This window comes from Pseudoduganella sp. jia 9 (genome assembly GCF_055502615.1).
Genome location: NZ_JBUPWE010000016.1, coordinates 173,015 through 217,117, shown reverse-complemented (window position 1 = coordinate 217,117; position 44,103 = coordinate 173,015). Strand labels below are relative to the sequence as shown.

Here is a 44,103-nt window from a genome sequence, read left to right as displayed (position 1 = left end):
CGCGACCGCAACCGGCAAACCTGTGATTTCGTGACCGGCCGCGGCCCGGTCAGCGCAAGCCAGCTGGCGCGGCACCTGCAACCGGTGCTGCTACCGGACGTACTCCTAATCAGCGATGCCGCCATGGCTTACCACGCGTTCGCACGGCAGGCCGGCATTACGCACGAAAGCGTGAACGTCAAGGCCGGCATCCGCGCGCGCGGCGCAATTCATATCCAGAATGTGAACGGATGGCATAGCCGCTTCAAGACATGGCTGCGGCGATTCAACGGCGTCGCCAGCCGCTACCTGGCCAACTACACGGGTTGGCGACGGGTACTCGATGCCGCCGTGCTGACAATGCCCAGGGATTGGCTACGCGTTGCCGTGGCGAAAAATTAGGGGTAGGGCCCGACGCCCCGACAACAGCATATGGGAAAAGTTCCACAACGCTATGCAATGTCGAGCTAACGCGAACAGCGCCACTGAACTGAACCCAAAAAAATGGGCGTTGCGGGTATAACCCGGCAACGCCCATTTTCGCTGGCGGAGTCTTCTTGTTCGCCGGGGCTTACATCTTCCAGCGCAAACCGAACGAGACCGAACGTCCGATCTGGAGGGTACCGAAATTGCTGACCTGCGCGTTACCCGCATTGCCGAAGTGGTAGTACTGCTGCTGCATTTCGTTGGTCAGGTTGACCCCGCTGATATCGACCGACATGTTGTCGTTGATTTTGTAGGAGATCTGCATGTCCAGGCTCTTTTCCGGATGACGCCAGATACCGATCGGATTGGCAAACAGGGCCGCTTCGTTACTGGACAGGAAGCCGGAGCGCCAGACATGGGACAAGCGCGCGCTGACCGGGCCCTTTTCGTAAGCCAGGGTGGCGTTATAGGACTTGTCGGACACGCCGAAGAACGGTGTCTCGAGCTGGGAGACGATGTCGCCGGCTTCATTTGCGGTCGGCACATTCTGCGACGAGCTGAGTCGTGTATAGCTGGCCTGGATGCCCAGACCGTCCAGCAGGCTCGGCAGCCCTTTCGGGAAATAGATCAAGCCCAGTTCGGCGCCCTTGATCGTGCCGTCAGAGGCGTTGACCGGCGAGTTGATGACGTAGTCGTAACCGTTCGTATGGTCGCCGCCCGAGGTCGAGTTGCGGAACGGGTCGTCCGCCGGATCGACGTGCACCTTGCGGCGCAAGTCCACCACCAGACCGTTGATCTTGCGCTTGAACAGCGTGCCGTAGAGCGCGCTGTCTTTCTGGAAATACCATTCGGCCGTCAGATCGAGGTTCTTGGAGCGCGTTGGTTCCAGGTCGGGATTGCCGCCGCTGCCTGAACCATAACCCACTTTCGACACGTCGTCGGCGAGTTGCAGGACAGGATTCAAGGCACCGAAGCCTGGGCGGCGCAGGGTTTCACCGTAGTTCATGCGCACCACCACGTCCTGGACCGGGTCATAGATCAGGGTCATGCTGGGCAGGAGCTTGCTGGCCGACTTGCTGGCACTGGTCGCCGTGACCGCCTTGGTGGTGGCGTCGACCTTGTAGAACGTCATGTCGGTATCGACCTTGACGTAACGCACGCCGAAGTTGCCGCGCAGGCGGCGGCCGAACAGGTCGTTCTGGGTGTTCGCCATCAGGAAGAGGTTGGCCGTCTTTTCATTGACCTTGAACGTCTTCTGCAGGCGCAGCAGGTCCGTCGTCTGGAAATTGCTGTCGGCCGCGTTATAGAGCTTGCGCCACTCGTCGATATTGTCCCGGATGTAATAGGCATTCGGCTCCAGCCACGTGCGCGGAACGTCCGAGATGTCCGTGCCGAAGTCCGAGTTGGTCGAGTAATACGCCGGATCCAGCGTGGCAAGGTTGCGGCCCAGGAAGGCCGATTGCGTCCGGTTGGCCTCCGATGCCTTGCGGTCGTCGAAGCGCAGGCCGAACTGGAGCGTCTGCAGCGCGCCCCAGTCGGCATCGTAGACGCCCGTCAGGTTGGCCGTTGCGGCACTGCCCTTGTTGCGGTTGGCGGTATCGTAGAACTGCGCGACATTCCACTTGGTCGGGTCGGTCAGGTCGGCATTGTTATTGAAACGGAACGCCGTATTGTCGCCGCCGTCATTGAAGTCGACGGTGATGGACGGTGCAGTGCGCTCGATCCGGGTGGCCGTGAATTCCGAGTGGAAGGTGCTGCTTTGGTACGACAGGTCGCCCTCCAGCTTCAGCCTGTCGCCAATGTCCCACTTGCCGTTCAGGGCATAGATGCGGGAATCGGTTGCCGACGTGGTGTAGTCGCCGCTGTTGAAGCCAAAAACGTTGCCGACGGTACGGCTCTTGATGATGTTCGTTCCCGGGAACGTCGTGATCGACCCGGCGGGGTTGCTGCCGAGATCCCCCCACCAGTCGACAAAGCTGAACAGCAACTGGTTGAAGGCCTTGTCACGATAACCGTTGTACATCGATTCGAAGGTATAGACCGAACTGCTGTTCGGTTTCCACTGCAAGGCGATATTGGCGGAAGGACGCTTGCGCTCTCCCTGCAGGTCGGACTGGAAAATGGCGTCGCGCGACAGGTAATATGGATGAGCCTTGCCGTTGAAATCGAGCGTCGAACCCGCTGCCGTTGGCAGGCCGGTGAGGGTACCAGGCGTCCAGATACTGGTGTCGGTAATGCGCTGCAAGGGCGTGTAACCCGCGGGCACTTCGGCGGCATTGGGGCTGGTGAACGGCACCATGGCACCCGGGGTCACGCTTTCGTTGCGGTATTTTGTCCTGGTTTGCGAAAAATTGACCAGGGCACCGACTTCGCCGAAGCCCGTTTGCCAGCGGTTGCTCAACATGGCGCTGAGCTGCGGGTTCGTCTCTTCCGCGGGGTCCAGATAGGTTGCACGCCCCGAAAGCGACACTTTCGGACCCTTGAAATCGAATGGCCGCAGCGACTTGACGTCGACCTGGCCTGCAATGCCGGTTTCCAGCTGGCTGGCGTCGCGCGTCTTGTAGACGTCGATCTGGCGAACCAGGGTCGAAGGAATGTCCTGCAGCGCGACCTGCGTGCCGGACGCGGTAAAGATACTGCGGCCGTTCCAGGTTGTCTGGACGTCGGGCAGGCCACGGATGGACAAGGTGCCGACTTCGCCGCCGGCGCGGTTGGTGACCTGGATCCCCGTCACGCGCTGCAGCGCTTCGACGACATTGTTGTCGGGCAGCTTGCCGATGTCTTCGGCAACGACCGATTCCACCACCTGGTCGCTGGTGCGCTTGATTGCCAGGCTCTTGATCAGCGATGCCTTGACGCCCGTGACGACCACGGTTGGCGTGTCAGCGGGTGCGGTGTTTTCGGCGGCCGCTTGCGCCCACACCGAAGCGCTGCTGACCAGGCCGGCGCCCATCAGCACGGCGACCGACATTTTCATTTTCAAGTTACGGGATGGGCGGACCGCGCCGGTTCCGGTGTGATTCATGCTGCGTCTCCTGTGTTTTACTTGTTATCTGCGCGTTGCTCGGGCAACGTTTTCATGGTGCTGCGAATCCATCTTAGTAAGATGGAAATTCACTATCCAATCAAATCTTTGCGGTTTTCGATACCGAAACGGGTATCAATCAACTGTTGCAGAGGAACCGCATGCCAGCGCCGCATGGGCGGGCTGAACCAGCCCCCCGATTGCCGTCTTTCCGCGTCCGCAAGAGTGAAAACCCCTGCCGTAACGGTGCCGTTCCGGCCACGGCCGGGCGCCCGGAAAGCGCCTGGAAAGACCCGGGCGAGCCCTGCCGGTTGCTGCTGGCCCGGGTAGAAAGAATCGTGCGGATGTGACGATTTCACAACAGGCGGCGGGGGCCATGCCGTACGGCCCGGCCGCGCCGGGCAATAAATTGCGTTGCATTGCCGGGCCAGGCGTTTTACTCTGCCAGGGTGCCTGGACGCGCATGCACACCAGGCGGGAGGCCAGCAAATGAGAGATTCACGCCAGGACACGGCAACGGCGCGCACCATCGATGTCGCGCTGGTCCTGCTGAAGCTGCGCGGTACCGAGGCGGCGATGGAGTTCCTGCGGTCGGCCCATGCCCCAGACGAGCTGATCGGGCGCGTGCTGTCGATGGGCGCCACGCGGGCGTCGATGACGGCGCGGCCGGCCGACCCGTCCCCGGAGGTTGGCCCTCTGCCCGAGGCGCCGAAAGGCCCCGGCTTCTACGATACCTCCGGCCGGCGGCACGACGTGGTGCGCGCGGCGGTGGTGCAGGCGGCCATCGCGCTGAACGGGCAACGCCTGGCCGACCGGGCCGAAAAGATGCTGCGCCGGGAGGCCCTGCCCGATGAGGTCATTGCCCGCGTGCTGGGCCAGGACGACAGCCGGCGCAGGATGCCGTCGGAGCGGCAATCCCATCAAAGCCCCAGCACCAGCACCAGCACCAGCACCAGCGCCAGTGGCGACGCCGGGCGCTCAGATTAACGATAATTAATGATTCGGCCATTCCGCCTTTAGCCGGCAAGCGGCATAGTGCGAGGTTCGAGGATTCCATCGTTAACCCTTGTCACCTGGATCATCCATGCTATTTCCTTTCCGCCCGCGCCGCGCGGGCCCGGCTGCCGCGCGCACCGCATGCACCGTGCTGGGGGCCGCGCTGGCCCTGGCCGGCTGCGGCGCCGACCAGGCACCGAAAGCCGAAGCCGCCGCCCCCGTCGTATCCGCCCTGACCGTCGAGCGAACCGCCGTGCCGCTCGCGCTCGAACTGCCCGGCCGTACGGCACCGTTCCTGCTGGCCGAAGTGCGCGCGCGCGTCGACGGCATCGTGCAGGACCGCCGCTTCGTCGAGGGGGCGGACGTGCGCAAGGGCGACCCGCTGTACCTGATCGATCCGGCCCCGTACCGCGCGGCGCTGGCCAGCGCCCAGGCCACGCTGCAGCGGGCGAAGGCGAACCTGGTCAGCAGCAGCTCGCAGCTGGAGCGTTACAAGGTCCTGATCGGCGGCAACGCCGTCAGCAAGCAGGCCTACGACAACGCCGAGGCGGCGCAATTGCAGGCCGCGGCCGACGTGGCCGCGGCGGAAGCGGCCGTGACCACGGCCCGCATCAACCTGGGCTATACCAGCGTCACTGCGCCGATCGGCGGGCGCAGCAGCGTATCGCAGGTGACGCAGGGCGCGTACGTGCAGGCCGGTTCGGCCACGCTGCTGACGACGATCCAGCAGCTCGACCCGATGTACGTCGACCTGCAGCAGTCGAGCGCGGAAAGCCTGGCGCTGCGGCGCGACATCGCCAGCGGCAGCCTGAAGCTGGAAGGCGCCGGCAAGGCCCGGGTGCGCCTGAAACTGGAGGACGGCAGCACCTACGCGCACGCCGGCACGCTCGAGATCAGCGGCGTGACCGTCGACCGGGATACCGGATCGGTCACGCTGCGCGCGCGCTTCCCGAACCCGGACAGGCTGCTGTTGCCCGGCATGTTCGTGCGCGCCAGCGTCGAACAGGGCGTGCGGCAAGGCGTGGTGCGCGTGCCGGCCACCGCCGTGACGCGCAATCCGCAGGGCGAGGCCACCGTGATGCTGGTCGGCGCCGGCAACAGGACCGAAGTGCGCACCGTGCAGGCCGGCGCGCTGGTCGACGGCCACTGGCTGGTCGAACATGGGCTGAAGGATGGCGAACGCCTGGTCGTCAGCGGTGTGCAGAAACTGCGGCCGGGCATCGTCGTCACGCCGCGTGCCGTGGCCCCGGCCAGGCTGGCCGCGGCGCCCGCCGCCACCGCGCCCGCCGCGGCCCGCTGAGGATGACCGCGCATGGCTAAATTCTTCATCCAGCGGCCCATCTTCGCGATCGTCATCTCGCTGCTGATCATGCTGGTCGGCGGCATCGCGCTGTTCAAGATGCCGGTCGAGCAGTATCCGCCCGTCTCGCCGCCGTCCGTGCAGATCCAGGCCACCTTCCCCGGCGCCTCGGCCGAGACCATGGCCAATACCGTGGTGCAGGTGATCGAGCAGCAGATGACGGCGATCGACAACCTGCTGTACATGACCTCGACCACCGACGATACCGGCCAGTCGACCACCACGCTGACCTTCGCGCCGGGTACCGATCCCGATATCGCCCAGGTGCAGGTGCAGAACAAGCTGCGCTCGGCCGAGCCGCGCCTGCCGACCGAAGTGCAGCAGTCGGGCCTGCGGGTGACGAAGTCGACCAGCGATTTCCTGATGGTGGCGGCCTTTGTTTCCGAAGACGACAGCATGACCAAGTTCGACATCGCCAACTACGTGGCGTCGAACATCCAGGACCCGCTGTCGCGCATTCCCGGCGTGGGCAGCCTGAACGTGTTCGGCACCCAGTACGCGATGCGCATCTGGCTCGACCCCGTCAAGCTGACGAGCTACGCCCTGACCCCGCTCGACGTCAACCGCGCGATCCAGGCCCAGAACGTGCAGATCTCCGGCGGCCAGCTGGGCGGTTCGCCGGCCGTGGCGGGGCAGACGCTGTCGGCGACGATCAACCAGGCCAGCCTGCTGCGCACGCCCGAGGAATTCCGCCGCATCCTGCTGAAGGTGCAGCCCGACGGTTCCAGCGTGCGCATCGGCGACGTGGCGCGCGTGGCCCTGGGCCCGGAAAACTACAATGTCGACGTGCGCTACAGCGGCAAGTCCGCCTCCGGCGTGGGTATCCAGCTGGCGCCCAATGCCAACGCGCTGACCACCGCCGACGCGGTGCGTGCCCGTCTCGACGAACTGAAGGCCTTCTTCCCGCCCGGCCTGGTGGTGGTCTACCCGAACGACGTGACGCCGTTCATCGAGGTGTCGATCCACGAAGTGGTGGTCACCCTGTTCGAGGGCATCGCACTGGTGTTCCTCGTCATGTACCTGTTCCTGCAGAACTTCCGCGCCACGCTGATCCCGTCGATCACCGTGCCGGTGGTGCTGCTCGGTACTTTCGGCATCATGTCGGCGCTGGGGTTTACCGTCAACACGCTGTCGATGTTCGGCCTGGTGCTGGCCATCGGCCTGCTGGTCGACGATGCCATCGTGGTGGTGGAAAACGTCGAGCGCGTGATGCACGAGGAAGGCCTGGAGCCGTATGAAGCCACGGAGAAGGCAATGAGCCAGATCACCAGCGCGCTGGTCGGCGTGGCCCTGGTGATCTCGGCCGTCTTCGTGCCGGTGGCATTCTCCAGTGGCACGGTGGGCGCGATCTACCGCGAGTTCTCGCTGACCGTGGTCGCATCGATGCTGCTGTCGGTCTTCATCGCCCTGACGCTGACGCCGGCGCTGTGCGCGACGATGCTGAAACGGCCGGACCCGGATCACTATGAAAAGCGCGGCTTCTTCGGCTGGTTCAACCGCAGCTTCGACGCCAGCCGCGACCGCTACCTGGGCGGCGTGGCCGCCATCGTGCGGCGGCGCGGCGTCTGGATGGCGCTGTACGTGGTGCTGATCGGCGTGGTCGCGCTGCTGTTCCTGCGCCTGCCCGGCGGCTTCCTGCCGCGCGAGGACCAGGGCTACATGTTCGTGCAGGTGCAGACACCGGCCGGCAGCACGCTGGAAAGCACGGGCAAGGTGCTGGAGGAAATCAACCAGTACCTGCTCAACGACGAGAAGGCGATGGTCGATTCCACCTTCATGACGAACGGCGCCAGCCAGCCGAACCGGGGCCAGAACCAGGGCCGCCTGTTCGTGCGCCTGAAGCCGTGGGACGAACGCACCAGCGACGAGCTCTCGGTGGGCGCGCTGAGCAGCCGCATCGCGGCCCGCTACGGCAGCTACCAGGGCGCCCAGGTGACGCCGGTGGAACCGCCGCCGATCCGCGGCCTGGGCTCGGCCACCGGCTTCTCGCTGCAGCTGCAGGACCGCGGCGGCGCCGGCCATGCGGCGCTGGCGCAGGCGCGCGACCAGTTGCTCGAACTGGCGAAGAACGAGCCGGCGCTGGCGCGGGTGCGCTTCACCGGCCAGGCCGACAACGCTACCTACAAGATCGACATCGACCGCGAAAAGGCGGCCGCGCTGGGCGTCAACCTCGCCGATGTGGACCAGACCTTCTCCACCGCCTGGGGCGCGCGCTACATCAACAACTTCTTCGATACCGACAACCGGATCAAGCGCGTGTATGTGCAGGCCGATGCCCAATTCCGCATGAACCCGGACGATATCCGCTACCTGCACGTGCGCAACGCGGCCGGCACCATGGTGCCCTTCTCCGCCTTCGCCAGCGCGCGCTGGGCATGGGGCGCGCCGGCCGTGCAGCGCTACAACGGCATCGCCTCGGCCGAGATCCTCGGCCAGCCGGCGCCGGGCCACAGTACCGGCGAAGCCATGAAGATTATGGACCGCCTGGTGAAGGAACTGCCGGACGGCATCGGCTACGAATGGAGCGGCATCTCGCTGCAGGAATCGCAGGCCGGCGCCCAGGCGCCGCTGCTGTACGCGCTGTCGATCCTGGTCGTGTTCCTGTGCCTGGCCGCGCTGTACGAAAGCTGGGCCATTCCGGTCTCCGTGATCATGGTGGTGCCGATCGGCGTGCTGGGCGCGCTGTCCGCGGCCACGCTGTTCGGCCTGGAAAACGACGTGTTCTTCCAGGTCGGCCTGCTGACGACGATCGGCCTGTCGGCCAAGAACGCGATCCTGATCGTGGAATTCGCCCGCGAGCTGCAGCTCGAAGGCAAGGGCGTGCTGGAAGCGGCGATGGAAGCGGCCAAGCTGCGCCTGCGCCCGATCCTAATGACGTCGATGGCGTTCGTGCTCGGCGTGCTGCCGCTGGCGCTTGCCAGCGGCGCCGGCGCCGCCAGCCAGAACGCGCTGGGTATCGGCGTGATCGGCGGCATGCTGACGGCCACCTTCCTGGCCACGTTCATGATCCCGCTGTTCTTCGTTCTCATCGCCGGCAAGATCAGGGAAAGCCGGCGCACGCACAAGCCCGCGGCGGCCATCGCCGGCCAGGAGGTCAACCGATGAAACGATTCGCCATCCTCTCCTCCATCGCCTCCATGGCCGCGCTGGCCTCCGGCTGCGCCCTGCAGCCGGCCTACGAACGGCCGGCCGCCGCGGCACCGGCCGCCTACCCGAGCGGCCCGGCCTATGCCGCCACGGGCGTACCCGGCACCACCCCGGCGGCCGACACCGGCTGGCAGGATTTCCTCGTCGATGCCCGCCTGCGCCAGCTGGTCGGCATCGCGCTGGCCAACAACCAGGACCTGCGCATCGCGCTGCTGCGCGTGTCCCAGGCACGCAGCGCGCTGCAACTGCAGCGCAGCGCCGCCCTGCCCCAGGCCGGCGTGGAAGCTTCCGGCACGCGCGGCAGGAGCACCGCCACGGGCAACACCGTCCACAGCAACTTCGCCGGCCTCACGGCAGCCTGGGAAGTCGACCTGTTCGGCCGCCTGCAAAGCCTGACGGACGCGGCCCGCGAACAGTACCTGGCCAGCGCCCACGGCCGGCAGGCCGCGCACATCCTGCTGGTGGCCCAGGTGGCCGAGCAGTATCTCGCCATGCTGGCCTACCAGGAGCAACTGGCGGTGACCGAGGAAACGCTGGCGGCGGCGCGCGAGTCGTACCGCATCGTCAAGCTGCAGTTCGATACGGGCACGGTTTCCGAGCTCGATGAAACACTGGCGCGCACCACTGTCGAACAGGCGCTGGCGAACCACGCGGCCCAGCAGCGGCTGCGCGCCCAGGCGGAGAACGCCCTGGTACTGCTGCTCGGCGCGCCGCGGCCGCCGGACACCGCGCCGGACACGCCGCTCGACCGGCAGCCGCTGCTGGCCACGCAGTTTGCCGACATTCCCGCCGGCCTGCCTTCCGAGCTGCTGCTGCGCCGGCCGGACGTGCTGCAGGCCGAGGCGCTGCTGCGTGCGCAATACGCCAACATCGGCGCGGCCCGCGCCGCGTTCTTCCCGAACATCCAGCTGACCGCCAGCGCCGGTACCGCCAGCGCCGCGCTGGGCAATCTGTTCGAGGCCGGCACCGGCGTGTGGTCGTTCGCGCCCAGCCTGGTGCTGCCGCTGTTCGACGGCGGTGCGCGCCAGGCCAATCTCGACAGCGCGCGCATCGCCCGCGACATCGGCGTGGCGCAATACCGCCAGGCCGTGCAGGTGGCGTTCCGCGAAGTGGCCGATGGCCTGGCGGCGCGCGGCACCTACGAGTCCGAACTGGCCGCGCGCCAGGGCGACGTGGCGGCCCAGCAGCGCCGCCTGGAACTGGCCGAACTGCTGTATTCCAGCGGCGCCGGCGATTACCTCGGCGTGCTGACGGCGAAGACCGACCTGTACAACGCGCGTGTCTCGCTGATCGCCGCCCGGCAGAACCAGCTTGCCGCGCTGGTGGGCCTGTACCGCGCGCTGGGCGGCGGATGGATCGAACACACCGGCGACGCCCCCGCGCCCGCCGATGCCGGCCTGGCGGCGCCATGAAACTGCTGCTCGTCGAAGACAACGAGCGCGTTGCCCGCTTCGTCAGGAAGGGCCTGACGGAAGCGGGCCACACGGTCGATCATGCCGACAACGGCCGCGACGGCATGTACCACGCCGTCAGCGAGCCGTATGACGCGATCGTGATGGATCGCATGCTGCCGGGCGGGATCGACGGCCTGGCCATCGTCGAGGCGTTGCGCCAGGGCGGCAACCGCGTGCCGATCCTGATCCTGTCGGCGCTCGATGGCGTGGACGACCGCATCCACGGCCTGAAAAGCGGCGGCGACGATTACCTGGTCAAGCCGTTCGCATTCGGCGAACTGCTGGCCCGCCTCGATGCCCTGCTGCGCCGCGCCCAGCACCAGCCGGTGGAAACGACGCTCGCACTGGGCGACCTGCACATGGACATGCTGGCCCACAAGGTCACCCGCGCCGGCAAGCCCGTGGCCCTGCAGCCGCGCGAGTTCAAGCTGCTGGCCTACCTGATGCGCCACGCGCACCAGGTGGTCACGCGCACGATGCTGCTGGAAAACGTGTGGGACTACCACTTCGACCCGCAGACCAACGTGATCGACGTCCATATCAGCAAGCTGCGCCAGAAGATCGACGCCGGCTTCGGCAAGCCGCTGCTGCGCACCGTGCGCAACGCCGGCTACATGCTGACCGACCAGCCTTGACCGCGGGGACACGCTTGCGACTTCCCGGCTTTTCCGCCCGCACGATCGCCATCGGCTACGCATTCGTCAGCCTGCTGGTGCTGGCGATGTTCGCCGGCCCGCTGTGGTACGCCTGGCATACCAATATCCAGAAGGTGCGCACCGAACTGATCGCCTCCGATTCCCAGCGCCTCGCCAACCTGTTCAAGCGCGGCGGGCCGTTCGCGCTGACCACCGCCATCGACAGCCAGGTGGCCGGCACCAACGACGGCGTGCGCAAGATCTTCCTGTTCGTGGCGCCGAACGGCGTGAAGCTGGCCGGCAACCTGCCGGCCTGGCCCGAAGGCCTGCCGGACCGGGACGGCGTGAGCTCGGCCACCATCCGCGTCGACGGGGTGCCGCGCCGGATCGAACTGTCACAGGTCACGCTGGACGGCGGCTACCGCCTGCTGATCGCCAGTAACCTGAACCGCTTCGACGAGCTGGAGCGCCTGTTCGTCTGGGGCCTGCTCGGCTGCGGTGCCACCGTGCTGGTCGGCGCCGCGCTGGGCGGCGTGCTGATCCGGCGCGCGCTGCTGACCCGCGTGCAAGGGATCAGCCAGACCACTGCCGCGATCATCGAAGGCAAGCTGTCGCGCCGCCTCGCCGAACCGCGGGACGGCGACGAACTGCAACTGCTGACCCGCACCGTCAACCGCATGCTGGACCAGATCGAACACCTGGTGACCGGTGTGCAGGACGTGTCGAACGCCATCGCGCACGACCTGCGCACGCCGCTTTCCGAGCTGCGCGCGCGGCTCGAGGAATTGTCGGTGACGCGGCCGAACGAGGAAGAAACGTTTGCCGAGATCGATGCGGCGATCAGCGATGTCGACCGCGTGATGACCATCTTCAATGCGCTGCTGCGCCTGGCCGAGATCGACAGCGGCAGCCGGCGCAACGGCTTCGTGCGGGTCGACGTGACGAACCTGGCGGCCGAGGTAGCTGAATTCTACGCACCGGTGGCGGAATTGAGGAATATCGCCCTGGCGTTCGCGCCGCGCGGCGCACTGTGCGCCACCGGCGACCCGGTGCTGCTGGCGCAGGCGCTCGGCAACCTGGTCGAGAACGCGCTGAAGTATGCGCCGGAAGGCGGCGTGATCGCCATCTCGGTGCACCGGCCGCAGCGCGACATGCTGGAGATCGTCGTCGCCGACAATGGCCCCGGCATCACGGCCGACGAGCGGCCGCGCGTGGTCGAACGCTTCTACCGGGGCGACATCAGCCGCGGCACGCCGGGCGTCGGCCTCGGCCTGTCCGTGGTGTCGGCAGTGGCGCGGCTGCATGGCGGCACGCTGCTGCTGTCCGACAACCGGCCGGGATTGCGGGCGACCTTGCAGGTGGCGGTCAGCCCGGCGGGCGGTACGCAGGCTTAGCGCGACTAAACGCCCAGCCAGCGCAGCACCAGCGGGATCAGCCCCGGCGCCAGCAGCGCCGTCACCACCCCGTTCAGGCCCATGCCCAGCCCGGCGAACGCGCCCATCTCGGCGCTGACCTGGAATGCCCGCGCGGTGCCGATGCCGTGCGAGGCCACGCCCAGCGCGAAGCCGCGCACCTCGTGCGAGTGGATCTTCATCCAGCCGAACAGGAAGCGCGCCGTGACGGCGCCGAAGATGCCGGTGCCGATCACCAGCACGGCCGTCAGCGACGGCAGGCCGCCCAGCCGTTCCGAAACGGCCATGGCGATCGGCGTGGTGGCCGATTTCGGGCCGATCGAACGGGCCAGCTCCACGGAACCGCCCAGCGCGACGACGATGCCCACCGCGGAGGCGATGGCCGTGACGGAACCGCACAGCAGCGCGAGCATCACCGGCAGGAATGCGCGGCGCAGCCGCGGCAACTGCCTCACCAGCGGCACGGCCAGCGCGACGGTGGCCGGCCCGAGCAGGAAATGCACGAACTGGGCACCGGCGAAATAGCGTTCATAGCTCATGCCGGACAGCCACAGCACCGCGCAGACCAGGGCGATGGCGATCGCCACCGGGTTGGCCAGCGGCGAGAATTTGCAACGGGCGTAGATGGCTTGCGCCACGGCGTAGGCGCACAGCGTCAGCGTCAATCCCAGTAGCGGCGAGGCGCTCAGGTAAACCCAGAACGAGCGCAGGTCGGTCAGCTCAGGCATCGGGATCCTTCGGGCTCGCGGCGCGCAGCACCAGCGCCGTCACGGCCAGGGTCAGCAAGGTGCTGCCCATCAGGCCGGCCAGCAGCGCCAGCCAGTGCCCGCTGCTGCTCGACGCCGCCGCCACAATGCCGACGCCGGCCGGCACGAACAGCAGCGACAGGTGCCGCAGCAGCTCGTTGGCATCGGCCTCGATCCGCTGTTGCAGCGCCGGCGCCGCCACCAGGGCGGCAAACAGCAGCAGCATGCCGGCAACCGGGCCGGGAACCGGCAGGCGCAGCACGTAGACGACGCCCTCTCCCAGGCACTGGAACAGCAGCAGGATGGTAAAACTGACGAGCATGGGATTCCTTTCGTTGTCATGGCCGGTGCCGGACGGTGTGCGCGCATGCATGCACCGGCGCGCGGCATTTTCCGCATAGTTTACCTATACTGATGGCCAAACCACTGTTCGAGGCGGTCGCGACATGGCAACGAGCATCCGGCAGCGCAACAATGTCAAGGCCTGGGGCAGCGGTACCACCACACTGCTGTTCGCGCACGGCTTCGGCTGCGACCAGTCGATGTGGCGCTTCCTGCTGCCGGCCCTCGGCAATCGCTACCGTATCGTGGTCTTCGACGCGGTCGGCAGCGGCGCCTCCGACTGGGGTGCCTACGATCGCGGCAAGTACGGCTCGCTGCACGGCTATGCGCAGGATGTGCTGGAGATTGCCGACGAGTTCGCCGAAGGCTTCGCGGACCGGTCACTGGTCTTCGTCGGCCACTCGGTCGCGTCGATGGTCGGGCTGCTGGCGACGATCCGGCAACCGGGCCGCTTTGCCGCCCAGGTGATGATCAGTCCGTCGCCGTGCTACCTGAACGATGGCGGCTACCGCGGCGGCTTTTCGCTGGACGACATCGAGGACATGCTGCAGACGCTGGCGGACAATTACGAGGGCTGGGCGCGCGCCATGGCACCCGTGATCATGGGGGCGCCGTCCCAGCCCCAACTCGGCAGCGAGCTGGTCGACAGTTTCTGCCGCGCCGATCCGGCGATCGCGGCGCACTTCGCCCGCGTGACGTTTCTTTCCGATCACCGTGCCGACCTGGCGCAGTCGGCCACGCCGGCCCTGATCCTGCAATGCACCGACGACCTGATCGCACCGTGCGCCGTGGGCGAGTACACGCACCATGCGCTGGCCGGCAGCGAACTGTGCCTGATCGACAATATCGGCCATTGCCCCCACATGAGCGCGCCGCGGGCATGCGCCGACGCGATCGCGGCTTTCCTGCCGCGCCTCGCCGGTTGAAGCCATGGCCGGGCCGAAGGACTCAGCGGCGCAGGGAATGCCACGCTTGCCGGCGTCGGAAGACCTGTTCGAGCACGCCCCCTGCGCGCTCCTGCTCACCGATCCGGACGGCAGGATCCTGCGCGTGAACCGTGCCTGCGTGGCCTGGCTGGGGTATCCGCTGCGCGAGCTGACGGGCGGCATGCGGCTGCAGGAACTGCTCAGCATCGGCAGCGGCGTGCTGTACCAGTCGCACTGCGAGCCGCTGCTGCGCCTGCAGAACGCGGCCGGCGATGTCCAGATCGATCTCGTGCGGCGCGACGGCACGCGCGTGCCGGCATTGCTCAACGCCGCCCGGCACCGCTTCGATGCCGGCGAGCTGGACTTGCTGGCCATCGTCGCGGGCAGCGATCGCCGCGCCTTCGAACGCGAATTGCAGCGCACGCGTGCCGAACTCATGGCGGCGCAGGCGGCCAGGGAGGACCTGACGAAGCAGCTGCGCGCTGCCATTGCCGAGCTGGCTGCCGCCGCACGCCGCCGCGACGGCCAGGATAGCCAGGATGGCCGCGGCAGCCGCGACAGCGCGCCGCCGGACGGCTGAGCGCGGCCCGGACGGCGCGGCCGCGGCTTCAGGTCAACAGCTTGTCCAGCGTGACCGGCAAGTCGCGCACCCGGGTGCCACAGGCGTTGTAGATGGCGTTGACGACCGCGGCGGCGGTGCCGGTGATGCCGATCTCGCCGATGCCGCGCGCGCCGGCCGGGGCATGCGGATCGGGGATATCGGTCCACATCACGTCGATGCGCGGCACGTCCAGGTGGGCCGGCACGTGGTAATCCCACAGGCTGGGGTTCATCACGCGGCCGTTGCGCTCGTCGAAGAGCGTTTCTTCCATCAGCGCCATGCCCATCCCCATGATCATGCCGCCGCGGAACTGGCTGCTTGCCGTTTTCGCGTTCAGGATGCGGCCGCAGTCGAAGGAACCCAGCAGGCGCGTCACGCGCGGTTCGCCGGTGACCGCGTTGACCCGCGCCTCGCAGAAGATCGCGCCGGTGGAGTGCATCGACCAGTGCTGGGTTTCCAGCGGCGGCGGCGCCTGGCCTTCTACCTGCAGTGCGTCGCGGCCGGCGCGCGCCAGCAGTTCCGCGTAGCTGGCATGGCGCAGCGGATCACCCGCCTTGCACAGACCGCTCGCATGGTCGCGCAGGTGGCCGCGCACTTCGTCGAAGTGCAGGCCGTCCAGCGGCGTGCCGGCGCCGCCCAGGCGCAGCAGGTCGGTAAACAGCGCGCGCAGCGCGGCGATGACGGCGCGGCCGATCGAAGCCGTCTGCTGCGAACCACCGGCCAGCACCATGCCGGGAAACGCCGAGTCGCCGTAGGACACCGTCACGTTCTGCAGCGGTACGCCGAGGCGGGCCGCTACCACCTGTGCCTGCACGGTGGCCGTGCCCATGCCCATCTCGTGCGCGGCCACTTCGACGTGGACACGGGATTCCCGCGTCAGCGTGATGCGCGCCGCGCCACCCGGCATGCGGTAGTACGGATAGGTGGCGGTCGCGCACCCCATGCCGACCAGCCATTCGCCTTCGCGCCGCATGCGGGGCCTGGCATGGCGAGCGCTCCAGCCGAAGCGCTCGGCGCCCTTCTCGTAAGCCTCGACCAGGTGGCGCGATGAAAACGGCGAGCCCTTGGTCGGGTCCTTGTCCGGCTCGTTGATGCGGCGCAGGTCGATGGGGTCGACATTCATCTTTTCGGCCAGTTCGTCGATCGCGCATTCCAGCGCGAAGGAACCCACCGATTCGCCCGGCGCGCGCATGAAAGTGTTGGCCAGCATGTCCATCTTCGCGGCCTGCACGTCGAGCCTGAAACTGCCGGCCGCGTACAGCGAACGGGCCGGCATGATGAATGGCTCCGGCATGTTGTTATGCGCCGTCATCACGGCCATGCCGGTGTGGATCAGCGCCGCGAACCGGCCGTCGTCGCCGGCGCCGATCGCGACGCGCTGCTCGGTCAGCGTGCGGCCGCCCACGCCGCGGTAGACGCCCTCGCGCGACAGCACGATGCGCACCGGGCGCCTGGCCAGTTTCGCCGCCGCGGCGGCCAGCACCTGGTGCTGCCACAGCGTCTTGCCGCCGAAGCCGCCGCCGACGAACGGCGACGTCACGCGGACCTGGCTTTCCTTCAGCCCGAACACCTGGGCCAGCGACCATGCGGTGTGCGCCACGGCCTGGGTGGCATCGTGGATGCGCAGTTCGTCGCCGTGCCAGGCCACCGTGGCGGCATGCAGTTCGATGGCATTGTGGTTCAGCCGCGGCGTGCGGTAGACGGCATCGACGCGGTGCGGCGACGCCGCCAGCGCGGCTTCCGCATCGCCGATCTCCACGCTCTGCGGCTCGCCCTGGAACGCGGTGACTTCCAGCCCCCGGGCCTTCGCGGCCGCCACCGACGTCACCGCGGCTTCCACCTGGTACGTGACGCGCACCAGCGCCGCCGCATGGTCGGCCTGTTCCTGCGTTTCCGCCAGCACCACCGCGACCGGCTGGCCATTCCAGTGCACGGAACCGTCCTGCAGCACCGGAAGATTGTCGCCCCCCGCCGCTTTCGGCTTGCTGAGGAACATCGGCACCGGCTTCATGCGCGGCGCGTTCTCGTGCGTCATCACCAGCACCACGCCGGGCGCCGCCTCGGCCGCCGCGGTATCGAGCGTGGCGACGCGCCCTTTCGGGATCGTGCTGTGGACCAGCGCCGCGTACAGCATGCCGTCGAGCGCGAATTCGGCCGCGAAAGGCGCCGCGCCGCGCACCTTCACCGCGCCGTCGACGCGCGATACCGGCGCGCCGATCAGTTCATGCCCGTCGGCGATCAGCGTATCCGGGATGCCGCCGGGGATGAACGCGTCGGGCGCCACCTCGACCGCCTTCTGCATCGCCGTCTGCACGGCCTTCTGAAGAATGCTCATCGCAGCTCCTTACGATCGGGTATCGACGAGACCGGCCAGCACGGCCACGATGGCGCGGCGGGACAGGTCGATCTTAAAAGCGTTGTCGCGCAGCGGGCGCGCGTCGGCCAGTTCCGCCGCCGCGGCGGCGGCGAACAGTTCCTCGGTGGCGGGCCGGCCCTTCAGCATGCGCTCGGCAGTCCACGCGCGCCACGGCTTGTGGGCCACGCCGCCCAGCGCCAGCCGCACGTCGCGCACGATGCCGTCATGCACGTCGAGCGCGGCGGCCACGGACACCAGCGCGAACGCATAGCTGGCCCGGTCGCGCACCTTGCGGTAGCCGGAGCGCGCGGCGAAGGACAGTGCCGGCACTTCGATGGCGGTCACCAGTTCGCCGGGCTGCAGCACGGTTTCACGTTCCGGATGGTCTTCCGGCAGCAGGTGGAACTCCGTCAGCGGCACCGTGCGGCTGCCGGCCGTCCCCTGCAGGTGGACGATCGCATCCAGCGCCGCCAGCGCCACGCACATGTCCGACGGATGGGTGGCCACGCAATGGCCGGACGCGCCGAGGATCGCGTGCATGCGGTTGAAACCGTCGAGCGCGTCGCAGCCCTGCCCCGGTTCGCGCTTGTTGCAGCGCGAACCGTCGCTGTCGTAGAAATAGGCACAGCGCGTGCGTTGCAGCAGGTTGCCGCCCACGGTCGCCATGTTGCGGATCTGCGGCGAGGCGCCCGCGCTGATCGCCCGCGTCAGCAGCGGAAAGCGCGCGCGCACGGCGCGGTGCTCGGCCAGGGCCGTGTTGGTGGCGGCCGCGCCGATCAGCAGGCTGCCGTCGGGCCGCTCGTCGATCACATCGGACAGGCCGGTGACGTCGACCAGCGTGGCCGGGTGCTCGATGGTCTCGCGCATCAGGTCGACGAGGTTGGTGCCGCCGCCCAGGTAGCGGGTGCCGGGCACGGTCCCATGTGCCACCGCGTCGGCTGCGTCGATGGCGCGGGCAAATGTAAACGGTGTCATCGCGGCTCCTTCGCGCCAGTTCCGGCCACGGTGTCCGCAATGGCGTCGACGATGCCGTTATAGGCGCCGCAGCGGCACAGGTTGCCGCTCATCCGTTCGCGCACCTCGTCGTGGCTGAACTCCACGCTGCCGGCCGCCAGGTTGGCGGTCACGTAGCTGGGCACGCCCCGCCTGACCTCGGCCGCCATGCCCAGCGCGGAACACAGCTGGCCCGGCGTGCAGTAGCCGCACTGGAAGCCGTCGTGCTCGATGAAGGCCTGCTGCAGCGGGTGCAGCGCGTCGCCGGCGGCCAGGCCTTCCACCGAGGTGACGGCGCGGCCCTGGTACTGCACCGCGAGCGCGAGGCAGGACAGGATGCGGCGCTCGCCGTCGACCAGCACGGTGCAGGCGCCGCAGGCACCCTGGTCGCAACCCTTCTTGGTGCCGGTCAGGTGCAGGTGATCGCGCAGCAGGTCGAGCAGCGATACGCGCGGGTCGGACGGCAGCGGTACCCGGGTGCCGTTGACGGTGATGGTGGGTGGGACGAGAGTCGAGACTGCGGTGGCGGCTGGCATCGGCGATTCCTTTCGGCTGGCGGTGGGAAGGACCGGTGCGGGAACAGCCGGTCATCGATGGACAGCTACCGAGTGTAGTACCGCGAAAACGTTTGCGGCGCCACGCTGGGATGGGGTAACGCAGCCGGGCCGGCCTGCGGTGCGACGGCCGCGGTGCGGAAAGCGTTGCAGGAAAACAGAAATTTGTTGCAGAATCGCATTTCCTGCCCCGACCGGCCCGCTTTGCTTGATAAAGGCCTGAAATATCGATGAAAAAGACATGGCAACAGCTGGTGAAGGAATCGTTCACCAAGACCCTCGAAGAGCGTCATGCGGAGGCGACCAGGAATCAACGTCTGGTTCATCGGCTCATGGTGGCTGTCGTCTTCGCCGTCATCGTGGCGGCATGGCTGGGTTGGCTGTCCTGACAGGCGCCCGAACCGTCGCGCGTGTCTGCTACACTGGTCTGTTGATCCATCCAGATAACGCACTCAATTGATCCAGACTCCCGCCCCCGAGGGCCTGCCGCCCGTACTTGCCGGCCCCATGCTGCGCCGCCTCGAGCCGGACCGCCTGGTACTGTGGCTGGTCGGCAGCGCGCCGCTCGACCTGACGCTGGTGCTGGCGCCCAGGGAAGGCACGCCGCAGCGCCTGCCGCTGGATGCACGCCACTGCCGCGTGACGCGCGTCGGCCGCCACGCCTGCGTGCATCATATCGATGTCGCGCTGGACGAGCCGCTGCCGCAGGACGCGCTCATCGAATACGACCTGCTGGTCGCCCAGGGCGACGGCAACGAAGCCGGCATCGCGCATTGGGCGCCGCACCTGCTGCATGCCGGCGCGGCGCGGCCGGACCTGGTGCTGCGCAGCCGCAGCGACAATATCCTGTTCGGCTCCTGCCGCAAGCCGCACCATCCGGCGCCCGATGGCCTGGTGCGTGCCGACGCCTTGCTGGCCGATTGCATCGAGCGGGCCGAGGAGCGGCCCGCCATGCTGATGCTGTGCGGCGACCAGGTGTATATCGACGACGTGGCGGGCCCGATGCTGGCGGCGATCCATGCGCTGATCCGGCGCCTGGGCCTGTATGCCGAATGCCTGGAAGGCGCGGATGTCGCCGACAGCGAGGCGCTGTACCGGCATCCGGCCAGCTACTACCGGCGCGAAGAGCTGCTGCCTGCCGCCAACGCCAATGAAGCGCTGCGCGACCGCTTCTTCGGCGGCAAGGAGAAGCCGATCTTCACCACGGCCAACGCGCACAACCACCTGATGACGCTGTCCGAGATGATCGCCATGTACCTGCTGGCGTGGTCGCCCGTGCCATGGCGGCTGGTGGCGGATGCGCCGGCGCCCGCGCTGGATCCGGCCTATGCGGAGCGCTGGCAGCGCGAGTCGGCGGTGCTGGCGGGCTTCTGCGGCGGCTTGCCGCAGGCCGCGCGGCTGATGGCGCATGTGCAGACCCTGATGATCTTCGACGACCATGACGTCACCGACGACTGGAACCTGTCGGCCAAGTGGGAAGCCGCCGCCTACGGGCATCCGTTCTCGCGCCGCATCGTCGGCAACGCGCTGACGGCGTACATGCTGTGCCAGGGCTGGGGCAACCGTCCCGATGTGTTCACGACGCTGCTCGACGACATGGCGGCGCTGGCCGCGACGGCCGACGCCGACAACAGACTGGACATGCCGGTACAGGACGCGCTGATCGAGCGCCTGCTGTCCTTCCGCCAGTGGGATTTTGTGGTCCGCACCAAGCCCACCGTCATCGTGCTCGACACCCGCACCCGGCGCTGGCGCAACCGGCGCCGGCCCGGCCATCCGTCGGGCCTGATGGATTGGGAAGCACTGACCGAGCTGCAGCACGAGCTGCTTGACGAAACGTCCGCCGTCATCGTCTCGGCGGCGCCCATGTTCGGGGTCAAGTTGATCGAGGTGGTACAGCGGATCGCCACCTTCGTCGGCCAGGCCCTGATCGTCGACGCCGAAAACTGGATGGCGCATCGTGGCGCCGCCAGCAGCATGATCAATATCTTCCGCCATTCGCGCACGCCGGGCAATTACGTGATCCTGTCGGGCGATGTGCACTATTCGTTCGCCTACGATGTCGAGGTGCGCGAATCGGACGACGTGCCGCATATCTGGCAGATCACCAGCAGCGGCATCAAGAATGAATTTCCGCCGGACCTGCTCAACTGGCTCGATCGCCTCAACCGCTGGCTGTATTCGCCGCGCTCGCCGCTGAACTGGTTCACCCAGCGCCGCGATCTCGCCATCACGCCACGCCTGCCCGACGCGCGCCACCATGGCGAGCGCGTCTGGAACGGCGCCGGCATCGGCCAGGTGTGGCTCGACGCGCAGGGACGGCCCGTGCGCATCGTGCAGCACAACGCCGATGGCCGGCCGTCGACCCGGTTCCTGCCGCCAAAGCGGGAAGCTTCCGTCGCCGCGGCTGCCGAGCGGCGCCTGAGCGAACACTGATCCCCGGCCAGGCGGCACCGGCATGCGAACGTTTCTCAAAGTCCTGCTGGCCGCCATCATCCTTGTGCTGGGCTGGGATTTCCTGAGACCCGCCATCGAACGGGCCCTGTATCCGGTGCGCCTGATGGCGATGCCGAAGCCGCAGGTGCTGCCGGTACCGGTCGAGGGCGTGCGGGTGCGGGCGCTGCGCGACACCTGGGGCGCGGCGCGCAGCGCGGGCCGCCGGCACGAAGGCATCGATATCTTCGCCCGGCGCGGCACGCCCGTGCTGTCGAGTACCGAAGGCATCGTCACGCAGGTCGGCACCAACCGCCTCGGCGGCCTGGTGGTGTGGGTGATGGGACCGGGAGGCCAGCGCCACTACTACGCCCACCTCGACCGTTATGCGGACGTCGAAGCGGGCATGCGCATCCAGGCTGGCCGCGTGCTGGGCTACGTCGGCAATACCGGCAATGCGCAAGGCACGCCGCCGCACCTGCACTACGGCGTCTACGATAGCGGTGGCGCGATCAATCCCTACCCGCTGCTGCGCTGCGAGCCTGCCGCTGCAACGGCGGCGACGATGGAGGCTTCGCCCCATGACCCGGAATGCCAGCGGTTGCGCGAGGGCCCGGTTTCCTAGACAGACACCAGCAACGCGGTCGTGGAAATCAGCATCCGGCCAGCCCGTTGCCCTGCCGGTTCCGTACGGCCCCGGCAATCGCCTCGGCCAGCTTGCCCAGCGCCGCACGGTGCGCCGCCACCACCGCCTCGTATCCGGCGCCGGCTTCCTCGCGCAGCACGCTGCGGCACGTCAGCACCGCGGCGCTGCCCACCAGCCGCACGCTCCACACGGCATCGACCAGCGCATGGCTGCCCGGCACCGATTCGAAACGCTGGATATTGGTGCTGATCCGGTACACCGCGGCACCGTCCGGCGCGGGGGTGCGGTAGACGTCGATCGCGCCGAGCCGTGACGTGACACCCAGCGACAGCGCGCCGCCGATCTCGTCGGCCAGCGGCCCGGCCCAGCGGTGCTGGTCCAGCACCTCGACCCGTCCTTCCCCCGCGCCGGCGACGACGAGCTGGTTGCGCTGCACCTGCGCCGGCACGTTCACGGCCAGCATTTCGATGTACATCGTGCCGGTACCGGCAGGCGGCGCCGGCGCGGGCGCGGACGCAGGGGTGGCGCCACCGGCCAGCGTATAAAAATGGTCGGCGGGCGGCGCCGCGCAGCCGGCCAGCACCGCAGCGAGGCCGAGCGCCGGCAGCGAACACGCATTGAACAGACGCTTCATTTCTTCTTCTCCTCCCGTGGTTTGCCGCGAATCAGCGATTCCGGATGGCGTTCGAGGTACTCGGCCAGCGCGTCGATCGATTCCATCGTGCGCGTCACTTCCTGCAGGGTGCGGCGCAGGTCGGACTGCAGCGGCGCGTCCTGCGCCAGCAGGCTTTCGGCACTGGCGAAGGTCTTGCGGGCCGAAGCGAGGGTGTCCTTCACTTCCGGCAGCACTTCGCCGTCGAGCCGCTCCAGCGTGGCGGCGGCCTTTTCCAGCGTGGCGGTGGCCTGCACCAGCGTGCGGTCGAGATTGGCGCCGATATCGTCGAACGGCACCTTGTCGAGCTTGCGGGCGATGCTCAGCAGCTGGCTTTGCAGCTCGTCCAGCGAGCCGGCCACGGTGGGCAGCACGAGCCGGTCCGGTTCCACCACCAGCGATGCTTTCGGCGCGTTCGGGAAGAAGTCCAGCGCGATGTACAGCTGGTTCGTCAGCAGGCTGCCGGTGCGCAGCTGGCCGCGCAGGCCGCGGCCGATCATGCGCGCCATCGTGTCGTGGCCGGCCTGCATGTCGCCGGAGTAGGCGTCAAGGAAGCGCTTGCCGAGCCGCCCCGGGTACAGGTCGATCGTCACCGGCATGCGGAAGGCCCTGCGCTCGCGGTCGAATTCCACGCCGACCGCGCGCACTTCACCGAGCACGATGCCGCGGAAATCGACCGGCGCGCCCGGCACCAGCCCGCGCAGCGACTGGTCGAAGTACAGCACGGCCGACACGGCGGGGCCGTCCGGCGCGCGCAGTGCCGCCGAGCGGTCCTCGGCAAGGATGAAGCGGCTGCCGGCCGGTGCCGCCGCGGCAGGCTTGCGTCCGTTGAACGATTCGAACGCGATGCCGCCCGTCGCCAGCGCCGCCAGCGACTGCGTGTTCAGCTTGAAGCCAGCCGCGTCGAGGCGCAGGTCGACGCCGCTGGCATGCCACCAGCGCGTATCCGGTCCGACGAAGCCCACATATCGGTCTTCGATGAACACGGACATGTCGATGCCGTCGCCTTCCCGGTCCAGCTCGAACGAAGCGACCTGCCCCACGCGCAGGCGGCGATAGTAGACGGGCGAGCCGATGCCGACCGAACCCAGGCTGTCCGCATGCAGCCGGTATTCGCGCCCTTTCAGGCCGGGCGGTACGGCGGGCGGCGTATCGAGGCCGGTGAATTTGCTGGTGGTCGCGCTCTTGCTGCCCGGCGCCGCGCCGATGTAGGGGCCGGACAGCAGCGTGCCCAAACCCGACACGCCGCTGGCGCCAATCTGCGGCCGCACCACCCAGAAGCGCGTGTCCTCGGCCGTGAAGCGCTTTGCCTCGCGCGCCATCTGGATCTTCGCGTCGACCCGGTTGCCGTCCTCGCCCAGCGTGACGGCGACGACCTCGCCGATGTCGACGTCCTTGTATTTCACCCTGGTCTTGCCGGCCTCCAGGCCTTCGCCGGTGGCGAAGCTGACCACGATCGTCGGGCCGCGGCTGGTCATCCAGTTGATCACCTGGGTGGCGCCGATGACGGCGGCCAGCACCGGGATCAGCCAGATCAGCGACGGCAGCCAGCGGCTCGGCCGGTCGACGGCGGGTGGCGGAAGGTCTTGCTCAGGCATGCGTTTCTCCGTTGATTTTCCTGCTGTTTTCCCCATCCTCGAGCGGATCCCAGATCAGCCGCGGGTCGAAGCGGCTGGAGGCGATCATCGTCAGGATCACCACGCAGCCGAAGGCCAGCGCGCCGGGGCCGGCGGTGATCACCGCCAGCGTCTGGAAACGCACCAGCGCCACGGTCAGCGTGACGACGAAAATATCGAGCATCGACCAGCGGCCGATGAATTCCACCATGCGGTAGACCCGCGTGCGGCCGGCCGGGGCCCAGCGCGAGCCCCACTGCGCGGTCCCGGCCAGCACCGCCAGCGCCACCAGCTTCGACACCGGCACCAGCACGCTGGCCACGAAGATCACGATGGCCAGCCCGGGCGATCCGGTTTCCCAGAACAGCACCACGCCGCTCATGATCGTGTCGCCCCCGGTGCCGCCGATCGATTCCGTGTACATCACCGGCAGGATGTTGGCCGGCACGTATAGCATCGCGGCCGCGGCCAGCAGCGCCCAGGTCCAGGTAATGCTGTTGGGGATCCGGCGATGCAGCACGGCGCCGCAGCGGCGGCAATGCCGGCCGTCGCAGGCGCCGTCGTTGAGCAGCCCGCAGGCGTGGCAGGCGACCGGCTGGCCGGATCCGGTCTCCACCGGGGCCCGGCGTACGGGATCGATCCGCTCGCCCAGTGCCCACAGGGCGCGCGGCTCGTAGCGCAGCGCGACCGCGCACAGGATCGTCAATGCGCCGAACGCGAACAGGCCGGGATGGGGAATCACCCGCGCCAGGCTGGTCATCTTGATGGCGGTGACGAGGATGCCGATCATCAGCACTTCCGTCATCGCCCAGTGGCGCGCGCCCTGCACTACCCGCAGCAGCAGGTGGAAGCCCGGCACGCGGCGCCCGCGCAGCAGCCCGGCGGACACGTACAGCAGCGCGCCCAGCTCCAGCGCGGGGAACGCCACGACGAAAAAGAACACCATCGCCGCGATCACTTCCATGCGCTCGCTCCACAGCACGCCGATGGCCTGCAGCAGGGTGGCGCCGGACGTCAGGCCGTTCATTTCCAGCTCGACGATGGGAAAGCACTGCGCGATCAGGTACACCAGCACGGCGCCGAGCGTGACGGCCACCATCGACGCCGGGGTCGGTGCCGGCCCGTGCGCATACCAGCGGTACAGCACATTGCCGCAGCGCGTGCAGCGGGCCCGCTGGCCGTCCGCCAGCGGGCGCCAGCCGTGCAGCGCGCCGCAGTCATGGCAGCCGACCGCTTCTCCTTCCCTCACGGCCGCGCCCATGCGGCGGCGCGGCGGTACAGGTCACGACAGTACAAGTCACGGCTGTACGAGTCACGACTGTACAAGGCACGAGGTCGAAAAACGGTTCGCTGCATCGGTTCTCCGGGCGAGGCGTAAAAACGGATTTTGTCATTATCATCAGTCGGGCACCTGCCCATGCGCACGATTGGCGCACGATTGGTACGCGATCGGCACGCGATGAACACCCGAGAGCCGCGACAGTGCCGGAAAGATTGCCCATTCAGCTATGATAAGGGCAACATCCGACCTGCCCATTGTATCCACCCACAATAAAAAAACCCATGAAGCGCTACACTCTGCCGCAATCCTCGTTCCTGCTGCTCCTCGGCGTCGTCACACTGGCCTTTTTCTGGATCCTGCTGCCGTTCTCCGGCGCCGTGTTCTGGGGCGTGGTGTTCGCCATCGTCTTCGCGCCGCTGTATGCCGCGCTCCTGAACGCGCTCGGCAACCGGCCCAACTCCGCCGCGCTGCTGGCGCTGCTGCTGATCGTGCTGATGGTGATCATGCCGCTGACGATGATCGCCGCCTCGCTGGTGGACCAGGCGTCCGCCGTGTACAGCATGATCAACACCGGCCAGATCGATTTCAACGTGATGTTCCAGCGCCTGATCGCCGCCCTGCCGGCGTGGGCCCTGTCGGTGCTGGAGCGCTTCGAACTGACCAATATCGCCATGCTGCAGGAAAAACTGACCGCCGGCGCGGCGCAGATCAGCCAGGCGGCGGCGCGCTATGCAATCAATTTCGGCAGCAAGGCGCTCGATTTCATGATCAGCATTACCGTCATGCTGTATTTGCTGTTCTTCCTGTTCCGCGACGGACGCACGCTGTCGGCCCGCATCAAGCGCGCCGTGCCGCTGGCATCGCGCTACAAGAAGCCGCTGTTCGACAATTTCATCACCGTGATCCGCGCCACCGTGAAGGGCAATGTGCTGGTGGCGATGGCGCAGGGCGCGCTCGGCGGGCTGATCTTCTGGCTGCTCGACGTGCCCGGCCCGCTGCTGTGGGCCGTGGTGATGGCCTTCCTGTCGCTGCTGCCGGCCGTCGGCGCTGCGATCATCTGGGGCCCGGTGGCGATCTACTTCCTGATCACGGGTGCGGTCTGGCAGGGCGTCGTGCTGGCGCTGTACGGCGTGCTGGTGATCGGCCTGGTCGACAACGTGCTGCGCCCCATCCTGGTCGGCAAGGACACCAAGCTGCCGGACTACATCGTGCTGCTGTCGACGATCGGCGGCATGGCGCTGTTCGGCCTGAACGGCTTCGTGATCGGGCCCGTGATCGCCGCGCTGTTCATCGCCGCGTGGGACCTGTTCGCCAGCGCCGACGAGTTCCACGCCGAGTAAGGGCTCCGGCGATGGCCTCCCGCCCCCGCTACGCCTTCCATCCCGCGGTGGCCGCATGGTTCGCCGCGGCCTTCCCGAAGGGCGCCACCGAAGCGCAGCGCCACGCCTGGCCGCTGATCCAGGCCGGCAAGGCCACGCTGGTCGCCGCGCCGACCGGCTCCGGCAAGACGCTGACGGCGTTCCTGGCCGCCATCGACGCGCTGGTGCGGGAGAGCGAACGGCAGGCGCTGCCCGATGAAACGCGGGTGCTCTACATCTCGCCGCTGAAGGCGCTGTCGAACGATATCCGCGTCAACCTGCTGGCGCCTCTGGAAGGCATCGACCGCGAGCTTGCCGCGATGGACCTGCCGCCGCACGGCATCCGCAGCGCCGTGCGCACCGGCGACACGCCGCAGGCCGAGCGCAACGCGGCGCGCAAGCGGCCGCCGCACATCCTCGTCTCGACGCCGGAATCGCTGTATGTGCTGCTGGGTTCCGACAGCGGCCGCGCCATGCTGTCCACCGTGCGCACGGTGATCGTCGACGAGATCCACGCGGTGGCCGGCAGCAAGCGCGGTAGCCACCTGTCGCTCAGCCTCGAACGGCTGGCCGCGCTGCGCGAGATCCCTCCCGTGCGGGTCGGCCTGTCGGCAACGCAGAAACCGCTGTCGGTAGTGGCGCAATTCCTGGCCGGCGCCGGGCGCGCCTGCGCCGTGGTCGACGTCGGCCACGTGCGGGCCCGCGACCTGGGCCTGGAACTGCCGCCGGTGCCGCTGGAAGCGGTCATGCCGAACGAAGTCTGGGAACGCGTCTACGACCGGCTGGCCGAACTGTCGGTGCTGCACCGGACCACGCTGGTGTTCGTCAACACCCGGCGCATGGCCGAGCGGATGGCGCGCCACCTGGCCGACCGCCTTGGCGCCGAGCACGTGGCGGCCCACCACGGCAGCCTGGCCAAGGAATTCCGGCTCGACGCGGAGCAGCGGCTGAAGCGCGGCGACCTGCGCATGCTGATCGCCACCGCGTCGCTCGAACTGGGCATCGACATCGGCGACGTCGACCTGGTCTGCCAGATCGGCTCGCCACGCAGCATCGCCGCCTTCCTGCAGCGGGTCGGCCGTTCCGGCCACCATGTGGGCGGCCTGCCGAAAGGCCGGCTGTTCCCGACCTCGCGCGACGACCTGGTCGAATGCACCGCCCTGCTCGACTGCGTGCGCCGCGACGAACTCGACACGCTGCACGTCCCGGTCGCCCCGCTGGACGTGCTGGCGCAGCAGATCGTGGCCGAAGTGGGCAGCCGCGAGTGGCACGAGGATGCGCTGTTCGCCCTGGTACGGGGCGCGATGCCGTACGCGGCGCTGGACCGCGACCGTTTCGACGCCGTGCTGCGCATGCTGACCGAGGGTTTCAACAGCCGGCAAGGGGTGCGCGGCGCATACCTGCACCGCGACGCCGTCAGCGGCACGGTGCGCGGCCGGCGCGGCGGCCGGCTGACCGCCGTCACCTCGGGCGGCGCCATTCCCGACAACGCCGACTTCACGGTGCTGCTGGAACCGGGCGGGCAGAACGTCGGCACGGTGCACGAGGATTTTGCGGTGGAAAGCCTGGCTGGCGACGTATTCCAGCTCGGCAACACCTCCTACCGCATCGTGCGGGTCGAAGCCGGCAAGGTGCGCGTGGAAGATGCCCGCGGCGCGGCGCCCAACATCCCGTTCTGGCTGGGCGAGGCGCCGGGCCGCAGCGACGAACTGTCGCTCGGCGTGGCGCGCCTGCGCGGCGAGATCGACCGGCTGCTGGGGGAGAAGGAAAACGGCGAGGACGCAATCGAGCACGCCATCGGCTGGCTGTTCGAACACCTCGGCCTGGGCGACGACGCGGCGCGCCAGGTCGTCGAATACCTGGCACGGGCCCGCGCGGCGCTGTCGGCGCTGCCCACCCGCGACACGCTGGTCATGGAACGCTTCTTCGACGAATCGGGCGGCATGCAGCTGGTGCTGCACGCGCCGTACGGCAGCCGCATCAACCGGGCCTGGGGCCTGGCGCTGCGCAAGCGCTTCTGCCGCACTTTCAACTTCGAACTGCAGGCGGCCGCCACCGAGGATGCCATCGTGCTGTCGCTGTCGGAAAGCCACAGTTTTCCGCTCGACGAAGTGTGGCGCTACCTGCGCTCGACCAGTGCCGAGCACATTCTCGTCCAGGCCCTGCTCGACGCGCCGCTGTTCAACGTGCGCTGGCGCTGGAACGCGACCACGGCGCTGGCGCTGCCGCGCTTCGCCGGCGGGCGCAAAGTGGCGCCGCAGCTGATGCGGATGAAGAGCGACGACATGCTGGCGGCCGTGTTCCCGGATGGCGCCGCGTGCCTGGAAAACATCGTCGGCGAACGCGAACTGCCCAGCCACCCGCTGGTCGACCAGACGGTGGACGACTGCCTGCACGAGGCGATGGACAGCGAAGGCTGGCTGGCGCTGCTGCGGCGCATGGAGGCCGGCGAGGTGCGGCTGCTGTCGCGCGACCTGCCGGCGCCGTCGCCGCTGGCGATGGAGATCCTCAACGCCCGCCCCTACGCCTTCCTCGACGATGCGCCGCTGGAAGAGCGCCGCACCCAGGCGGTGCTGAACCGGCGCTGGACCGATCCGGCCTCCACCGACGATCTCGGCGCGCTCGATGCCGGCGCCATCGACGCGGTGGCCGACGAGGCGTGGCCGCGCGTGCGCAATGCGGACGAGATGCACGAGGCGCTGGTGGCGCTGGCCTGCGTCGCGCGCGACGAGGCGGCCGCCAACGAAGGCTGGAACGACTGGCTCGCCATGCTGGCCGGAAGCGGCCGCGCCACGCGCCTGCGAGGCGGCGGCGCGGACTTCTGGGTCGCGCTGGAACGGCTGGCCTGCGTGCAGGCGGCGTATCCGGAGGCGGCGGCCGCCCCGCCGCTGGCGATTCCCGACCGGCTGGCGCTGGACGGCGACGAGGCGTGGACGCGCGATGCCGCGCTGGTCGAACTGCTACGCGCACGCCTGTCCGGTTTCGGGCCGCAGACGGTCGCCGCCATCGCTTCGCCACTGGGCTTGCCGGAGAGTACGGTCACCATCGCGCTGACGGCGCTGGAGGGCGAAGGCTATGTGATGCGCGGCCGCTTCACGCCCGGCGCCGTCGCCGAGGAATGGTGCGAACGCCACCTGCTGGCACGCATCCACCGCTATACCATCAGGAGCCTGCGGCGCGAGATCGAGCCGGTGGAGCGGCAGGATTTCATGCGCTTCCTGTTCGAATGGCAGCATGTGAGCGACGATACGCGCCTGCAGGGCAGCGACGCGCTACCCCAGGCACTGGCACAGCTGGAAGGCTACGAGGCGGCGGCCGGCGCCTGGGAAAGCGATCTGCTGGCCACCCGCGTCAAGGATTACTCGCTGCTGTGGCTCGATGAACTGTGCCGTGCCGGCCGCATCGTGTGGACGCGTGTCGGCGCGCCGTCCAGCGCCAGCGGCGGGCCGGTGCGCGGCACCCCGCTGGTGCTGCTGCCGCGCCGGCAACTGGCGCCGTGGCACGCGCTGCCGGCGGTGGCCAGCGAGGTGCAGGTGTCCTCGCGCGCCATGCGCGTGCTCGATGCGCTGCGCGCCCACGGCGCGATGTTCTTCGACGAACTCACGCACGATGCGCGGCTGCTGGGGGCGGAACTGGAGGATGCGCTGGGCGAGCTGGTGGCCACGGGCCTGGTCAACGCCGACAGCTATGCCGGCCTGCGTGCGATGCTGGTGCCGGCGAACAAACGCAACACGATGGACCGCAAGCGCCGCCGCGGCGCCGGCCCGACGATGGAGGAAGCGGGCCGCTGGGCCCTGGTGCGCCGCGCCGATGGCGTGACGATCGTCGAGCGCGGCGCGGCCGCCGACGCGGCGCCCGCGCCGGCACCGTCGCGCCGGCCGCGCACCGAGCCGGCAACGCTGGAACACATCGCCATGACGCTGCTGCGCCGCTACGGCGTGATGTTCTGGCACCTGCTGGAACGGGAAGCGGCGTGGCTGCCGGCGTGGCGCGAACTGCTGCCGGTGTACCACCGCCTGGAAGCGCGCGGCGAAATCCGCGGCGGGCGCTTCGTGGCCGGCCTGTCCGGCGAACAGTTCGCGCTGCCCGAAGCGATCCCCCTGCTGCGCGAGATGCGGCGCCGGCCGCACGATGGCGCGCTGGTGGCGGTGTCCGGCGTCGACCCGCTGAACCTGTGCGGCATCCTGCTGCCCGGCGACAAGGTGCCCGCGCTGGCCGGCAACCGCGTGCTGTTCCGCGACGGCGCCCCCGTCGCCACGCTCGTCGCCGGCAAGTTCCACTACCTGCAGTCGCCGGACCCCGCCGAACGCGAGGCCCTGCACGCGCGGCTGGTCGCGCAGCGGTAAGCGTGGAGGCAGCACTTGATACGGATGTCGCAGACAGCGGCTGAGCAGCAGGGGACTGTCCCCGCATGGGGACTGTCCCCGCATGGGGACTGTCCCCGCATGGGGACTGTCCCCGGTTTTTGCGAACGTCGCCATAATGCAGGCAAAAACCGGGGACAGCCCCCTGCGACTCATCCGCCTCCCGGCTGGCTGCACGCAAGGATCGCGTCGCGCAGCCAGCGGTGGCCCGGGTCGTCGTCGCGCCGCGCGTGCCAGGCCTGCTGGTACGAAAAGCTGGGCAGCGCGAACGGCGGCCGGAAGCGCCGCAGGGCCTTGTGCGGGGCCATCGCGCCGCTGGTGCGGCTGGCGGCAGTGAGGATCAGGTCGGTGCCGGCGATCAGTTCCACCGCGGCGCTCCAGTGCGGCAGGGCGACGGCGATATGGCGCTGCAGGCCCAGTTCGCCGAGGGCCCGCTCGATCTCGTCGTGCGAATCGGGCCGCAGCGCCAGCTTCACGTGCGGGCGGAGCAGGAATTCTTCCAGCGTCAGCCCGCCTTTCGGCGGCAGCGTCGCCTTGTCGGCCAGGCTGATGAACTCCTCGGCAAACAGGTCCTGCACGTGGATCGTCTCGGGCCGGTCGGGGAAGATGCCGAGTGCCACGTCGACTTCGCCATCGACGAGCTGGGCCAGCATGGCATCCCGGCTGGCCTGGCTGACCGCCAGGTCGATGCCCGGCGCGTGGCGGCGCACGTGGCGCACCAGCGGCGGCAGGATGATGCGCGCCGAGTAGTCCGACAGCGTGAGCCGGAAGCGGCGCTGCGCGGCGGCCGGATCGAACTGCTGCGCGGCCAGCAGGCCGTTCAGCGTGGCCAGCGCCTCGGCCAGCGGTTCGATCAGTGCCAGGGCGCGCGGCGTCAGCGCCATCTGCCCATCGCGGCGCACCAGCAGCGGATCGTCGAAGCGGGCACGCAGCTGCGCCAGCGCGTGGCTGACGGCGGGCTGGCTCTTGTGCAGCCGCAGCGCGGCCCGGGTGACGTGTTTTTCCGCCAGCAGCGCATGCAGCGTCAGCAGCAGGTTCAGGTCGATACGCCGCAGTTCATCCATCGCAGTCGATCAGGAAATTATTCATGTGGCGAATAGTACACGTGCACAGGAACGATTTCCATCGATGCCGCGCATGCGCGAAGATGGGCGCATGAAATCCAGGACCGCCCTCCTTGCCATTCTCCCCGCCGCCGTCGCCGTGCTGGCCGGCGCCGCACTGCCGTTCCAGGGCGCCGCCGCCGGCCACGTGCCGGAGCACCCGCTGTGGAGCGCCGCCGCCTGCGGCATCATCGCGCTGGCGGTGCTGCTGCTGCTGCGCCTGCCCGCCGCGGCGGCGCCGCCGCGCTAGGCCGGCACGGCAGGCGGACGCAATAGTCCCGCACGGGACCACGCGCCTGGCTTACACTGGCGGGATCGTCAACGACTGGAATACCGTATGTCCGACTGGTCCGCAGGCTATGTTTCCGACATCGGCTACACCTATGGCGTGTATCCGGAACTGAACCCGCTGCGCGTGCGCCTGGCATTCCTCAATGCCGGGCTGGTGTTCCCCGAACATGCCATCGCGTGCGAGCTGGGCTTCGGCCAGGGCGTCAGCGTCAACGTGCACGCGGCGGCCTCCGGCACCGAATGGCATGGCACCGACTTCAACCCGGTGCAGGCCGGCTTTGCCCGCGAACTGGCCGCCGCCTCGGGCGCCGGCGCGCACCTGTGCGATGCGTCGTTCGCCGAATTCTGCGCCCGCCCCGACCTGCCCGATTTCGACTTCATCTGCCTGCACGGCGTGTGGAGCTGGGTGTCGGACGACAACCGGCGCGTGCTGGTCGATTTCGTGCGCCGCAAGCTGAAGGTCGGCGGCGTGCTGTATGTCAGCTACAACACACAGCCCGGCTGGGCAGCGCTGAGCCCGGTGCGCGAGCTGATGACGCGCCACTATGCGACGATGACGGTGCCCAGCGCCGATATCGGGCAGCGTATCGGCCAGTCGCTCGGCTTCGCCGACGCGCTGCTGGCCACCAACCCGGGCTTCGCGCAGGCCAATCCGCACGTGCCCGCGCGGATGGAACTGCTGAAGGCGTCCGGCACGGCCTACCTGGCCCACGAGTACTTCAACCGCGACTGGCAGCCGATGTCGTTCCCCGCGCTGGCCGAATGGCTGGAACCGGCAAAGCTGGAATTCGCCTGCCCGGCAACCTACATCGAGCATATCGACAGCGCCATCGTCACCCCGGAGCAGGCGCGCTTCCTGCAAGGCGTGGCCGATCCGGGGCTGCGGCAGCTGGCATTCGACTTCATGATCAACCAGCAGTTCCGGCGCGACTACTGGGTGCGCGGCGCGCGCCGGCTCGCGCCGCTGGAGCGCGCCCGGCTGCTGCGCCGGCAGCGCGTCGTGCTGGTGATGGCGCCGGAGGACGTGGTCTACACCGTCAAGGCCGGGCAGATCGAAGTGGGCCTGAACGAAGCGCTGCACCGCCCCGTGATCGACGCGCTGGCCGACCACCGGCCGCGCACCATCGGCGAACTGGAAAGCGCCTGCGGCGCCGCAGGGCTGGCCGCCGCGCAGGTGCTGCAGGCGGTATTCCAGCTGGCCGGCACGCAGCAGATCCAGCCCGCGCAGGACGAGGCGGCCACCGAACGGGCCCTGCCGGCGTGCCGGCGGCTGAACGATCGCCTGGTCGCCCTGGCCGAACACGGCGGCGACATCCATTACCTGGCCTCGCCCGTCACCGGCGGCGGCATTCCCGTGCCGCGGCTGCACCAGCTGTTCCTGCTCGGCCTGGCGCGCGGCCATGCCCAGGCCGGCGAGCTAGTCGCCTTCGCGATGGCGCTGGGCGCCGGGCGGGACCTGCAGGCCATCCATGGCGACGCGGCGGCCACGGTCGACCGGCAGGTCGCCCTGCTCGAACGGCAGGCCGCCGCCTTCCTGCAACGCCGCCTGCCGTTACTGCGGGCGCTGGCGGTGGTATCCTGACGGCCAATGAGCACACCGGCCTTCTGGCGCGACGACGCCCTGCCCTTCCTCGAAGCGCGCTCCATCGTGGATGGCCGTGGCGTCTGCTACGCGAAGCATTCGCATGAAACCTTTTCGATCGGCGCGATCACCGGCGGCGAAAGCACCTACCTGAACGGGCGCCTGCGCGAACACGTGGGGGCCGGCACCGTGGTGCTGATGAACCCCGGCGACGTCCATGCCTGCAACCCGCTGGACAGGCAACCGTGGTCGTACCGCATGTTCCATGTGGACAGCCGCTGGCTGGCGCAGGTGCAGGGATGCGATGCCTTCCAGCCCTATGCCGCCGTGGCGAGCCGGGCTCCCGGCCTGTTCGCGCGGCTGGAAGCGCTGTACGCGGCCTGCACCGACCCGGCCGCCGGCGCGCTGGAAAAGCACGGCACCGCGCTGGACTTTTTCACGGTCATGCACGACACGCTGCAGCCGGCGCCCGCCGCGCCGCGCCCGGATCACCAGGTGCGGCACGCCGCCGATTACCTGCGCGCGCACCTTGCCGGCACCCCGTCGCTGGACGACCTGTGCGCCGCCACGGGATTGTCGCCGTCCTACCTGATCCGCGCCTTCAAGGCGCGCTACGGCATGACGCCGCACGCCTGGCTGGTCGACTGCCGCATCCAGTACTGCCGCGAACAGCTGCGGCGCGGCAGGCCGATCGCCGACGTGGCCCTGGCGGCCGGCTTCGCCGACCAGGCGCACCTGCAGCGCGCGTTCAAGCGCCACGTGGCGGCCACGCCGGGCCAGTACCGCAAGGTGCGATAGCAGCTCGCTAATTCGCCAGCAGCCACGCCGCGCTCGCGGCCAGCAGCAGCGCCATCGCCCGGTTGAACAGGCGCACGCGCGCCGCGTTGGCCAGCCAGCCGCGCAGCGCGGCACCGGCCCACGCCCAGCAGAATACCGACAGCCAGCAGACGACGAAGTAGATGGCGGCGAACTGCCACACCAGCGCGCCGCCGCCGTCGGCCGCATACGCGCCCATGCCGGAAACGGCGGCCAGCCAGGCCTTCGGGTTCAGCCACTGCATCGCCGCGCCGGCCAGCAGCGACGGCCCGCGCGGCGTGCCCTGGAAACTCAGTTCGCCGTCATCGGCCGCCAGCTGCCACGCCAGCCAGAACAAAAAAGCGATGCCGGCCCAGCGGATGAAGACGATCAGCTGCGGCCACCGTTCCATCAGGCCGTACAGGCCCAGCCCGACCAGCAGCAACAGCACGGTGAACCCGATGGTGGCGCCGCTGACGTGGCGCATGCTGGCGGCCAGGCCGTGCCGGGCGCCGGCGCCGAGGGCAACGATGTTGACCGGGCCGGGCGTGATCGAGGAGACCAGCGCGAAGGCGGCCATCGACAGGTAAAGAGTCATGGGGGCGCTCCCTGGATGAAAGAAGCGCCACGATAGCGGCCCGCCGCTGTCCCGTATTGAACGGAATTGCCCTGGCAGGTGCCGGTCGCCGGCAGCCTGCCATGCCGGAATCAGCCCGTCACGCTGGCGGCCGCGCCGCTACCCGGCCTGGCTTCCGGACCGGGCTCGCCACTGTCTGCCGGCAGCCATATCTCGACCGTGGTGCCCTGCCCGGGCATGCTCTCCAGGCGCGCCATGCCGCCCGATTGGCGCGCCATGCCGTACACCTGGGACAGACCCAGGCCAGTGCCCTTGCCCACCGCCTTGGTCGTGAAGAAGGGCTCGAATACCCGGGCGGCGATGTCCGGGCGCATGCCGGGGCCGTTGTCCGACACGGCCATGCGCACGAAGATTCCCCCGGCACTGTCGGGCAGCAGCCCGGCCGGAGGGCGCGGCATCGACGCGCGCAGCACGATGCGGCCGCCGCCGGGCATCGCGTCGCGCGCGTTGATGACCAGGTTCAGCAGGGCCATTTCGATCTGGCTGGCGTCGGCCACCACGGCGCTCACGCCCGGCGCGACGCCGGTCACGATCTCGAACGCGTCGCCCAGCAGGGGCCGCGCCATCTGCAGCACGGCGTCAAACAGCGGTGCGACGCCGAGCGGGCGCAAGTCCAGCTTCTGGTTGCGCGCGAAGGCCAGCAACTGCGCTGTCAGCCTGGCGCCGCGCTCGCATGCCGCCTGCGCCGTTTCGGCGCGGCGCCGCACCGCGGCATCCGTGCTGGTGGCCAGGATCAGCTCCATGCTGCCCTGCACGACATTGAGCAGGTTGTTGAAATCGTGCGCGACGCCGCCCGTCAGTTGCCCCAGCGATTCCATCTTCTGGTACTGCAGCATCGCCTGCTGGACTTTCTCGCGCTCGGCCACTTCGGCGGTCAGCCTGTCGTGCGCCTGCGCCAGCGCGCGCGTGCGCTCGGCCACGCGCGACTCCAGCGTGGCATTCAGCACGGCCAGCTCGTCGGATACCCGCTGGCGGTCGGCCAGTACGGCGCGCGCCTGGTATTGCCGGTAGCGTGCCCGCAAGGCCGCGCCGGTCGCGCTGCCCAGCGTTTCAGCACTCAGCGGGCGCTCCAGCAGGATGACGTTGCCCAGTGCGGAGAACAGGGCGTCGGAACCGGGCCGGCGCGGCCCCAGCCGCCTTGACAGCAGCACGATGAAGGGAAAATCCGACCACGGCTCCTGGGCCGCCAGCCAGTCATGCAGCGGCGCCAGGTCGGCGCCGTGCAGCGCCTCGTCGGTGACGATGGCCGCCGCGGCGCCGGCCACGATGGCAGCGACCAGCGCGCCGAAATCTGCCACGGCTTCGCAGCGCGCCCCATGGCGAATGACGACATCGGCGGTCACTTCGGCGTCGCGGCCGCGCGGCGCCAGGACGAGCACCCTGCCTTCGGCCGCGTCAGTCCGGGGCATCGGCGGCCGACATCATCGCGGTGCTGCCACGGTAGCTCGGCAGCCCGGTCAGCACGCCCTCGAAACCGACGAGTGGAGCGCCAATGCCGATACCGTGGCTGTGCAGCACCAGCTCGTGGATCGTCAGCGCGTGGCTGGCGGCGCGGCTCTTCACCACCGTGAGGGCACGCCGCAGCTTGCCCCCTGCTTCGAAGAAGCGCATCAGCAGGGTCGAGTCACTAAGGTAACTCAGGTCGACGTCCCGCTCCATCGCCCCGACCAGGCCGTGCTCGCCCAGCACCAGCACGGTCGTCACGCCCTTCTGGTTCAGGTAGGCAAGCAGTTCGTGCATCTGCAGCGTCAGGTACTGCTCGCCGGGCATCGCCTGCAGGTAGGCATTGAGGCTGTCGATGGCCATGAAGGTCACGCCGCCGGTTTCCACCGCATCGCGCAGCATCTGGGCAAACTCGCCCGGCGACAGTTCCGCCGGGTCGACATGGCGCAAGGTCATCTGGCCATTGGCCAGGTACGGTGCCGCGTCCATGCCCAGCGCCGCGCTGCGCGCCAGGAAGGTGCCCAGGCCTTCATCGAACAGGTAGAACGCGGCCTTCTCGCCGCGTTCCAGCGCGGCGAGCATGCAGCGCATGGTCACGGTGGTCTTGCCGACGCCGGACGGGCCCATGATCAGCGTGTTGGTGCCGGCAACCAGGCCGCCGCCCAGCAGCGCGTCGAGGCCCTCGTTGCCCGTGCCGCGTGCCACCGGCACGAACGAGCCGGCATGCTCGGCGGCCACCAGGCGCGGGAACATGCGGATGCCGCCCGTCTCCAGCACGTAGTCGTGATAGCCGCCGCGGAACTGGAAGCCGCGCATCTTGATGATGTTGACGCGGCGCCGCTCCTTGCCGAATTCCTGGGCGATCTGCTCCAGGCTGATGACGCCATGCGAGATGCTGTGCAGGTGCTGGTCGGACTGGCTGGTCTTGTCGTCCAGCAGCAGTACCGTACAGGCGCGCGACGAAAAGAACTGTTTCAGCGCCAGGATCTGGCGGCGGTAGCGCAGCGGGTTCTGCGCCAGCAGCCTCAGTTCGGACAGGCTGTCGAACACCACCCGCGCCGGCCGCACGCGCTCGACCCGGTCCAGCACGCCCTTGGTGGTCTCGCCGAGTTCCACCTCGGCGGGATGCAGGATCGACTGCTGCGCATCCGGATCGAGGGCCACCTCGTCGGCCAGCTCGAACAGGTCGATGCCGTCCAGCGACCAGCCATGGCTTTCCGCCACCGCATCGAGCTCGTCGGCCGTCTCCGACAGCGTGATGTACAGCCCGGCCTCACCCCTGGCCCTGCCGTCGAGCAGGAATTGCAGGCCGAGCGTCGTCTTGCCGGAGCCGGGCGAGCCTTCGACCAGGTAAACCCGCTCGGCGGTCAGGCCGCCGCACAGAATGTCGTCCAGGCCGGGAATGCCGGTGGACAGGCGGCGCGCCGGCTTGCGCGCGGTGCGGCGGGAATTGACGGGTGTATCCATGCTGTCGTCCAGGAAGCTTATACCGATGCGACAATTATATGGCAGGGCAGCAATCCTGCGCGGCCGGCTGCCCGCAAGCGAACCCCGGGCCGCGCTGCACGGTTGACAATACGTTGCCTCCGATATCACACCAACCTCCGGATCTGTTGTTCCGGCGACGCAGTGGCTGGCGAAATGCATGGCGCGCGGACGCGCGGGCATGGCGTTCCCACCGAACGACGCTAACATTGCCGCGTGGATACACGATATTCGCCGCTATCCCGCATCTCGGAGATTTCAATGAATTTGGCAACCATCAACCCGGCACGGGGCGCCCTGTCGCTGAATGCCCGCATCAGCCTGGCCGCTTCGGCGCTTGTCATCGCCAGCCTGGCCGTCACCGCCACGGTCACCGGCATCCGCGGACACGACACGGCGCACGACGCCGCGCTGCACCTGGCGCGCGCCACCTCGGCCGAAGCGGCCGACGCGCTGCAGGGCCGGCTGGGCAGCAGCCTGGCCGCCGTGGCCACGCTCGCTGGCGGGCTGGGCAACACGCTGGCCGACGGCCCGGCGCTGAACCGCGACCAGGTCGACAACCTGACGAAGGCGATCCTGCTGGGTACCGAGGACCTGGTCGGCGTGTCCGCCGCGATGGAACCCGATGCGCTCGACGGCAAGGATGCCGAGTTCGCCGGCCAGGGCCCGCGTTTCGACGCCAGCGGCCGCCACATGCCCTACTTCAGCCGCGCGGCGGGCGGCGGTGTCCACGCCGAGCCGATCGTGTTCGTCACCACGCCGGGCGGAAACGACTGGTACGACGTGCCGAAAAACACCGGCAAGCGCTATTTCTCCGAACCGTATGCCTACCCGGTCAACGGCAAGACCGTGCTGATCGCCTCGCTGGTGACGCCGATCATGGTCGAGGGCAAGGCGCGCGGCGTGGTCACCGGCGACTTCATGCTGACCCGGCTGACGGACATCCTGGCCGGCATGAAGACGATGGACGGCGCCGAACTGGCGCTGGTGTCGAACGGCGGCCTGTATGCCAGCCACCCGGTGGCTGCGCGCAACGGCAAGCGCGCCGACGACCTGCCGGCCGCCGCGCTGGAGGCGGTGCGCGCCGGCAAGCCGTACGAGTATGCCGCGGACGGCATCGTCCACCTGCTGCAGCCGGTGCGCCTGCATGACGAAATCGCGCCATGGTCGGTGCGCCTGTCGTTCCCGGAAACGGTGGCCACGGCGCCGGCGCGCGAACAGCTGAAATACACGCTGCTGGCCTCGGCGCTGTGCGCCGTCGTCGCCGCGCTGGCCATGGTCACCGTGCTGCGCCGCCTGACCCGGCCGCTGCGCGACCTGGCCCGCACCATGACGCAGCTGGCCGGCGGAAATGCCGACCTGTCCATCCGGCTCAAGGTGAAAGGCAGCGACGAGCTGGCCGTGATCGCCACCGGCTTCAATGATTTCGCCGCCAAGATCGAGCGCGTGCTGGCCAGGGTGCGCGACAGTTCCGGCAGCGTGGCGGCGGCCAGCGACGAGATCAGCCGCGGCAACCTGGACCTGTCGGCCCGCACCGAGCAGCAGGCCAGCTCGCTGGAGGAAACGGCGGCCTCGATGGAACAGCTGACCGGCAGCGTGCGCCAGAATTCCGACAATGCGGCGCAGGCGCGCCAGCTGGCGGCCAACGCGTCCGAAGTGGCGCTGCGCGGCGGCGCCGTGGTGGCGCAGGTGGTCGACACGATGGCGGCGATCGATGCCTCGTCGAGCAAGGTGGTGGACATCATCGCCGTGATCGACGGCATCGCGTTCCAGACCAATATCCTGGCGCTGAACGCGGCCGTGGAAGCGGCGCGCGCCGGCGAACAGGGCCGCGGCTTCGCCGTGGTGGCCAGCGAAGTGCGCACGCTGGCGCAGCGTTCGGCCAGCGCGGCAAGGGAGATCAAGGCGCTGATCGGCGATTCGGCGGCCCAGGTGCAGCGCGGCAGCGCGCTGGTCAAGGATGCCGGCGCCACGATGGACGGCGTGGTCGCCAGCGTGCGCCAGGTGGCCGACATCATCGCCGAGATCGCCGCCGCCGGCGCCGAGCAGAGCGGCGGCATCGGCCAGGTCAACCAGGCCATCGTGCAGATGGACGGCGTGACGCAGCAGAATGCCGCGCTGGTCGAGGAAGCCGCCGCCGCGGCCGAGAGCCTGAAGCAGCAGGCCGACACGCTGGTGGCGCTGGTCGGCGAGTTCCGCATCGGGGCGTAGTGGCGGCACGCGGCGCCATGGCCGCGTGACGTGCGCGAGGGCGGCGCGGGCATTGCTAAACTGTGGCTCAGTAAAGGACAGCACACGCCACACGACAAGGCAACCATGTTCGGAGACGCTCGCGTTGTACGCAGGATGGCCTCGCTCGGCGCAGGTGCCCGCTGGGGCGGCGCCGTCCTGCTGGCGGTGCTGGCGGTGGCGCTGCAGATGCTGCAGTGGCAGTTCGACGGCGGCCGGGCGCCCTTCCTCGTTTTCATCCCGTGCCTGGTGTTCGCGGCCGCCGCGTTTGGCCGCGGACCGGCCCTGCTGATCTTCGCCACCGGTCTGGCTGCGGGAGTATGGATGCTCGCCCCGCACGGCCCATCGCCCGTCCGGGCCGGCAGCGAACCGGCCGCCGTCGCCGCATACGCGCTGCTCGGCATCCTCTCGATCTACCTGGGCGGCCTGGGGCGGCTCTACGCGGGCCGCGCGCTGCGCGCCGAACAGGCGCTGGCCGACCAGCGCGTGGCGCAGAGCGAGGCGCAGCGCGATCACCTGTACCGGCTGCTGCTGCAGGCACCCGGCTTTGTCGCGATCCTGCGCGGCCCGGCGCACCTGATCGAACTGACCAACACGGATTTCGACGCCCTGGTCGGCCGCGGCGGCCTGGTCGGCACGCCGTTCGCCAGTGCCGTGCCGGAACTGGCCTCGGCCCACCTGGTGGCCCAGCTCGACGCGGCCTTCCGCGGCGGCATGTCGTACGCGGCGCGCGAGACGCCGGTGCATGTCGGCAGCGGCGACGGCACGGCGGAACGGCTGCGCTACGTCGACTTCGCGCTCCAGCCCATCGGCGACAACGGACTGCCGACGGGGGTCTTCCTGTCCGGCGTCGACGTCACCGAAGCGCGCCGCGCGCGCGAGGCCCTGCTGTTGAACGAGGAGCGCCTGAAGGAAGGCCTGATGGCGGCCCGCATGGCCGTGTGGGAGTTCGACCTGGACCGCAATGAAGTGCTTTTCTCGGACAGCGCCGTGTTCCTGTTCGGCGCCACGCTGGACGCGTTGCGCCAGCCATGGCACCTGATCCACCCGGACGACCTGCCGCGGCTGCTCGAAGCCCGGGCGGCGGCCATCGTCCGGCGCGGCGACTACCAGATGATCCTGCGGGCCCGGCGGGCCGACGGCGGCACGACGCTGTGGCTCGACCTGCGCGGCCGCTGCATCGTCGGCGACGACGGCAGCGTGCGACAGTTGCGTGGCGTCACGATCGACGTGACCGCCCGCGAAGTGGCCGAGCAGGGATTGCGCGCGGCCGAGCGGCGCAAGGACGAATTCCTGGCGATGCTGGCCCACGAACTGCGCAATCCGCTGGCACCGATCAGCGCCGCGGCCACGCTGCTGCAGCGCGGCATTGCCCAGCCGGCGCAGGTGGCCATGGCCGCCGCGATCGTGGCACGGCAGTCGGCGCACCTGTCGCGACTGGTGGACGACCTGCTCGACGCGGCGCGCATCAGCCGCGGCAAGATCGAACTGGTGGCACGCCCGTTCGACCTGCGCGAGGCCGTGCGCGACGCGCTCGAGCAGGTCCACCCGCTGCTGGCCGCGCGGCACCACGCGCTCGAGACGGCGCTGCCGCCCGGCCCGGTGGGGGTCGACGGCGACCGCGCGCGCCTGACGCAGGTCGTGGCCAACCTGCTCAGCAATGCGATCCGCTTCACGCCGGCGGGCGGCCGCATCGGCGTCACGCTGGCCATCGAGGGCAACGGCACCGGCCATGCCGCCGGCAATACCGCGGGCCATGCCGGTGGCAATGCAGACGGCAATGCCGCTGGCAACGGCGGCTATGCGCAGCTGAGCGTCAGCGACGATGGCTGCGGCATCCCGGCCGAGCTGCTGCCGCACGTGTTCGGCCTGTTCACGCAGGGCGAACGTGGCGCCGACCGTTCGCAGGGCGGGCTGGGCATCGGCCTGGCCATCGTCTCCGGCCTGGTGGCGCTGCATGGCGGCACGGTGCAGGCGGCCAGCGACGGCCAGGGTCGCGGCGCCCGCTTCACCGTCACGCTGCCGGCCATCGCGCTGCCGGACGCCCCCGCCCCCGCCGCGCCACCGGACGGCCCGGGGAAAGCCCTGGACCTGCTGCTGGTGGACGACAATCGCGATGCCGCCGATACGCTGGCCATCCTGCTGCGCAGCGTCGGGCACCGCTGCGAGACCCGCTACGACGCGGAATCGGCCCTGGAGGCGGTCCGCCACGGCCTGCCCGATGCCTGCATCCTCGACATCGGCCTGCCCGGCATGGATGGCTACGCGCTGGCGCGCGAGATCCGCGCCATTGCCGGCGACCGGGCGGCCGAGCACGGCGCGAACCGGAAAGGCATCGTGCTGTTCGCATTGAGCGGCTACGGCCGCGCGGAAGACCGCGAACAGGCCGCGGCCGCCGGATTCGACCGCCATTTCGTCAAGCCCGTGTCGCCGGAGGCGCTGCTGGAAGCCCTTGCCGAGGTGCCAGCCGGCGACGATACCGCCGGCGCCCGGTGACGTGCGCGCGAATCGCGTCGCGATCGCATCCGGCACGCGTCCGCACCGGTCCGTCCGGCTGCACGGCGGCTCGTCCGCCCGCGCCGGGCTACAATCCCGGCAATGTCCAGTTCGATACCCGCCCCCTCTCCGGCTGCCGCCCGCCTGGCCGGCACCGCGCCACGCCATGCGTAGCGGCCTGGCCCGGGCGCTGCTGGTCAAGGTGCCGGCAACGCTCGTCCTTGTCCTGGCAACGGCCTGGGGCACGCTCGCACCGTGGTTCCACCTGCCGCGCGTGCACGCAATCGCCGCCGGCACCGCCTGGTGCGTGCTCGGCCTCGCCACGCTGCTGGCCCTGTGGCGCCCGCCCGGCAGGCGCGGCCGTATCGGCATCGCGCTGGCCTGCGCGGTGGCGGCCATGGCGATGGCCGCCTGGTGGCAGTCGATCCGGCCGTCGCACGGCAGGGCCTGGGCCGACGACGTCGCCCGCCTGCTCGAGGCCGACGTGGCCGGCGACGTCGTCACGCTGCGCAACGTGCGCAATTTCGCCTGGCGCAGCGAAACCGATTACACGCCGCGCTGGGAAACCCGGCAGTACGACCTGGCACAACTGGTCTCGGCCGACCTGATCCTGTCGTACTGGATGGGGCCGCACATCGCCCATACGCTGGTCTCGTTCGGATTTTCGGACGGCCGCAAGCTGGTGTTTTCGCTGGAAATCCGCAAGGAACGCCACGAAGCCTTTTCCGCGATCGGCGGT

General features: G+C 69.1%; 33 protein-coding genes (1 of these 33 running past the window's edge). 20 read left to right on the top strand and 13 right to left on the bottom strand.

Annotated features, from left to right (window positions below; all coding sequences use genetic code 11):
* On the top strand, nucleotides 1-381 hold a 381-nt coding region (locus tag ACY34H_RS22250), incomplete at its 5' end, for an IS1595 family transposase (RefSeq protein ID WP_464979650.1).
* 169 nt (nucleotides 382-550) lie between these two features.
* Here the strand turns inward: ACY34H_RS22250 and ACY34H_RS22245 are convergent.
* The gene (locus ACY34H_RS22245) at nucleotides 551-3,430 is read right to left on the bottom strand and encodes a TonB-dependent receptor (protein WP_464979649.1); all 2,880 of its coding nucleotides are present in this window, start codon (nucleotides 3,428-3,430) and stop codon (nucleotides 551-553) included.
* Between the two features lie 489 nt (nucleotides 3,431-3,919).
* Here ACY34H_RS22245 and ACY34H_RS22240 point away from each other — a divergent pair, with 489 nt between their 5' ends.
* The 6 genes from ACY34H_RS22240 to ACY34H_RS22215 all read left to right on the top strand — a co-directional run bounded on the left by ACY34H_RS22240 (nucleotide 3,920) and on the right by ACY34H_RS22215 (nucleotide 12,416).
* Nucleotides 3,920-4,417 carry a hypothetical protein gene (locus ACY34H_RS22240; RefSeq protein ID WP_464979648.1) on the top strand — a complete coding sequence of 166 codons (498 nt, stop codon included), beginning with the start codon at nucleotides 3,920-3,922 and terminating at the stop codon, nucleotides 4,415-4,417.
* Nucleotides 4,418-4,514: 97 nt separating this feature from the next.
* Nucleotides 4,515-5,726, top strand: coding sequence for an efflux RND transporter periplasmic adaptor subunit (locus ACY34H_RS22235; protein WP_464979647.1), 1,212 nt, complete (start codon nucleotides 4,515-4,517; stop codon nucleotides 5,724-5,726).
* Nucleotides 5,727-5,738: 12 nt separating this feature from the next.
* On the top strand, nucleotides 5,739-8,891 hold the full coding sequence (locus ACY34H_RS22230; protein WP_464979646.1) for an efflux RND transporter permease subunit: 3,153 nt from the start codon (nucleotides 5,739-5,741) through the stop codon (nucleotides 8,889-8,891).
* Nucleotides 8,888-10,345: an efflux transporter outer membrane subunit gene (locus ACY34H_RS22225; protein WP_464979645.1), complete on the top strand. Its 1,458-nt coding sequence runs from the start codon at nucleotides 8,888-8,890 to the stop codon at nucleotides 10,343-10,345. The genes ACY34H_RS22230 and ACY34H_RS22225 overlap by 4 nt, the downstream gene beginning before the upstream one ends.
* Nucleotides 10,342-11,022 (top strand): winged helix-turn-helix domain-containing protein, encoded by a 681-nt coding sequence (locus tag ACY34H_RS22220; RefSeq protein WP_464979644.1) that lies wholly within the window; start codon nucleotides 10,342-10,344, stop codon nucleotides 11,020-11,022. The genes ACY34H_RS22225 and ACY34H_RS22220 overlap by 4 nt, the downstream gene beginning before the upstream one ends.
* Before the next feature lie 14 nt (nucleotides 11,023-11,036).
* Nucleotides 11,037-12,416, top strand: a complete 1,380-nt coding sequence (locus ACY34H_RS22215) for a sensor histidine kinase (protein WP_464979643.1) — start codon at nucleotides 11,037-11,039, stop codon at nucleotides 12,414-12,416.
* A gap of 5 nt (nucleotides 12,417-12,421) precedes the next feature.
* On the opposite strand, the gene ACY34H_RS22210 is transcribed toward ACY34H_RS22215, so the two are convergent.
* Both ACY34H_RS22210 and ACY34H_RS22205 read right to left on the bottom strand, forming a co-directional pair.
* Complete coding sequence (locus ACY34H_RS22210) at nucleotides 12,422-13,162, bottom strand: LrgB family protein (protein ID WP_464979642.1); 741 nt, start codon at nucleotides 13,160-13,162, stop codon at nucleotides 12,422-12,424.
* The gene (locus tag ACY34H_RS22205; RefSeq protein WP_464979641.1) at nucleotides 13,155-13,502 is read right to left on the bottom strand and encodes a CidA/LrgA family protein; all 348 of its coding nucleotides are present in this window, start codon (nucleotides 13,500-13,502) and stop codon (nucleotides 13,155-13,157) included. Before ACY34H_RS22205 ends, ACY34H_RS22210 begins: the two co-directional genes overlap by 8 nt.
* Nucleotides 13,503-13,626: 124 nt before the next feature.
* Between ACY34H_RS22205 and ACY34H_RS22200 the strand changes: the two genes are divergently transcribed.
* Together ACY34H_RS22200 and ACY34H_RS22195 are read left to right on the top strand one after the other, a co-directional pair.
* Nucleotides 13,627-14,448, top strand: coding sequence for an alpha/beta fold hydrolase (locus ACY34H_RS22200; protein WP_464979640.1), 822 nt, complete (start codon nucleotides 13,627-13,629; stop codon nucleotides 14,446-14,448).
* A 37-nt stretch (nucleotides 14,449-14,485) separates the two neighbouring features.
* Nucleotides 14,486-15,028 (top strand): PAS domain-containing protein, encoded by a 543-nt coding sequence (locus ACY34H_RS22195; RefSeq protein WP_464979639.1) that lies wholly within the window; start codon nucleotides 14,486-14,488, stop codon nucleotides 15,026-15,028.
* A gap of 28 nt (nucleotides 15,029-15,056) precedes the next feature.
* Here the strand turns inward: ACY34H_RS22195 and ACY34H_RS22190 are convergent, their stop codons facing one another.
* From ACY34H_RS22190 to ACY34H_RS22180, 3 genes are read right to left on the bottom strand one after another with little or no spacing between them, the layout of a single operon-like run.
* Complete coding sequence (locus tag ACY34H_RS22190) at nucleotides 15,057-17,384, bottom strand: xanthine dehydrogenase family protein molybdopterin-binding subunit (protein ID WP_464979638.1); 2,328 nt, start codon at nucleotides 17,382-17,384, stop codon at nucleotides 15,057-15,059.
* Nucleotides 17,385-17,393: 9 nt separating this feature from the next.
* Nucleotides 17,394-18,380 (bottom strand): FAD binding domain-containing protein, encoded by a 987-nt coding sequence (locus ACY34H_RS22185; protein WP_464979637.1) that lies wholly within the window; start codon nucleotides 18,378-18,380, stop codon nucleotides 17,394-17,396.
* Nucleotides 18,377-18,934 (bottom strand): 2Fe-2S iron-sulfur cluster-binding protein, encoded by a 558-nt coding sequence (locus ACY34H_RS22180; protein WP_464979636.1) that lies wholly within the window; start codon nucleotides 18,932-18,934, stop codon nucleotides 18,377-18,379. Before ACY34H_RS22180 ends, ACY34H_RS22185 begins: the two co-directional genes overlap by 4 nt.
* Nucleotides 18,935-19,182: 248 nt before the next feature.
* On the opposite strand from ACY34H_RS22180, the gene ACY34H_RS22175 reads away from it, so the two are divergent.
* The 3 genes from ACY34H_RS22175 (at nucleotide 19,183) to ACY34H_RS22165 (ending at nucleotide 22,010) form a co-directional block, all read left to right on the top strand.
* Nucleotides 19,183-19,341, top strand: a complete 159-nt coding sequence (locus tag ACY34H_RS22175; protein WP_464979635.1) for a hypothetical protein — start codon at nucleotides 19,183-19,185, stop codon at nucleotides 19,339-19,341.
* Nucleotides 19,342-19,459: 118 nt separating this feature from the next.
* Nucleotides 19,460-21,388 (top strand): metallophosphoesterase family protein, encoded by a 1,929-nt coding sequence (locus ACY34H_RS22170; protein ID WP_464979652.1) that lies wholly within the window; start codon nucleotides 19,460-19,462, stop codon nucleotides 21,386-21,388.
* Between the two features lie 22 nt (nucleotides 21,389-21,410).
* A complete protein-coding gene (locus ACY34H_RS22165) occupies nucleotides 21,411-22,010 on the top strand; it encodes a M23 family metallopeptidase (RefSeq protein ID WP_464979634.1) in 600 nt (199 codons plus the stop codon).
* A 28-nt stretch (nucleotides 22,011-22,038) separates the two neighbouring features.
* Here ACY34H_RS22165 and ACY34H_RS22160 read toward each other — a convergent pair whose 3' ends face one another.
* The 3 genes from ACY34H_RS22160 to ACY34H_RS22150 are packed head-to-tail and all read right to left on the bottom strand — an operon-like array spanning nucleotide 22,039 to nucleotide 25,548.
* Nucleotides 22,039-22,665, bottom strand: a complete 627-nt coding sequence (locus tag ACY34H_RS22160; protein ID WP_464979633.1) for a PqiC family protein — start codon at nucleotides 22,663-22,665, stop codon at nucleotides 22,039-22,041.
* Nucleotides 22,662-24,281: a PqiB family protein gene (locus ACY34H_RS22155; protein WP_464979632.1), complete on the bottom strand. Its 1,620-nt coding sequence runs from the start codon at nucleotides 24,279-24,281 to the stop codon at nucleotides 22,662-22,664. The genes ACY34H_RS22160 and ACY34H_RS22155 overlap by 4 nt, the downstream gene beginning before the upstream one ends.
* Entirely contained in the window at nucleotides 24,274-25,548 is a 1,275-nt protein-coding gene (locus tag ACY34H_RS22150; RefSeq protein ID WP_464979631.1) for a paraquat-inducible protein A, read from the bottom strand. The genes ACY34H_RS22155 and ACY34H_RS22150 overlap by 8 nt, the downstream gene beginning before the upstream one ends.
* A 314-nt stretch (nucleotides 25,549-25,862) precedes the next feature.
* Between ACY34H_RS22150 and ACY34H_RS22145 the strand changes: the two genes are divergently transcribed.
* Together ACY34H_RS22145 and ACY34H_RS22140 are read left to right on the top strand one after the other, a co-directional pair.
* Nucleotides 25,863-26,921: an AI-2E family transporter gene (locus ACY34H_RS22145; protein ID WP_464979630.1), complete on the top strand. Its 1,059-nt coding sequence runs from the start codon at nucleotides 25,863-25,865 to the stop codon at nucleotides 26,919-26,921.
* An 11-nt stretch (nucleotides 26,922-26,932) separates the two neighbouring features.
* On the top strand, nucleotides 26,933-31,285 hold the full coding sequence (locus ACY34H_RS22140; protein ID WP_464979629.1) for an Lhr family helicase: 4,353 nt from the start codon (nucleotides 26,933-26,935) through the stop codon (nucleotides 31,283-31,285).
* A 170-nt stretch (nucleotides 31,286-31,455) separates the two neighbouring features.
* Here ACY34H_RS22140 and ACY34H_RS22135 read toward each other — a convergent pair whose 3' ends face one another.
* Nucleotides 31,456-32,367 (bottom strand): LysR family transcriptional regulator, encoded by a 912-nt coding sequence (locus ACY34H_RS22135; protein WP_464979628.1) that lies wholly within the window; start codon nucleotides 32,365-32,367, stop codon nucleotides 31,456-31,458.
* Between the two features lie 91 nt (nucleotides 32,368-32,458).
* Here ACY34H_RS22135 and ACY34H_RS22130 point away from each other — a divergent pair, with 91 nt between their 5' ends.
* The 3 genes from ACY34H_RS22130 to ACY34H_RS22120 all read left to right on the top strand — a co-directional run bounded on the left by ACY34H_RS22130 (nucleotide 32,459) and on the right by ACY34H_RS22120 (nucleotide 35,077).
* Nucleotides 32,459-32,656, top strand: a complete 198-nt coding sequence (locus ACY34H_RS22130; RefSeq protein WP_464979627.1) for a hypothetical protein — start codon at nucleotides 32,459-32,461, stop codon at nucleotides 32,654-32,656.
* Between the two features lie 87 nt (nucleotides 32,657-32,743).
* Nucleotides 32,744-34,279, top strand: a complete 1,536-nt coding sequence (locus ACY34H_RS22125; protein ID WP_464979626.1) for a methyltransferase regulatory domain-containing protein — start codon at nucleotides 32,744-32,746, stop codon at nucleotides 34,277-34,279.
* 6 nt (nucleotides 34,280-34,285) lie between these two features.
* Nucleotides 34,286-35,077, top strand: coding sequence for an AraC family transcriptional regulator (locus ACY34H_RS22120; RefSeq protein WP_464979625.1), 792 nt, complete (start codon nucleotides 34,286-34,288; stop codon nucleotides 35,075-35,077).
* 7 nt (nucleotides 35,078-35,084) lie between these two features.
* On the opposite strand, the gene ACY34H_RS22115 is transcribed toward ACY34H_RS22120, so the two are convergent.
* From ACY34H_RS22115 to ACY34H_RS22105, 3 genes are all read right to left on the bottom strand, one after another.
* Nucleotides 35,085-35,672, bottom strand: coding sequence for a LysE family translocator (locus ACY34H_RS22115; protein ID WP_464979624.1), 588 nt, complete (start codon nucleotides 35,670-35,672; stop codon nucleotides 35,085-35,087).
* A gap of 110 nt (nucleotides 35,673-35,782) precedes the next feature.
* On the bottom strand, nucleotides 35,783-37,120 hold the full coding sequence (locus ACY34H_RS22110; protein ID WP_464979623.1) for an ATP-binding protein: 1,338 nt from the start codon (nucleotides 37,118-37,120) through the stop codon (nucleotides 35,783-35,785).
* Nucleotides 37,107-38,621, bottom strand: a complete 1,515-nt coding sequence (locus ACY34H_RS22105) for an ATPase domain-containing protein (protein ID WP_464979622.1) — start codon at nucleotides 38,619-38,621, stop codon at nucleotides 37,107-37,109. Before ACY34H_RS22105 ends, ACY34H_RS22110 begins: the two co-directional genes overlap by 14 nt.
* Before the next feature lie 279 nt (nucleotides 38,622-38,900).
* On the opposite strand from ACY34H_RS22105, the gene ACY34H_RS22100 reads away from it, so the two are divergent.
* The 3 genes from ACY34H_RS22100 to ACY34H_RS22090 form a co-directional block, all read left to right on the top strand.
* Nucleotides 38,901-40,850 carry a methyl-accepting chemotaxis protein gene (locus ACY34H_RS22100; protein WP_464979621.1) on the top strand — a complete coding sequence of 650 codons (1,950 nt, stop codon included), beginning with the start codon at nucleotides 38,901-38,903 and terminating at the stop codon, nucleotides 40,848-40,850.
* Nucleotides 40,851-40,955: 105 nt separating this feature from the next.
* Nucleotides 40,956-43,364 (top strand): hybrid sensor histidine kinase/response regulator, encoded by a 2,409-nt coding sequence (locus ACY34H_RS22095; RefSeq protein ID WP_464979620.1) that lies wholly within the window; start codon nucleotides 40,956-40,958, stop codon nucleotides 43,362-43,364.
* A 166-nt stretch (nucleotides 43,365-43,530) separates the two neighbouring features.
* Nucleotides 43,531-44,103, top strand: partial view of an Lnb N-terminal periplasmic domain-containing protein gene (locus ACY34H_RS22090; protein ID WP_464979619.1) — the 5' portion only. 465 nt of this gene lie beyond the right edge of the window; 573 of the gene's 1,038 nt are visible here — the first part of the coding sequence; the start codon lies at nucleotides 43,531-43,533; the stop codon falls past the right edge of the window.

Excerpts from the sequence above, each read along its gene's own strand:
- ACY34H_RS22245 (WP_464979649.1), bottom strand. The coding sequence starts at position 3,430 with ATGAATCACACCGGAACCGGCGCGGTCCGCCCATCCCGTAACTTGAAA.
- ACY34H_RS22240 (WP_464979648.1), top strand. The coding sequence starts at position 3,920 with ATGAGAGATTCACGCCAGGACACGGCAACGGCGCGCACCATCGATGTC.
- ACY34H_RS22235 (WP_464979647.1), top strand. The coding sequence starts at position 4,515 with ATGCTATTTCCTTTCCGCCCGCGCCGCGCGGGCCCGGCTGCCGCGCGC.
- ACY34H_RS22230 (WP_464979646.1), top strand. The coding sequence starts at position 5,739 with ATGGCTAAATTCTTCATCCAGCGGCCCATCTTCGCGATCGTCATCTCG.
- ACY34H_RS22225 (WP_464979645.1), top strand. The coding sequence starts at position 8,888 with ATGAAACGATTCGCCATCCTCTCCTCCATCGCCTCCATGGCCGCGCTG.
- ACY34H_RS22220 (WP_464979644.1), top strand. The coding sequence starts at position 10,342 with ATGAAACTGCTGCTCGTCGAAGACAACGAGCGCGTTGCCCGCTTCGTC.
- ACY34H_RS22210 (WP_464979642.1), bottom strand. The coding sequence starts at position 13,162 with ATGCCTGAGCTGACCGACCTGCGCTCGTTCTGGGTTTACCTGAGCGCC.
- ACY34H_RS22205 (WP_464979641.1), bottom strand. The coding sequence starts at position 13,502 with ATGCTCGTCAGTTTTACCATCCTGCTGCTGTTCCAGTGCCTGGGAGAG.
- ACY34H_RS22200 (WP_464979640.1), top strand. The coding sequence starts at position 13,627 with ATGGCAACGAGCATCCGGCAGCGCAACAATGTCAAGGCCTGGGGCAGC.
- ACY34H_RS22195 (WP_464979639.1), top strand. The coding sequence starts at position 14,486 with ATGCCACGCTTGCCGGCGTCGGAAGACCTGTTCGAGCACGCCCCCTGC.
- ACY34H_RS22190 (WP_464979638.1), bottom strand. The coding sequence starts at position 17,384 with ATGAGCATTCTTCAGAAGGCCGTGCAGACGGCGATGCAGAAGGCGGTC.
- ACY34H_RS22185 (WP_464979637.1), bottom strand. The coding sequence starts at position 18,380 with ATGACACCGTTTACATTTGCCCGCGCCATCGACGCAGCCGACGCGGTG.
- ACY34H_RS22180 (WP_464979636.1), bottom strand. The coding sequence starts at position 18,934 with ATGCCAGCCGCCACCGCAGTCTCGACTCTCGTCCCACCCACCATCACC.
- ACY34H_RS22175 (WP_464979635.1), top strand. The coding sequence starts at position 19,183 with ATGAAAAAGACATGGCAACAGCTGGTGAAGGAATCGTTCACCAAGACC.
- ACY34H_RS22170 (WP_464979652.1), top strand. The coding sequence starts at position 19,460 with ATGCTGCGCCGCCTCGAGCCGGACCGCCTGGTACTGTGGCTGGTCGGC.
- ACY34H_RS22165 (WP_464979634.1), top strand. The coding sequence starts at position 21,411 with ATGCGAACGTTTCTCAAAGTCCTGCTGGCCGCCATCATCCTTGTGCTG.
- ACY34H_RS22160 (WP_464979633.1), bottom strand. The coding sequence starts at position 22,665 with ATGAAGCGTCTGTTCAATGCGTGTTCGCTGCCGGCGCTCGGCCTCGCT.
- ACY34H_RS22155 (WP_464979632.1), bottom strand. The coding sequence starts at position 24,281 with ATGCCTGAGCAAGACCTTCCGCCACCCGCCGTCGACCGGCCGAGCCGC.
- ACY34H_RS22145 (WP_464979630.1), top strand. The coding sequence starts at position 25,863 with ATGAAGCGCTACACTCTGCCGCAATCCTCGTTCCTGCTGCTCCTCGGC.
- ACY34H_RS22140 (WP_464979629.1), top strand. The coding sequence starts at position 26,933 with ATGGCCTCCCGCCCCCGCTACGCCTTCCATCCCGCGGTGGCCGCATGG.
- ACY34H_RS22135 (WP_464979628.1), bottom strand. The coding sequence starts at position 32,367 with ATGGATGAACTGCGGCGTATCGACCTGAACCTGCTGCTGACGCTGCAT.
- ACY34H_RS22130 (WP_464979627.1), top strand. The coding sequence starts at position 32,459 with ATGAAATCCAGGACCGCCCTCCTTGCCATTCTCCCCGCCGCCGTCGCC.
- ACY34H_RS22125 (WP_464979626.1), top strand. The coding sequence starts at position 32,744 with ATGTCCGACTGGTCCGCAGGCTATGTTTCCGACATCGGCTACACCTAT.
- ACY34H_RS22120 (WP_464979625.1), top strand. The coding sequence starts at position 34,286 with ATGAGCACACCGGCCTTCTGGCGCGACGACGCCCTGCCCTTCCTCGAA.
- ACY34H_RS22115 (WP_464979624.1), bottom strand. The coding sequence starts at position 35,672 with ATGACTCTTTACCTGTCGATGGCCGCCTTCGCGCTGGTCTCCTCGATC.
- ACY34H_RS22110 (WP_464979623.1), bottom strand. The coding sequence starts at position 37,120 with ATGCCCCGGACTGACGCGGCCGAAGGCAGGGTGCTCGTCCTGGCGCCG.
- ACY34H_RS22105 (WP_464979622.1), bottom strand. The coding sequence starts at position 38,621 with ATGGATACACCCGTCAATTCCCGCCGCACCGCGCGCAAGCCGGCGCGC.
- ACY34H_RS22100 (WP_464979621.1), top strand. The coding sequence starts at position 38,901 with ATGAATTTGGCAACCATCAACCCGGCACGGGGCGCCCTGTCGCTGAAT.
- ACY34H_RS22095 (WP_464979620.1), top strand. The coding sequence starts at position 40,956 with ATGTTCGGAGACGCTCGCGTTGTACGCAGGATGGCCTCGCTCGGCGCA.